The organism is Dyella sp. NPDC103356, from assembly GCF_055584465.1.
In genome coordinates this window covers 344,260-401,362 of sequence record NZ_JBVJLZ010000003.1, presented here as the reverse complement: position 1 = coordinate 401,362, position 57,103 = coordinate 344,260, and the positions used below count along the sequence as shown (strand labels likewise).

Here is a 57,103-nt window from a genome sequence, read left to right as displayed (position 1 = left end):
GCGATGTCCACACCTGCCCTGAAGTGACCGATGACACGCCCAGCGATGTCGGCAGGATGCCTTCGATCGCCCAGGGTTGCCGGCCGTACTCGGCGACGATCCAGCCCAGCTCCGCGGCGACCCATGGCAACGGCAGGCTGCACAGCGCCAGCTTCAGATACCAGCGTTTGCTATCGAGCTTGCGCTTGGTCGACAGCCAGAACGAATAGCCGAACAGCAGGATGAAATAGACGCCGCAGGCCACCATGATCCGGAACGACCAGAACAGCACCGGTACGTTCGGAATCGTGCTGTTGGCCGCTTGCTGGATCTGATCGGGCGTCGCCTTGCGTGGGTCGTCGATAAAGCGCTTCAGCAGCAAGGCGTAGCCAAGGTCCTTATCGTGCGCAGCCAGAATAGCCTTGGCCTGGGCATTGTTCTTGTCTTCGCGCAGCACCAGCATGGCGTCATAGGCCAGGATGCCGTTGTCGATCTTGCCCTTGGTCTCGTCGACCAGCTGAGCAATGCCGGGAATCTGCTTGTCCAGCGAGCGCGTGCCGATCAAGCCCATCACCCACGGCACGTGCAGGGCGAAATGCGTGGTGCGCTGTTCGACATCCGGGATGCCGAATACGGTGAAAGAGGCCGGTGCCGGTTCGGTTTCCCACATGGCCTCGATCGCGGCCATCTTCATCTTCTGGTTCTCCGACACGGCATAGCCGGATTCGTCGCCCAGCACCACCACGCTCAAGGCCGCGGCTAGGCCGAAGCTCGCCGCCACCGTCATCGAGCGCTTGGCGAAATCCACATTGCGCCCGCGCAGCAGGTACCAGGCGCTGATCGACAGCACGAACATCGCACCGAGTACGTAGCCTGCACTGACCGTGTGCACGAACTTGGCCTGTGCGACAGGGTTGAAGAACACCTCGGAGAACGAGGTGGTTTCCATGCGCATGGTCTGGGCATTGAATGCCGAACCAACCGGGTTCTGCATCCAGCCGTTGGCGATCAGGATCCACAGGGCGGACAGGCTGGTGGCCAGCGCAAGGAACCAGGTCACCAGCAGGTGCTTGACCCGCGTGAGCTTGTCCCAGCCAAGGAAGAACAAGCCGACCAGCGTGCCTTCCAGGAAGAACGCCATCAGGCCTTCGATCGCCAGCGGTGTGCCGAACACGTCGCCGACATAGTGTGCGTAATACGCCCAGTTCATGCCGAACTGGAACTCCATGGTGATGCCAGTGGCCACGCCCATGGCGAAGTTGATGCCGAACAGCACCCCCCAGAACTGCACCATGCGCTTCCAGACTTCGCGCCCCGTCATCACATAGACGGCCTCCATGATGGCGAGAATCCACACCAGTCCGAGCGTGAGGGGAACAAACAGGAAGTGATACAGCGCCGTCAGGGCAAATTGCAGCCGTGACAGGGTGACCACATCGGCTTCGATCATCATGGATGGCCTCCGTGCGAAGAAGATGAAGTTGCGGGAGCGAGCAGATGCTCGATGGCTTGGGGGCTGGCGTCGGGGCGCGGATGCGGCGCGATGGCGACCCACCAGATCAAGGTGAGCACGGCGATCTTGACGATCACCAGCAAGATCAATTCGAGCGCGAGACGGCGCAACGGTCGGCGCCGGGCAGGAGCGGTTTGTGTTACGGCGACTGACGCGGTCATGCAGCGGTTCCCGGGGCTTTGCCAAAAAAGCATACGTCCGAACGAGAGAAGCTGTCGCTGTGGAGCAATGTCGCAGGCGATCGATTGCCCTGGGCGAGAATAATCCCAGGATGCCTCGGGTTTCTAGCTTTTATTGCGCGTTCGGACACGGTGCCGAACAAAAAAGACGGCCATATGGCCGTCTTTTCCAGTTGAAATACGCAAAGCCCTTCAGAGCTTGGCGAAGGCGTCCCGGGTCAGGTTTTCCGGCGCACCGCGCGTGCAGACCACATCGTCTTCGATGCGGATGCCGCCGAATGGGCGGAATGCATCGACCTTCGTCCAGTCGATCTGATTTGCTTCCGGTCGTTGGCGCAGTTCATCCAGCAACATGTCGATGAAGTACAGGCCCGGCTCGATCGTGACCACCATGCCCGCTTCCAGCAGACGTGTCATGCGCAGATAAGGATGTCCCTCGGGGCGGGCGATGCTGCCGCCGTGTTCGTCCCGCTGGAAGCCTGCGACATCGTGTACCTGCAGGCCGATCGGGTGGCCCAGGCCGTGCGGAAAGAATACCGAGCTTACGCCGCTGGCGACCGCGCTTTCCGCGCTCATGCGGATGATGCCGTGCTCGCGCAACACGTCGGCAAGTACGTGGTGCGCGTGGATATGCAGCTCCGGATAACTCTGGCCTGCACGTACCTTGTCGGCAAAACCCTGCTGCGCCTTGTCGACGCTGTCGATCAACGCCTGAAACTCGCCGGCACCCGCCGCAGCATAGGTACGCGTAATGTCACTGGCGTAGCCGGCAGCGCTGGCGCCGGCATCGATCAGGAACGAGCGGTTTTGTGCCGGCGGTTTGCGATCGAAATGGATGTAATGCAGGACGGCGCCATGCTCGTTGAGCCCGACGATGCTCGCATACGGCAACTCGGCGTCGATAGCGCCTGCTGCTTTCAGGTAAGCCTGGTGAATATCGAGTTCGCTGCCACCGGCGCGGAACGCCTGTTCGGCGGCGCGATGGGCGCGCGTGCCGATGCGATTGGCTTCGCGCATCAGCTCCAGTTCGTACGGCGTCTTGTACGAGCGGTGCCAATGCAGGTAATCGAGCACGTCCTGCGGATTGTTGGCTTCGACCTCACGAAGCGTCGGTACGGGCGCGATAATCGCGCTGCGCGACACCGGCAGATGCGGGACCGCCTCGCTCGCTTCGCGCACGGTGACGATCTCGAAATGCTCGACCCAGTAACCGGCCGGTGCAGCCGGCACGACATGCCAGTAGTCGCGCGGCTGCAGGAAGATCAGCTTGGGCTTGGCGCCCGGCGTGTACACCACCCAACTGCCCGGTGCGTCGGTCAAGGGCAGCCAGTGGCGAAAATGCGGGCTGGCGATGAAAGGGTAGTCCTGGTCGTCGAGAAACTTGCGCAGCGGCAAGCCCGCGGCAATCACCAGATGATCGTAGCCGCCCAGCGCAAGCGCCTTGTCCGCGCGCTCGCGCAACGTGGCCAGGTGTTGAGGATAGAGCGCGGCGAGATCGGTCATGGCGGTTCCTGGCGTGACAGCGGGGACGGGCTGCACATGATCGCGCGAGGGGGCGGGAATCGCCAGTTTTGAGCCCTGATGCCCGAGAAACCTTACCTACTCGTCATTCCGGCGCAGGCCGGAACCCAGTGGCGTTACGGGCGGTCTTCGCGTAGTGCCGAAGCTTTTTTGTGTGGTGTTCCAGTGATAACCGGGCACTGAGCCCACTGGGTTCCGGCCTGCGCCGGAATGACGAGTTAGGGGATTGAGGCAGGCGGGTGCGCTACAACGCCCCGGAACTCTCAATCCAGGCGCCAAGCCGCGCGGCATCCTGCTCACCGATAGCCACGATACGAAACCCCGCCCACACCTGCCCGGCACGCGGCGTCTGCTCGTGCCACTGTTCCTGGATCCCCAGCTCGATCGGCTCCAGGCGCCCCGGACCAGGCAGGGGCAGGCTCACCTGATAGACGGCATCGCTGCGCGGCCGCTGGGTGGCGATCAACAACATGCCGGTGATCGACAAATTGCCGAGCTGACCGATCGGCTGGCCGGTAATGACATCGGTGACGATGGTGGTGAAGTCGACAGCGCGCCGCCGTGCGCGCCGCTGTTCGATCGAGGAGACGTTATGACTCATGCGTGCGTCCCCCGCCGGTCCATTGACGCAGGTTGCCGGTGAGCGCCTGCCAGGCGCGATCGAGCAGGCCCTCGCGCGCCGCTGCCAGTTCGCGTACGTGACCGCGTGCAAGCGCATGCGCCAGCGACTGCAAAGTCATGTCATCGCCGCGCTGGCCGCGCCGGGTGATAAACAGGCAATGCCCCGATACCGGCGAGAACCACGCCAGTTTGCGCTGGCTGACCTGACCGGTCCGGCGATCGACAAATTCGAACCAGCTGCCGAACGGCAGTTGGCGTAGACGCTCATAGATGCGCTGTTCGCGCGGATCGACAGGTGCGATCACGGCTGCAGCTTTCGACGCTTCGGGTACTGCGGCAACGGGTGCAGCCGGAGGCGTCGTCGGTGCGGCGGTTGTCTGTTCGCCCAGACGCTGGTGCTGTTTAAGCTTCAATGCCAGGCTGGTCGCGCTAAGTGCTTCGTCGCCCTGATCGTTCGTCGCCGCCGTGCCAAGCAGACGTTGCGCGACCTGCTCGGCTTCGTCGGCATGCATGCCGATCTGCTGCAGCCCGGTTTCGACGTCGTATTGCAGCTTGGCGCGGTCATAGGTCGGCGCGCGGCCGAGCAATTGATCGGTGATGTGCAGGCGTTCGGCAAACGCTTCGCTGTCTTCGCCGTGGCGCAGCAGCGTCAATGCCAGCACGTCGGACCAGGCGCGTTCGAGCAGAGTGCGCAGCAGGCCGCGCGGCTGCGTTTGGCGGAAACGCTCGGCCATCAGCTGCGCCGCCTGGCGGCGTGCCTGTTCCAGTCGCTCGCGGCCCTGCATGGCTTCCACGTGCCGGCGCTCGGCGATCTGCGCCTTGCGCGCCAGCAGCGCGAGGTGGTGTTCGATATCCGCCAGCAGGCTGGTGTAGAGGCCGGTACTTGGCGGTTCGAGACGGGTGCGTGCAACTAGTTGCTCGAGCTTGGTGGCCAGTGCGCGGTCGGCCTCGCTGTCGCCGGTATCGAGCCACTCGGTGGCCGCTTCGGCAACGGCTCCCAGCAGCTTGCGGGCAGGGTGCTCCTGCTGGTCGAAGAAGTTCCGGTCCGCCACGGCCATACGCAGCATCGGCACCTGCAGGTCGCTCAGCACGCCCTGCGCGCTGGAGCCCTGACGCATCTGCCGATGCAGTTGCTCGAACAGCATGGCCATCAGTTCGACCGTGTCGCCTTGCTCGGGCGAGAGCTGGGTCAGCGGTGTGCCGACGGGCTTGCCGGCGTTGAGCTGGATCAGCAATTCCTCGCGCAGACGCTGCGCGCTGCGCAACTCGCGGCTGGCGTTGTCGGAGATCGCACTCACATGTTGCTGCACGGCACTCAATGCCAGCTGCAATTCATCCGCGCTGGCGGCGCGATGATGGGTGCCTGGCATATCGCTTGTGCTGCCCGCGCGACGTTGTGCGAGCAGTTCGCGCAAGTTTTCCAGTACCGCGATATGGTCGCTGTGTGCCGTCGGCGGCGCGGCCGATGCCGGGGTGGCAGATGCTGCCTGAGCCCCCGTTTCGATCGGCGTTGCATTCGACGTGTTGCGCGGCGTCTGGCGTGGCAGCGGAAAGGCGCGTAGCTGTTGCAGGATACCGGCGCCGCGCAGCAAGTCGTTGGCTGCTTCGTAAAGCGTGTTCAAACCCTGGATGACGGTTTGATCGAAGCTTTGCAGCATCAGCAGGCGATGTTCGATCGGCAGGTCGTCGATGATCGCGGTCGCATCGTGAAAGGCATGCGTCAGTGCGTGCGGCCCCAGTGGCAACGCTTCGCCCTCCAGGGGCGGTGCGGCGACCAGCACGGCGAGTCGATACCCCAGCTCGAACAGCACGGGGCCGTTGCGCGCTTCGCCGCGTGCGATCAACTTGCCGAGCGCGGCGTTTTGTTCGTGTTCGTTGCGATCGAGCAAAGACAGGGGTTGCAGGCCGGCCGATGGCGTTGCATCGCTATCGCCGTCGCCTTCACCCAGGTGGCGAAAACCATTGCCGATCAGGGTCAGAAAACGTTTCTGCAGCCGTGCACGGTCTTGCTGGACGCGCAATCGGCTTTCGAAAAACAATTGCTGGTCGAGATGGTTGCGTGCGCGATCGGCATGCGCATAGAGCTGTTGTTCCAGCTCGTTGAGGCATTGGCGTAAAGCCTGGTCCAGGTGCTGCAGGCTGAGCGCATGAACCTCGCCGATCAGACGACGCGCACGCGCCGGCCACCGGCCATTTTCCAGGCTCGCACTACGTTCCTGCGCAAACGGTTCTGCCCGCTCGTGCGGCTCGACATCCATGATCCCATCCTGTTCCCCCAGGGTGAGCCCAGTCTATGCCGGTCGGGGCCGTGCCGCCATCGGCCTTTCGATGGGCCGGCTACCGTCGGAAAGGTCAGGCCAGGAAGCTGGCGATGACATCGTTGAGGAAGCGCTGGCCCAGGGCAGTGGTCTGGAGCCGGTCGGTACGGTCTTCCAGCCAGCCCTTTGCCTGGGCCTGGGCAAGCGCGGGCGCGATCGACGAGACGGGCAGGCCGGTGCGTTCGGCAAAGTCGCCGGCCGGTACGCCGTCGATCAGGCGCAAGGCATTGAGCATGTATTCAAAGGGCAGTTCGTCGGCGGCCACCACCGAGTCGCCGCCGATCCGCGCCGCACCGCCGGAGGCGTCCAGGTAGGCGCGGGGCAGGCGGGTTTTCCAGCGGCGACGGACGCTGCCATCCTCGCTGGCGCTGATTTTGCCGTGGGCGCCGGCGCCGATGCCCAGGTAGTCGCCGAAGCGCCAATAGTTGAGATTGTGCTCGCAGCGCTTATCCCGTTGGGCATAGGCGGATATCTCGTACTGCCCATAACCGGCGGCGGCCAGGTGTGCCTCGCAGGCTTCCTGCATGGCCCAGGCGTGATCGTCGTCGGGCAGTGGCGGCGGGTTGGCGGCAAAGGCGGTATTGGGTTCGAGCGTGAGCTGGTAGTGCGATATATGGGTAGGTGCCAGCGCGATGGCTCGCTCGACATCGCTCAAGGCGCCGTCCAGCTGCTGTTCGGGCAGCGCATACATCAGATCGAGATTGATATTGCGATAGCCGGCATCCTGTGCCGACTTCACCGCCGCCTCGGCCTCGCCGGCCGAGTGAATGCGGCCCAGCCGCTTGAGCTTGGCGTCGTCGAAACTCTGGACGCCGAACGAGAGCCGATTGACCCCGGCGGCCAGATAGCCGTCGAAACGTCCGTGCTCGACCGTGCCCGGATTGGTCTCCAGGGTGATTTCCGCATCGCTCGCCATGAGGAGGCGCTGGCGAACGCCATCGAGCAGGCGCTCGATCAATTCGGGCGCGAACAGGCTGGGTGTGCCGCCGCCGAAAAAGACGCTGATGATCGAGCGACCCTGGATGGCTTCGCCGAAGTCGCGCAGGTCGGCGTCGAGATCGGCCAGCAGGTGGTCGATATAAGCCGCATAAGGTGGCGGTTCGCTGCGCAGGCCATGCGAATTGAAATCGCAGTATGGGCACTTTTTCACGCACCATGGCATGTGCACGTACAGCGACAGCGGCGGTGCGATCAGGCTCATGCGTGAAAAACGGGGGCAGTTGCTGAATTGAGGCGGCGAATCATCGGCCAGCCTGCAACTGCGCACGCAACAGCGCGAGCGCCTGTCCGCGATGGCTGAGCCTGTTCTTCAACGCATCGTCCATCTCGGCCACGCTTTGTTCATAGCCATCGGGCAGGAACACCGGGTTGTAGCCGAAGCCGCCGGTGCCGCGTGCCTCGGTGAGGATGCGGCCGTACCAGCGTCCTTCGGCGATCAGCGGGGCCGGATCTTCCGGGTGCCGCAACAGCACCAGCACGCCGATAAAGAACGCACCCCGCTGTTCCGTCGGCACGCCTTCCATCGCACGCAACAGCTTGGCGTTGCTGGCCGCGGCATCGCCATGCGTGCCGCTGTAGCGCGCCGAATAAAGCCCCGGCGCGCCATGCAGGTGATCCACGCACAGGCCCGAGTCGTCGGCCAGCGCGGGCAGGCCGCTGGCCTGCGCCGCGTGGCGAGCCTTGAGCAAGGCGTTCTCGACGAAGGTCAGCCCGGTTTCCTCGGCGTCCTCGATGCCCAGGCTGCCCTGGGTGACGATATCGAAGCCGCTGTCGGCGAGCAGGGCATTGAATTCCTTCAACTTGCCGGGGTTGCTGCTGGCCAGGACGATGCGTGACATGCGGGGTGACTCCTCAGGCGATGCCGAGCGCGGCGCGTTGTGCGGCGACCAGTTCGCCCACGCCCTTTTCGGCAAGACCCAATAGCTTGTCCATTTCGTCACGACGAAATGCGTGGCCTTCGGCCGTGCCCTGGACTTCGATAAAGCCGCCGCCGTCGTTCATCACGACGTTCATGTCGGTATCGCAGTTGGAGTCTTCGGCGTAGTCCAGGTCGAGCACGGGCATGCCCTTGTAGATGCCGACCGATACCGCGGCAACCGCGCCGAACACGGGGTTGCGACGCAGGTTCTCGCGCTTCATCAGCAGCTGCACGGCGTCGACCAGGGCGACATACGCGCCGGTGATGGCTGCGGTGCGCGTGCCGCCGTCGGCCTGGATGACGTCGCAATCGAGGGTGATCAGGCGTTCGCCCAGGGCCTGGCGATCCACGCAGGCGCGCAGGCTGCGGCCGATCAGGCGCTGGATTTCCATGGTGCGCCCGCCTTGGCCGCCACGGGCGGCCTCGCGCTGGGTGCGGCTGGAGGTGGCGCGCGGCAGCATGCCGTACTCGGCCGTGACCCAGCCTTCGCCCTTGCCGCGCAGCCACGGCGGTACGCGATCCTCGATGCTGGCGGTGCATAGCACCCGGGTGTCGCCAAAGCTCACCAGCACGGAACCTTCGGCGTGGCGGGTATAGTGGCGTTCGATCGTAACGGGGCGCAGCTGATCGCTGGCGCGGCCGCTGGGACGGCTGACGGCATTCATCGTAAAGGCGGCCTGAAGTGGGCAAATTGGGCAAGCTAGGCGCGAGAGTTTACCATTGCCGCCTTTACTCCACGCTCCACACAGGCTTTCCATGACCCGTAGCATGACCGCGTACGCCTCCGCCGAGACCGTCGGCCCCACCGGCACGCTGAGCTGCGAGCTGCGTACGGTCAACCATCGCTACCTGGAATTGAGCCCACGACTGCCCGACGACCTGCGCAATTTCGAGTCGGCCATGCGCGAACGCATCGCGGCCAAGCTGTCGCGCGGCAAGGTCGATCTGACCGTTCGTCTGCGTAGCGAGGCACGTGCCGAGTCGCTCAAGGTGGACGACGCCTTGCTGGGCAAGCTGGCGGAACTGGCGCGTTCGCTGGAAGGCCGCTTTCCGACCATGCAGGTGCAGTTGACCGAGTTACTGCGCTTCCCCGGCGTCATGCAGCAGGCCGATATCGATCCGGAAGCCGTACAGGCCGCCTTGTTCGAGGTGCTCGATCGCGCGCTCGACGCGCTGACCGCCACGCGCGAGCGCGAAGGCGCCAAGCTCGAAGAGCTGTTGCGCGAGCGGCTGGATCTTATCGAACGCATCGTGGCCGATGTGCGTACCTGGATGCCGCAGATTCGCGAAGGGCTGCGTACGCGCCTGGAAACGCGCCTGGCCGATCTCAAGCAACCGGTCGAACCGGGCCGGCTCGAGCAGGAACTCGTGCTACAGATCACCCGCGTCGACGTCGACGAGGAACTCGATCGTCTGGTGACGCATATCGCCGAAGCGCGCCGTGTGCTCGGTTTGAAAGAACCGGTCGGTCGCCGCCTCGACTTTCTGATGCAGGAATTCAATCGCGAAGCCAATACGCTCGGCTCCAAATCGATCGACTCGCGCAGCACCAACGCCGCGGTCGAGCTGAAGGTGCTGATCGAGCAGATGCGCGAACAAGTCCAGAACATCGAGTGATGGAAGGCGAGTGATGGAAGCCACCCTGTTCATCGTTGCGGCACCCTCGGGCGCGGGCAAGTCGACCCTGGTCAATGCCCTGCTCGAACGCGAGCCGGCCATTTCGCTATCGGTTTCGCATACCACGCGTCCGCCGCGCACGGGTGAGGAATACGGTCGTCACTACTATTTCGTCGAGCGCTCGGAGTTCGAACGTGAAATCGAGGAAGGAATCTTTCTCGAGCACGCCGAAGTGCACGGCAATCTTTACGGCACCTCGCGCAAGACCGTGTCCGGCCTGCTCGGCCAGGGCAAGGACGTGCTGCTGGAAATCGACTGGCAGGGTGCGCAGCAGGTACGCAAGACCAAGGCCGATTGCGTCAGCATATTCATCCTGCCGCCGTCGCGGCACGAACTGGAGCGTCGTCTGCGCGGGCGTGGCTCGGACAGCGCCGAGGTGATCGAACGCCGTCTGCATAATTCGCGCGAAGAGATCGCGCATGCGCACGAGTTCGACTACATCATCGTCAACGATCGTTTCGAGGACGCCCTGGGCGACTTGCAGGCCATCGTTCGCGCGGTACGCCTGCGCTCGGAGCTGCAATGGCGGCGCCACGAGAACCTGATTGCCGAGCTGTTGGCCACCGGGAACTGAAGGCGCCAAGGCCGGTCCGATAGCCTTCGCCGCCGTCTTCGGCTACTTTGCCTCGTCCCATTCGATAGTGCCTCCATGACTGATTCCATTAGTACCCGGCCCGAAAGCGACACCCTGGTGCGCGTTCGCGGCCTGACCACGGTGCTCAATGGCAAGACCATTTTCGACGCGCTGGATCTGGATATCCCGCGCGGCAAGGTCACCGCCATCATGGGCCCCAGCGGCACCGGCAAGACGACGCTGCTCAAGCACATCACCGGGCAGATGCGCGGCGATGCCGGTGAAGTCGTGGTCGACGGCAACAATGTGCCGGCGCTGTCGCGCGACAAGCTGTTCGAACTGCGCGAGCGCATTGGTTATCTGTTTCAGAATTCGGCGTTGCTGACCGACTTCGACGTGTTCGAGAACGTGGCTTTTCCGCTGCGCCAGCATACCCGTCTGCCGGAAGAGTTGATCCGCAATATCGTCCTGACCAAGTTGCAGGCGGTCGGCCTGCGCGGTGCGGCCGGTCTGATGCCGACGGAGCTGTCCGGCGGCATGGCGCGGCGCGTGGCGCTGGCACGGGCGATCGTGTTTGATCCGATGCTGATTCTCTATGACGAGCCGTTCGTCGGCCTCGACCCGATCGCGCTGAACCAGGTGTTGATATTGATCCGCACGCTCAATGAAACGCTGGGCATCACCAGCGTGCTGGTCGCGCACGAGCTCGAAGCGATCAAGCAGGTGGCCGACCATATTTACCTGATCGCCAACGGCAAGGTGGTGGCGCAGGGCGACCCGAAAACGATCGCCAACGACGGCTCGCCATGGACGCGGCAGTTCTTCGGTGGAGACGCGGACGGCCCGGTGCCGTTTCAATATCCAGCCGGCGATTACGCCGCATCGCTGGGCTTTACCGGAGGCAAGGCATGAGCGCGCAACCGATGCGCAACAATCTCGTCTTGCGCTCGCTGGCGCAGATCGGCGCGTGCGCGCTGTTCGGGCTGCAGGTGCTGGCGGCGATTCCGCGCAGCATGAAACATGGCCGCGAGACGGTGCGCCAGCTGTGGTTCGTCGGCGCGATGAGCCTGACCATCATCATGGTCTGCGGCCTGTTCGTGGGCATGGTGTTGGCGCTGCAGCTTTATTACGTACTGTCGATCTTCGGCGGTACGGCTGCCAGCGGCACGGTGGTGGCGCTGGCGATCTATCGCGAACTCGGTCCGGTCGTCACGGCATTGCTGTTTGCCGGTCGCGCAGGCACCTCGGTCACCGCCGAAATTGGTCTGATGCGCGCGACCGATCAGATCGCCGCGATGGAAATGATGGCGGTCGATCCGATCGCCTATGTCGCCGCGCCGCGTTTCCTCGCCGGACTGATTGCGATGCCGCTGCTGTGCTGCGTGTTCTGCGCGCTGGGCATTTTCGGCGGTCACCTGGTCGGCGTGACCTGGCTGGGCATCGACAACGGCACCTTCTGGTCCAACATGACCTCGACCGTCGAGCTGGGCAAGGACGTGATCAATGGTGTGCTGTGGAAGAGCGTGGTGTTCGGCGCCGTCGTGTCGCTGATCGCGGTCTTTCAGGGCTATACCACCCCACCGACCAGCGAAGGCGTGGCCTATGCCACGACACGCACGGTGGTGGCCTCATCGATCGCCATCCTGGCGCTCGATTTCGTGCTGACAGCATTTCTGATGTGAGCACCGCCATGAATCTCTTCGTTTTGCTTTTCAACCTTTCTGCTTCGAGGACCGCGCCGTGAGCCAGAGACCTTCGTTCGCCATCGGCACCGGCTTGTTTATCGTGCTCGGCTTTGCCGCGCTGGCGTATCTCGCCACGCAGACCACCTCGGTGGCCAACAGCCACCAGGGCAGCAGCTACACCATCGATGCCCGTTTCGCTAACGTCGGCCAGCTCAAGGAGCGGGCACCGGTGAAGATCGCCGGCGTGCGCGTGGGTCAGGTGCAGTCGATCACGCTCGATCCGGCCAAGGAAGAAGCTGACGTGAAGCTGTCGATCGACAAGCGTTTCGACAAGATTCCGGACGACTCGGTCGCCACGATCTTCACCAGCGGCCTGCTCGGCGACCAGTACGTCGGTATCCAGTACGGTGCGTCCAAGAAAACCGTCGCCGAGGGCGGCACGCTGGCGTTGACCAAGCCGGCGCAGCAGCTTGAGGAAATGCTTGGCAAGTTCTTTGGCGCGGGTGGAGTAGCCGATAAGCTCGGTGGCACCTACTTGGTGAAGGCGCGCTTCACCAACGTCGGTTCGCTCTCGGTAGGGGCGCCGGTGAAGATGGCGGGTGTGGCGATCGGTAGCGTGCAGTCTGTGCAGGCCGATCCGATCAAGCTGGATGCCTATGTCACCCTGGCTATCGACAACCAGTACAACCAGATCCCGGACGACTCGGCTGGCGCGGTATTCACAAGCGGTTTGATCGGCACCCAGTACGTTGCGATCCAGCCCGGCGGCTCGCCGGACATGCTCAAGAACGGCGATTCGCTGATCCTGACGCAGTCCGCGATGCAGTTGGAGGACCTGATCGGCAAGTTCCTGGTGAACGGTTCGCCCAGCGACAAGAAGGACGGCAACAGCCAGCCGGCTGGTTCTTCCTCATCGGGTAAACATTGAGCCAGGGCGCGGTCGCCTCCATGTCGACCATTCCGAGTCACTTTTTCCAGGAGTTTTCCATGTTGCGCAGATTGGCCCTCGCTACCGCGATCGCGTTCGCCGGCGTCACTGCCGCCCCGGTTTTTGCCCAGAATGCCCCGGCGGAAGCCTCGGCTCAGCAGACCCCTGTGCAGATCGTGCAAAGCATTACCGACCAGTTGGGCAGTGCCATCGACGGTCATCAGAAGGAATTGTCCCAGGACAAGGAAAAGCTGATCGCCGTCATCGATGACGTGTTCCTGCCGCACTTCGATGTGGACTATGCCGCCATCCTGGTCCTGGGTTCGCACGCGCGTGAAGCTTCACCGGAGCAGCGCAGCCGCTTTGCCAAGGCGTTCTACGAGTCCATCACGCATCGCTATGCCGAAGGCCTGCTGAACTACACCCGCGGTCGCATCAAGGTGCTGCCGTTTGCGGGCGACCTCGATCCCAAGCGCACCCTGGTGCGTACGCAGGTGCTGCTGGACGACGGCAAGACCGTCTCGGTCGACTACGCCTTTCGCAAAACCAGCGATGGCGCCTGGAAAGCCTATGACGTGGTGATCGAAGGCATTTCCTACATCACTAACTACCGCAACCAGGTGGATGCCGAGATCAAGAAGACCAGCCTGGACCAGTTGATCAAGACGCTGGAGTCGCAGGGCGCCAACGCGCTCAAGACGCTCGAGCAGGACAGCAAGCCGTCGAAATGACAAGCGGCCAGAGCTTCCAGGTCGTACAGAACGCCGCGGATACGGTCAGCGTATCCGGGGCGTTGACCTTTGCCACCGCCGCTGCCGCGCTGGAGGCGATTCGCGCTGCGTTGCCGGGGCGCCAGGTGCTCGACCTGGCGGGCGTCGACCACAGCGACAGTGCCGGTCTGGCCTGCGTGCTGGCGGTGCTGGCCCCGAATGGCGGCAAGGTGCGGGTGCGGCATGTCCCGCAGGGTATGCAGCAGCTTGCCAAGGTATGCGAAGTAGACGGTTTGCTCGGCTGAGGGTTTCCCCAAGGCGTAAAAAAAGGGGCCTTGCGGCCCCTTTTTCTTGTCCAAGCGTCATCAGGAAATCCCTAGAACCTCCTATCCGTCATCCCGGCGAACGCCGGGATCCAGCGCCTTGCACCTCAAAGTGCGAAAGACGCTGGGCCCCGGCGTTCGCCGGGGCGACGATGAAAACTGAGGTTGTTCGAAGCTTCCGTCAGTTATTGCTGGGTTTGTTACTCGTGTCGTTCTTGCGTTCCCACTCATGCTGTTCCTTCAGCAGTTCGTCGGGATCGAAGTTCTTGTCGTTGCTGCCCTGCATCTGCTCGATCACGTCGTTCGGCGGGTTGCCGTCGTAGATGTCATAGAGGCGCTGCTGGCGGTAGGCGTCACGCAGGAACACGTAGGGATCGTAAGCCGAGGCCAGAAAGCTCTCCGCATCGATAGCGCGGGCGCGCAGGCTGACGAGGTAAATCACCTGCGGCACGTAGTACTGGCCGGCCTTGAAGCTATGGTTGCGCGAGAAGTAGCTCAGCGGATCGAAGAAATAGCTGTCGACCGGCAAACGCCAGACATCGCGCACCGTGGTGGGGCCGACGAGCGGCAGCACCAGGTAATCGCCTTCCGGAACGCCCCAACGGGCCAGGGTGATGCCGAAATCGGTCTGATTAAGCGGGATACCCAGCTGGCTGGCCGGATCGAAGAAGCCGCCCACGCCTAGCGTCAGGTTGACCAGGAAACGCCCGGTGCCCTGGACCGCATGCACCGGCCGCGCCTGCAACAGGTCGTTGGCGATGGTGATCGGCATGCGGATATTGGTGAAGAAATCACTGACCGAGCGGCGCACCGGCGGATTGGTGATGCTGCGGTAACCCACCGCCACCGGTCGAATCACCGCCTGATCGAGCTGATCGTTGAAGTGATAGGCCTTGCGGTTGAATTTTTCCATCGGGTCATCGGTGCGCGGCTTGGCGATGGCGCAGCCAGCCAGCAACACGATGGCAGCCAGGACGGCCCCGCGTTTGAGCACATTGAAATAGGTTTGTAAGGGCATCGGAGTCGGGGTCCGCAGCGATCGGGGGAGCTGCATAAGTGTACTGTTTAGTTTTTTATTATACATGGGCCTTCGATTTCCTTTCGCCCCGGGCGGACCGTCCTGGCGCGACCCCTTCAGAACCGGGCATCATACGAGGTTAGCGCATTGCCAGCCAAGCGGCGGATCGCTACACTGGACCTCGACTTAAGTAGCTTTTTTCTCTCAGGATTTCTTATGGCCCGCATTACCGTGGAAGACTGCCTAGAGGTGGTCGACAACCGATTTGAGCTGGTGCTCATGGCGACCAAGCGCGCCCGCCAGCTCGCCAAGGGTGCCGAGCCGGCGGTCAACCCCGACCATGACAAGCCGACCGTGCTGGCGCTGCGCGAGATCGCCGACCGCCGCATCGACCAGGCCACCATCGACGAAATCGATCGTGCCGAGCGCGAGCGCGCCGAGCGCGAGGCCCTGGAATGGGCTGCCGCCGAGGTCGATGACGATCTCTCCAAGGGCGGAGACGACTGATGGATGGCGGCGTCTGTAGTCAGCGTTCATGGCGCGCCGGCACTGCCGGTGCGATGTGGCGCTGGACACAGCACGCCAACCGTTCGTCCAAACGCATGGAGGCGGCTGCCTGAGTGGGCGCCGACCAACCCTCATGACGGCGGCCACGTCCGATACGGAATCGTCGACGCTGCCGCCCTACGTGCTTGCGCTGAAAGAACGTGTTGCCTACCTGCCCGAAGCGCAGGTGGAGCGGGTGCTGCGTGCCTATGAAGTCGGTGCGCAGGCGCACGAGGGCCAGACCCGCAAGAGCGGCGAGCCCTATATCACCCATCCCATCGCGGTGGCTGGCATCCTGGCCGAGCTTGGCCTGGACGCCGAAACGATCATCGCCGCGATCCTGCACGACACCCTCGAAGACACCCAGCTCAGCCGTGCCGAACTGACCGGCGAATTCGGCGAAACCGTGGCCGAGCTGGTCGACGGCGTCACCAAGTTGGACAAGATGAGCTTTTCCAGCCGCCAGGAAGCGGACGCGGAAAGCTTCCGCAAGATGCTGCTGGCGATGGCGCGCGATATCCGCGTGATCCTGATCAAGCTCTCCGATCGCCTGCACAACATGCGCACGCTGGGCGCGAAAGATGCCGTCTCAAGCCGGCGTATCGCGCGCGAGACGCTGGAAATCTACGCGCCTATTGCGCAGCGTCTGGGCATGAACAAGTTCAAGGCGGAGCTGCAGGACCTGGGCTTCCGCGCACTGCATCCGGATCGTTACCGCGTCATCAGCGAGCGCATTCGCGCGGCGCTGGGCAATCGTCGCGAAGCGATGGGCAAGATCGAAACCGCGCTTTCCACGCGACTGGCGGCCGACCAGCTGTCCGCGCGGGTGGTGGGCCGGATCAAGTCGCCGTGGAGCATCTATTCGAAGATGCGCAACGAGCACAAGAGTTTTGCGCAGCTGATGGACGTCTACGGTTTTCGCGTGGTCGTCGATAGCGCGATGAGTTGCTATATGGCGCTCGGCGCCGTGCATTCGTTGTACAAGCCGGTCGATCGCCGCTTCAAGGATTTCATCGCGATCCCCAAGGCCAACGGTTACCAGTCGCTGCATACCGTGCTGCTCGGGCCGTTCGGTGCGCCGATCGAAGTGCAGATTCGCACGGCCGAGATGGACTCGGTCGCCGAGCGCGGCGTGGCCGCGCATTGGGCCTACAAGACCGACTCGGCGCCGGCCAACAGCGCGCAGGCGCGTGCCCGCGAATGGCTTTCCTCGCTGGCCGACAGCCAGGCGAACACCGCCTCCTCGGCGGAGTTCATCGAGAACGTCAAGATCGACCTGTTTCCGGACGAGGTCTACCTGTTCACGCCGCGTGGCGACATTCTGTCGTTGCCGCGCAACGCGACGGCGCTCGATTTCGCCTACGCGGTGCACACCGACGTTGGCGACCACGCCGTGGCGGCGCGCGTCGACAAGAAGCTGCTGCCATTGCGTACGCGACTGGAATCAGGGCAACTGGTCGAAATCATTACCGCGCCGTCCGCCGTGCCGAACCCGGCGTGGCTGGAATCGGTGGTCACCGGCAAGGCGCGCACGGCGATTCGCCAGTACCTGAAACACCTGCAGCACGAGGATGCGGTCGACTTCGGCCATCGCATGCTCGATCGCGCGCTGGATGCGCTGGGCAGCAGCCTGGATGCGATTCCGCCCAAGGTGCTCGATCGTTTCCTAGAGGCGTCGAAGTTCAAGCGCCTGGAAGAGTTGTTGTCCGATATCGCGCTGGGCAACCGCATGCCGCATATCGTCGCCAACCAGTTGATGGAGGCGCGCGGGCGGCAGAAGGATGGCGGTGCGCCGCAGCAGCCGCATGTTATGGAGAAGATCCGCATCACCGGTGCCGAGCGCGGCGTGCTCAGCTTCGGCAATTGCTGTCACCCGTTGCCCGGCGACGAGATCATCGGCTATCTGTCTTCGGGCAAGGGCATCGTCGTGCATCGCGTCGAATGTCCGAATGTCGTCGAGTTGCGCAAATCGCCCGAACGCTGCGTGGCCATCGAATGGGACCGCGACGTACAGGGCGACTATCGCGCCGAGCTGCGCATCGAAGTCATCAATCGCCCTGGTGTTCTCGCGACGGTTGCGGCGGCTATCGCGGCTGCCGATTCGAATATCGAAAACGTCGAATATGTCGAGCGCGATGCGGCGGCGGCCACGTTGCTGTTCACCATCGAGGTGAAGAACCGCAAGCATCTGGCGGATGTGATTCGTCGCGTTCGGCGGACGGGTGTGGTGAGTGGGGCGTATCGGTATCCTCTTTAGCTGAGAGTGAGTCCGGCCGCTGCGCGGCCTGTGAATGGTCAACGGTAAACGGGGAAAGCGTGCACACTCCGGCCTTTGCTCTTTCCATTTACCATTTACTATTTACAGCTCGCCCAGCGAGCGACTCCATGAGGTCCCCATGTCCCGCAGCATCATCTCTACCGACAAAGCCCCCGCCGCCATCGGCCCGTATTCGCAAGCCGTCCAGGCTGGAAACACCGTGTATTTCTCCGGTCAGATCCCGCTCGATCCGGCGACGGGCAATCTGATCGACGGCGATATCGCCGCGCAGACGCGTCGCGTCTTCGACAATCTCACGGCCGTGGCCGAGGCTGCCGGTGGTTCATTGGCCAAGATCGTGCGCGTCGGCATCTATGTCACCGACCTGGCGAATTTCGCCACCGTCAACCAGGTGATGGCCGAGTACTTCCAGGCGCCGTTTCCGGCGCGCTCCACCATCGAGGTCTCGGGCCTGCCCAAGGCCGCGCAGGTGGAAGTCGATGCGGTGATGGTGCTCGATTAAGCGCACGCCGACACCAAGGATGATGCGTTCCGGGTTACGCCATCGTGGCGGGCTCGGTTAGGCTCTTCGTCATGCCCGCTCGCGCCGTCACCCCCGATCCTGTTGCCGATCCCGGTGCCGCACCGGTGTCGACGCTGCCCGGCGTCGGGCCGGCGCTTGCGCAGACCTTGGCGAAGCTCGGTCTGGAACGCGTGCAGGACCTGTGGTTTCACCTGCCTTTGCGCTACGAGGATCGTACGCGCGTTACGTCCATCGGCGATTTGCGTCCGGGCGATCGGGCGCAAGTGTCCGGCATCATCGAGTCGGTCGAGCACAGCTACCGCGGTCGCGTGCAGCTGAAGGTGGCCATTCGCGATGCGTCCGATACGCTGCTGGTGCTGCGCTTCTTTCATTTTCATCGTGCCCAGGTCGAGCAACTCAAGCGCGGTTCGCGTCTGCTTTGCTATGGCGAAGCACGCTGGGTGGCCAACAGCCTGGAGATGGTGCATCCGCAATATCAGCGCATCGAGGTGGAAGCCGCGCCGGCGCTCGAAGATCGGCTCAGTCCGATCTATCCGACGACCGAGGGCTTGGGGCCGAAACGTCTGGCCGGAGTGATCGAAAAATCGCTCGCCGTATTGCCTCAGGATGACCAGCTTGAGCTGATACCCGCCGAGCTGCGCGCGAAGTACGGACTCGGCTCATTGCGCGATGCCCTGATGTTTGTGCATCGTCCGCCGCCCGACGCGGTGGTTGCCGATCTGATTGGGGGGCGCCATCCCTCGCAGCAGCGTCTGGCCTTCGAAGAGCTGTTGACCCAACACCTGAGCTTGAAGCGCATGCGTGCTGCCGTGCGCAGTCGCCGTTCTCCGGTGCTCGCGGCGCGTGGCGACCTGCACAAGCAATTGCTGAAGACCTTGCCGTTCAAGTTGACCGGAGCGCAGGCGCGCGTGGAGGCCGAAGTGGCGGCGGACCTGGCCAAGCCCAAGCCGATGCTGCGGCTGGTGCAGGGCGACGTCGGCTCCGGCAAGACCGTGGTGGCCGCACTCGCGGCATTGGCCGCCGTGCAGGCCGGTTATCAGGTGGCATTGATGGCGCCGACGGAACTGCTTGCCGAACAGCATCTTCGCCTGTTTCGTTTATGGCTGGAGCCGCTGGGCGTCGCGGTCGAATGGCTGGCTGGCAAAGTGCAGGGCACGGCGCGCAAGAAAGCCTTGCAGCGCGTGGCCGAAGGCGCGGCCATTGTGATCGGCACACATGCCCTGATGCAGGAGGGCGTGGCGTTCGCGCGCCTGGGTCTGGTCATCGTCGACGAGCAGCATCGCTTTGGCGTGCATCAGCGTTTGGCCCTGCGCGACAAGGGGCTGGAGGGCGATCAGGTGCCGCATCAGCTGGTGCTGACGGCCACTCCGATTCCGCGCACGCTGGCGATGAGCGCCTATGCCGATCTCGATGTGTCGTCGATCGACGAATTGCCGCCGGGCCGCACGCCGGTGCAGACGATTGCCATTTCCAATGCGCGCCGCTACGACGTGATCGAGCGCATCCATGCTGCCTGTGGCGAAGGCCGGCAGGTGTATTGGGTATGCACGCTGATCGAGGAATCCGAGCAATTGCGTGCGCAGGCCGCTGAAGTGGCTCACGCCGAACTCTCCGCGGCGTTGGAAGGCTTCAAGGTCGGCATCATCCATGGGCGCATGAAGCCCAAGGAAAAGCAGGCCGTCATGGATGCGTTCAAGGCCGGCGAGCTTGCCGTGCTGGTGGCGACCACCGTGATCGAAGTCGGCGTCGACGTGCCCAATGCCAGCCTGATGGTGATCGAGAACAGCGAGCGCCTGGGACTGGCACAGCTGCACCAGCTGCGTGGTCGCGTCGGCCGAGGCGCGATCGCCTCCAACTGTGTGCTGCTGTATCAACCGCCGCTGGGGCAGCTCGCCAGGGAGCGCTTGCAGGTCATGCGCGATACCAACGATGGATTTCGCATTGCCGAAAAAGATTTGGAACTGCGTGGCCCCGGTGAAGTGCTCGGTACGCGCCAGACCGGCCAGCTCAGTTTCCGTATTGCCGACCTTGCTCGCGACGGCCATCTATTGCCGGCGGTGCAAGCGATTGGCGAGCGCTTGTTGAAGGAGCATCCGCAGCAGGCGGAGCGGCTGATCGAGCGCTGGGTGGGCGGCGCGGCGCGGTATGCGCATGCGTAGATATCCTTGACGCTAGTCCCTATCGCAGGGGTGGCCCCAGGCATCTCGAAAACCTTTCTATTCGTCATCCCGGCGCAGGCCGGGACCCAGTGGCTTCGGCTCTCGGTTTTCGCGATCACTGGGCATCTGACGCGATAACCCGCCGATGACGCCACTGGGTTCCGGCCTGCGCCGGAATGACGATCATGGTGAAGCTCTTCGAGGCTTCCTTGGCTTGGCGGCTTTGCCAGCGGTGTCGCTCGCTCCGTTTACTGTTTACCATTTATGGCTCAAAGAAGAGCGACCTGACGAGCTACCCATGTCCCAGCCCCAACTCCTGATCGACACCGACCCTGGCGTAGACGACGCCCTGGCCATCCTGATGGCGCACGCGCATGCCGAAGTGCTCGGTCTGAGCGTGGCGGCAGGCAATGTCGGTCTGGGTCACACGGTGCGCAACGCGCGCACGCTGGTCGATCTGGTAGCGGGCACTTTTCCGGTATTTGCCGGCTGTCCGGCGCCACTGGTGCGCATGCCTGAAGAAGACGCCGCCTTCGTGCATGGCCAGGACGGCTTCGGCGACGTGGGTTTTGGCGAGCCCAAGGCCCAGGCATCGGATGAGGTTGCCGCCCTGGCGCTGATTCGCCTGACCCGTGAGCATCCCGATCTGACCCTGATCGCCCTGGCGCCGTTGACCAATCTGGCACTGGCCGTGCGCATCGATCCGACGCTGCCGCAGCGCGTAAAGCGCCTGGTGATCATGGGTGGCGCAGTGACCGGCCATGGCAACACCAACATCGTGCCGGCCGAGTTCAACGTTGGCTTCGATCCGGAAGCGGCTCACGTGGTGTTCGAGGCTTTTCCGTTTTTCGAGCTGGTCGACTGGGAGGCTACGCTGCGCCACGCTTTTGACGAAGCCGAATTCGATGGCTGGCTGGCCAAGGGTGACAAGCGCGCCCAGTTCTTCGGCCAGGTGTTCGGTACGGCGCGCTTGTTCAACAGTAAAAAAGAGCGCCGGGGCATCATCGCTGCCGATGCGCTGGCGATGGCCGTGGCGATCGACCCGAGCATCGTGACCCGGGCCGAAGACCGCCATGTCGCGGTCGAGCTGGACGGCCGCCTCACCCGCGGGGCGACGGTGGTCGACTGGTCGCACCGCCTGGGCAAGGCAGCCAACGCCAGGATCGTGCTGGAGATAGACCAGGCGCGGTTTGCGGCCATGGTACGGCGGGCCCTGGGGGCGGAAGGCTGAGGCAGGGCAGGTCAACTTGCGCCCAAAGCCTCCGCTCGATATACTGCCGCTCTTTTCACCCACCGCTTTTGCAGAGTTCTAGCCATGAAGCCCGATATCCATCCAACTTACCGGCAGGTGGTGTTCCAGGATCTGTCGTCCGAATTCGCGTTCCTGACGCGCTCGACGATCGCCTCCAAGGAAACCGTCAAGTGGGAAGACGGTAACGAGTACCCGCTGATCAAGGTGGATATCTCCAGCCATTCCCATCCTTTCTACACCGGCAAGCAGAAGACGCTTGACGTGGGCGGCCGCGTCGACAAGTTCCGTCGTCGTTACGCAGGTAGCGCGAAGTAAGCATGCCGGCTGGTCGCCCCCGGGCGGCTTGACCTGAAATGTCGACGCGGGGCGAGCCATGGCTCGCCCCGCGTTTTTTTGCGTCTGCCTGCCGAACCATCCGCTATCGAATGTTGTTTGCTGTGGTGCGATAATAGGAAAGTTGTATCGCCGCTTTCCCCATGCAGCGATACGCCTAACCCCGCCAACGGAAGCCCCCGCGGCCGCTGGCGACGACATTCGTGTAAGGAGGTTTTCGTGTCCGATCCTAAAATCGTCAAGCTGGTGGATGAGTCCAATCAGCGCAGCAGCGAACTACCCTTGCTGAGCGGCACGCTCGGTCCGGCGTGCATCGACATCGGCACGCTGTACAAGGACACGGGCCACTTTACCTACGACCCGGGCTACGGCAGCACCGCCAGCACCAAGAGCGCGATCACCTATATCGACGGCGACGAGGGCGTGCTGCTCTATCGCGGTTACCCGATCGAGCAGTTGGCCGAGAAGTCGAACTTCCTCGAAGTGGCCTACCTGCTGCTCAACGGCGAACTGCCGAACAAGACGGACTTCGGCAACTTCGAAAACGACATCACGCATCACACGATGATGCACGAGTCGCTGAAGGACTTCTTCAAGGGCTTTCATCACGACGCCCACCCGATGGCCATGCTGGCCGCTTCGGTCGCTTCGCTGTCGGCGTTCTACCACGACGATCTCAACGTCGACGATCCGGCCGACCGCAAGCTGGCCGCCGTGCGTCTGATAGCCAAGATGCCGACGATCGCCGCGGCCTGCTACCGCTATTCGATCGGCTGGCCGATGCGCTATCCGCGCAACAACCTCGAGTACGTCGACCGCTTCCTGCACATGATGTTCGAAGTGCCGAGCGAGCCGCTGGCGATGAGCCCGGTGGCTGCCAAGGCGCTGGACCTGCTGTTCATCCTGCATGCCGACCACGAGCAGAACGCGTCGACCTCGACCGTGCGCCTGGTCGGCTCGACCGGTGCCAACCCGTACGCCTCGATCGCTGCCGGCATCACGGCGCTGTGGGGCCCGGCACACGGCGGCGCCAACGAAGCCGTGCTCAAGATGCTCGAAGAGATCGGTACGGCCGACAAGGTCGAGACCGCCGTCAAGCGCGCGAAGGACAAGAACGACAACTTCCGCCTGATGGGCTTCGGTCACCGCGTCTACAAGAACTTCGATCCGCGCGCGAAGATCATCCGCGAGATGTGCCACAAGGTACTGGCGGAGCTGGGCGTCAACGATCCGCTGCTCGATGTGGCCATGAAGCTCGAAGAGGCGGCGCTGAAGGACGATTACTTCGTCGAGCGCAAGCTGTACCCGAACGTCGACTTCTACTCGGGCATCATCTACAAGGCGCTGGGCATCCCGACCGAGATGTTCACCGTGATGTTTGCCATCGCGCGTACCGCCGGCTGGATCGCGCATTGGATCGAACAGCACGAAACGCCCGGTTCGCGTATCGGTCGTCCGCGCCAGATCTATACGGGTGCCGACGTGCGGAACTATGTGGCTTCGGATAAGCGCTGAGGTTTTGGCGTGATGTAAAAAAGCCCCGGTTTTGCCGGGGCTTTTTTTATTGGACGAGGACGGTCTTGCCTAACGCAATGCCGCCGCCAATTTCCTCTCGAACGCATCCTCGTCATTGTCCGCTTCGGCCAGCAACTCTTCGGCCATCGCCAATGACGCACGCCGCATCGGTTTCTCGTCGACACGGTCCAGGGGTGCCTGCCGCAATGCATCGCGCGGCAGTACGGTCAGGTCGAACGGCAGGCTGTCGGCGGCAAACAGCAGCACCGGGTATTCGACCTGTTCGTCGCGGGTGACACGCAGGCGCCGTGTCTGTACGTCGACCGGAACGCCGCGTTCCTGCAGAAACAACGTGACCGCTTCGGGTGTGTCGCTGAACACATGCAGGCAGACCGCCGAATAAGCATCGGCCGTGCCTTCCAGTACCGCGCCGACCAGCCGTGGTTCGAAATCGGCCAGAAAGCGCATCGCTTCGACGGCCGCTTCGCGGCGTTCGCGTAAGAGTTGGGGTTGGCTGTCGCCGTGGAAAATGCGTTGGTGCTCGCGCAGGGCGTCTTCGATTTCGTTGTTGCGCGGCAGGGCTTGGGCGTCGTGTACGCCGAGTCGTTCGGCGGCCTTGAGCTTGGCATGATGAAAGTCGCGGATCCCGTGTTCGCTCATCAGGCGAGCCGCTTCCTGGGCTACGCGCAGACGGTTGCGTTGTACACGGTCCTGGGCATGGATGCGATGATGTTCGCCTCGCGCCATGTCTTTCCCTCCTCAGTCAGGTTGCATGGGGGGAGCGGCCATTCGATGCGATGGCCTTAAGGCCTTGGATGCCAAGGTTGCCTGCCTTCGCAGGGCAGGCAACTTCGGGTCCGTACCTTTTGAGCGTCAGAAAATGTCGTACGCGTGTTGCTGGTCCGGATCCTCCTTCTGTTGCTGGGCCTGCTGGCGCAGGCGGTCTACATCTTCCACCTTGAACATTTCAGGCATGCTGTTGGGGTCGCCTGGGTCCGAAGGCAAGCCGCTGGAGCGGTTGATCTGTACCGTACTGATGCCGGGCGGCATCGGCAAGGTGGTCGAGGGCTGGTCCTTCAGGGCGGCGCCCATGTAGTCGATCCAGATCGGTAATGCGGCCTTGGCGCCGAATTCTCCGCGGCCCAGCGACGAGAAGTCGTCAAAACCGACCCATACCGTCGTGACGAGATCGCCATTGAAGCCGGCGAACCACGCGTCGCGATGGTCGTTGGTCGAGCCGGTCTTGCCGGCCAGGTCGTCACGGCCCAGGACCTTCACCGCAGCGCCCGTGCCTCGAATCACCACGTCCTTCATCAGCGAGGTGATCAGGTAGTCGTTGCGGACATCGATCACTTCCGGGGCCAGCACGGGCGGCTTGTTGCCTTCGTGCGCATCGGCCGGCAGCACCACACCGGTGCTGGCCGAGGCGCTCGGGGTCTCGCTGCTGGAGGCGCTGGCGACGGTCGCGCCATTGGTGGCGGGCGTATCGGGCGGCGGCGGGCCGATCGGGCGGGTGTCCAGCAGGCGTTCCTGGCAGGTGCGGCAGGCGCGCGCCGGGTTGGCCAGATAGACCGCCTTGCCGTCGCGATCGTCGATCTCGCTGATGAAGTACGGCGTGATCAGATAGCCGCCGTTGGCGAAGACGCTATAGCCGCGGGCCATGCTCATCGGCGAGACGGAGGCCGTGCCCAGCGCCATCGAGAGATTGGCGGGCAGTGCATCCAGCGCAAAGCCGAAGCGGGTGACGTAGTCGCGCGCGTAGCGCACGCCGATGGCATCGAGCAGGCGCACCGATACCAGGTTCTTCGATTTGACCAAGGCTTCGCGCAGACGGATCGGACCGTCGAACTTGTCGTCATCGTTGGACGGGGTCCAGACGCCGCCGGGTCGCGAGGGGTCCGGCAGGGAGATCGGCGCGTCGTTGACGATCGATGCCGGGTTGAAGCCGCGTTCGAAGGCCGCCGAATAGATGTACGGCTTGAAGCTGGAGCCTGGCTGGCGTGCCGCCATCACCGCGCGATTGAACTTGCTGCGCAGGAAGTTGAAGCCGCCGACAATCGCCTGGACGGCGCCATCTTCGGGATTGACCGAGGCCAGCGCGGCCTGGGCCTTGGGGATCTGAGTGAGCTGCCACTCGCCCTTGTCGTTGCGCGACAGGCGCACGATGTCGCCCCGCTTCAATACCTCGGCAACGTCCTTGGGGGCGGCGCCAACACGACTATCGCTGATGTAGGGGCGCGCCCAGCGGACCGCGTCCATGCCCAGCTTCACCGGCTCGCGCGTGCCCAGATAAACAGAGGCTTCATTGGCCGAAACGTCGGTGACGATGCCCGGCTGCATGCCGGAAATATCGGTATAGCTCGACAGCACGCGGTCGTAGTCGTCATGCGAGGCATCGGGGGCGAGCTCCTGATGGCCCTCGGGGCCGCGCCAGCCATGGCGCTGGTCGTAGACGACCAGGCCGGCGCGTACCGCGTTGACGGCCTGTTGCTGGCGTGAGCTGACCACCGTGGTCTTGACCACATAACCCTCGGTCAGCGCGTCGTTGCCCAGGCGTTCGATGGCCTGCAGGCGCACCATCTCGGCCAGGTAGGGGGCGTCGACCTCGATCGGTTGCTCGTGCGGGAAGGCGTCGTTGGGCTCGGCGACGGCCTGATCGTGCTCCGCCTTGGTGATGTAGTGGTTTTCCAGCATCTGGCCCAGCACCCAGTTGCGGCGGCCCAGGCCGCGCTTGGGGCTATTGATCGGGTTGACCACCGAGGGCAGCTGGAAGGTCGAGGCGATCATGGCGCACTGGGCGATGGTCAGCTGGTCGAGCGACTTGCCATAGTAATAAGCCGCGGCAGCCGCCACGCCGTAGGAGCGGTGGCCCAGGAACATCTTGTTGAGATAGAGCTCCAGGATCTGGTCCTTGGTCAGCTCGTTCTCCATGCGCAAAGCGATGAAAATCTCGGTCAGCTTGCGCGAATAGAGCTTTTCCGGGCTCAGGAAGAAGTTGCGCGCCACCTGCTGGGTGATGGTCGAGCCGCCGGGGCCTTTGTCGCCGCCGGACGTGACCACATGCCAGCCGGCACGGGCGATACCGTGCCAGTCGACGCCCGGATGCTTATAGAACTCGGCGTCCTCGGCCGCCAGGACGGCATGCTTGAGCCGGTCCGGCACGTTGGCGATGGCCACCGGGATACGCCGGGTTTCGCCAAAAGTCGCAATCAGCTTGCCATCCGCGGTCAGTACCTTGAGCGGCACCTGCATGTGGTAGTCCTTGAGGACGGCCACGGAGGGGAGGCGGGGGGCGATCAGCCAGTAAGCCACGCCGACTGCGGCTACGGCCAGCAGTAATCCGGTGAAAGCCAGGATCAATGCCCAGCGCAGCAATCGCTTAATTATTCGCATGGTGTGGAGTTTGCGAGACCTGAGTCAAAACACGACAGAGTATAGATGTTGCAGTATTCGCACCATGAGCAGCGGCCCACAGAGCAAAAAACGAGCCATCGGTTAACTTCGCTCAAGTGTGGATGGCGTCACGCCATAGAGTCGAGAAAGTTGCCGTAGGCCGTTGCCATTACGTTAATTTTTGGATTTAATGCAAGAGCGTACCCGCCACACAAGACGGGGCGTTCAGGGGCAAGGGGGAAAATCGTGGGGCTCTTTACACCCAAGAAGCCGCCGCTTATTGGCGTCGACATCAGTTCGACCGCCGTTAAGCTGCTGCAGCTAAGTCAGGCCGGTAACCGCTATCGCGTGGAACATTACGCGGTCGAGCCGTTGCCCCCCAATGCCGTGGTCGAAAAGAACATCGTCGAGGTCGAGGCGGTGGGCGAAGCGATCCGCCGCGCGCTGGCGCGTTCCGGCTCCAAGCTCAAGCACGCTTCGGCGGCAGTCGCGGGGTCGGCGGTCATCACCCGCATCATCCCGATGTCGAGCGAGTTGAGCGACGACGATCTGGAAGGCCAGATCCAGGTCGAGGCCAACCAGTACATCCCGTATCCGATCGACGAAGTCAGCCTCGATTTCGAGGTGCTCGGCCCGGTACGTGACAACCCCGAAATGAATAACGTGCTGCTGGCCGCCTCGCGTACCGAGAACGTCGACATGCGCGTGGCCGCGCTGGATCTGGGCGGCCTGGCCGCCAAGGTGATCGACGTCGAAGCCTTCGCAATGGAAAACGCCTTCGCCATGCTGGCCGACCAGCTCAATGTCGGTCGCGACGCGCTGGTCGCCGTGGTCGATATCGGCGCCACCATGACCACGCTGTCGGTGCTGCGCAATCAGCGCACCATCTATTCGCGCGAACAGGTCTTCGGTGGCAAGCAGCTGACCGATGAAATCATGCGCCGCTACGGTCTTTCCTATGAGGAGGCCGGTCGCGCCAAGCGCAAGGGCGGCCTGCCCGACTCGTACGAGAGCGAGGCGCTGGAGCCGTTCAAGGAGTCGCTGATTCAGCAGATCAGCCGTCTGCTGCAGTTCTTCTTTGCCGGCAGCGAGTACAGCAAGGTCGATCAGGTCGTGCTGGCCGGCGGCTGTGCTTCGATCGACGGCTTAGGTCCCATGCTCGAAGATCAACTGGGCGTGTCGTGCATCGTCGCCAATCCGCTTGCGCGCATGTCGCTGTCGCCGCGCGTGCAGGCGCAGTCGCTGGCGCAGGATGCTCCGGCCCTGATGATCGCCGTCGGTCTCGCGTTGAGGAGCTTTGACTGATGGCACATATCAACCTCCTTCCGTGGCGCATCGAGCGCCGCAAGCAGCGAGAGCGCGAGTTCTTCATGCAGCTCGGCGCGGCGTTCGTCATCGCGTTGCTGTGCGTTGGCGTCTGGGCGACGGTGATGAACATGCGCATCGACAACCAGACCGCTCGCAATACGTATCTTCAGGGCGAGATCAAGCAGCTCGATGAGCGCATCGCCAAGATCAAGGATCTGGAAAAGGTTCGCGAGCGCCTGCTGGCACGCAAACAGATCATCGAACAGCTTCAGGCCAACCGTTCGCAGATGGTGCATCTGTTCGACGAGCTGGTGAAGACCATTCCGGCCAGTGCGCGCCTGGGTGGCCTCAAGCAGAGCGGCGATTCGATGACGCTCGAAGGCGTCGCCCAGTCCAATGCGAGCGTCGCCGAATACATGCGCAATATCGAGTCGTCGCCGTGGATGGGACACGCCGATCTGCGCAAGACCGAAAACACCCACGGCGATTCGCGCATGCCGTACACCTTCGGCCTGGACGTGGCCTTGAGCCGCCCCAAGTCGGATGACCAGGATCCGGACAAGACCCCGATCATGCCCGCTGCAGCCAGTACCTCGGCCGCGCCGGCCGCCAAGCCACCGGTTCCCGCCGCTGCGATGGCGCCGGCAGCCGCACCTGCGGCGGCACCCGCCAAACCCGCGACCGCTGCCAAACCGGCTGCCGCCCAACCTGCGGGAGGCAAGGCATGAAGTTCATCGATGACCTGCGCAGCCTTGACCGCAACAACATTGGCGGTTGGCCGCAATCGATCAAGATTTTCTTCACCGTGCTGGTTTTTGCGGTGATCGTCCTGCTCGGCTGGTATCTGTTCATCAGCGACCAGCAGGACCAGATGACCCAGCTGACCGGCAAGGAACAGCAGCTGCGCCAGGAGTTCTCGCAGAAGCAGGCCAAGGCGGTCAATCTCGAAGCGCTGCAACAGCAGCTCGACGAGATGCAGGACATGCTGCGCCAGTTGCTGCGCCAGCTACCCAGCAAGACCGAGATGCCGGAACTGCTGATCGATATTTCGCAAACGGCCCTGTCGGCGGGCCTGGAAACCGAGTTGTTCCAGCCCGGTGCCGAGACGCCGAAGGACTTCTACGCAGAAAAGCCGATCACGTTGCGCATGGTGGGTACCTACCACCAGTTCGGCACCTTCATCAGCGGCGTGGCATCGCTGCCGCGCGTGGTGATCTTGACCTTGCACGATGTGTCCTTGACGCCCAAGGGGGCCGCCAGCGGCAGCAAGCCCAGCGCGACGGCCGTATCGAGCAACGGTCAGCTGGTGCTGCAAGGCACGGTCAAGACATACCGTTATCTTGAAGACGACGAAACCGCAGACGCCAAGGCAAAGAACGCGCTGGCCAATGGCAAGGCGCCGACCAAGGCCGCCGGGGGGCAGAAATGATGATCTTCTCTGCCATCAAGCGGGTGCCGGTCATGCGCATGAGTTTGCTGCTGGGTGTGGCTTTGACCTTGAGCGCCTGCAGTAGCGATTCGGATCTGCGTGAATGGGTTGCCCAGGAAAAGGCCAAGAAAGGTGCGCCGATTCCGCCGCTGCCGGTCATCAAGACCTTCGAAACGTTCACCTATAGCGACCAGAGCAATCGCGATCCCTTCAGCCCGAGTGCGGCCGAACTGCAGCCCGCCAACAGCGGTCCGCGTCCGGATGAAAACCGCGCCAAGGAACCGTTGGAAATGTTCGCGCTCGACAGTTTGAAGATGGTTGGCACGGTGGGGGGCGGCGCTTCGATGGAAGTGCTGGTGAAAGATCCCACCGGCGTGATCCATCGCGTACACCGCAACGAACACATGGGCCAGAGCTACGGTCGGGTCACCGCAATCAGCGAGGACCACATCGATCTGGTGGAACTGGTCTCCAACGGAAATGGTGGCTGGATGGAACGTCCGGCCAGCATCGCGCTTGGCGAGAAATAAGAGATACAGGGGCTGATCCAATGACTTATCACATCAAACCTGTGCGGAATCGTGTCATGCGCCAAGCGAGCCGTTGCCTGAGTGTTGGTCTGCTGATTCTCGGTGCCGCCTGGGCGAGCACCGCGGCCGCAGCGAGCACCACGCTCAAAGACATCAGCTACGACACCTTGCCTGGCGGGCGTGTCGAGCTGCACCTGAACTTCTCGCAGGGGCCGGTGCCCGAGCCGAAGATCTTCACGACCGGCAACCCGCCGCGTATCGCGATCGATTTTGCCGATACCGACAATGCCGCGCCGCGACATCTCGATATCGGCAAGGGCACGACCAACGGTGTGTCGGCGATCGCTGCCGGTGGCCGCACGCGCGTCATCATCGAGCTGCAGCGCGAGTCTTCCTATCGCACGCACGTCGACGGCAACAGCCTGTCGCTGGTCATCAGCAACGGTACCGATTCGCAGACGACCACCACGGCGGCCACCATCGACCCATCCAAGGCCCTGCCGTCCGCATCGGCGGGCGCGGCGGTCTCCAATATCGATTTCCGTCGCGGACCGAACGGCGAAGGCCGTGTGCTGATCAACTTCAACGGCAATGGCGCGAACGCGGACATGAAGAAGGAAGGCGACAAGGTCGTCGTCAACCTGAGCCATGTGAATCTGCCCTCGAACCTGGCGCAGCGCCTGGACGTGCTCGATTTCGCCACTCCGGTGCAGTCGATCACCAGCAAGGGCGGCACCGCTGGCGGCGCACGACTGGAAATCGCGGTAAAGGGCGATATCGATACGTCGGCCTATCAGACCGCCGACCAGTATGTGGTCGAGATCGCGCCGAAGAAGAAAGATCCCAAGGCCGAGGCCAAGCTGGCGCGTGGCCAGGAGCCGGCCTACAACGGCAGCCGCGTGACCTTCAACTTCCAGGACATCCCGACCCGTTCGGTACTGCAGCTGCTGGCTGATATTTCGCAGCTGAACCTGGTCGCTTCCGATACGGTTGGCGGCAGCGTCACGCTGCGTCTGGTCAACGTGCCGTGGGACCAGGCACTGGACGTCGTGTTGCGTGCCAAGGGCCTGGACAAGCGCCGCAACGGCAACGTCATCTGGATCGCGCCGCAGGCCGAGCTTGCCAAGTACGAGCAGGATGTCGCCGACGCCCGCCTGAAGGCGGAAGACAATGCCGAGCTGGTCACCGACTACGTGCCGATCAGCTATGGCAAGGCAAAGGACATCGCCAAGCTGCTGACCCAGAACAGCCTGCAGGGGCAGGGTGGCGCCGGTGCCGGTGGTGGCTCGAGCAACAGCAGTCGCGGCTTCCTTTCCTCGCGCGGCAGCGTGTCGTTCGACGAGCGTACGAACACGCTGCTGATCAACGACACGCCGCAGAAGATCCGTGAGCTGCGTGATGTTATCGCCGTGCTGGACAAGCCGGTGCAGCAGGTGCTGATCGAATCGCGCATCGTGGTGGCGACCGACAACTTCACCCGCGAGCTGGGTGCGAAGTTCGGTGCCTCGGCGATCCGCACGAATCCCAGCGGCCAGCAGATCGGTGTGGGCGGCACGCTGACCCCGCCGACGACCAGCGGTGGTCAGACGACGCTGAGTCCGCTCAACGTCAACCTGCCCTCGAGCACCCAGGGCGGCACGTTCGGTTTCGCTCTGCTCGGCAAGAATTACGCGCTGGATCTGGAGCTCTCGGCCGCACAGCTCGAAGGCCGGGGCGAGGTGGTTTCCAGCCCGCGTGTGATTACCGCCAACCAGCAGGAAGCGGTCATCCGCCAGGGTACGGAAATCGGTTACGTCACCTATCAGAACAGCTCGTCCGGTGCTGCCGGCAGCGGTACGGCAACGGTGCAGTTCAAGGACGCCGTGCTGGAGCTGAAGGTCACGCCGACCATCACCGCCGACAACCGCGTCTACCTCACGATCAATGTGAAGAAGGACGCGCTGAACCAGTTCATCACCGTGCCCGGCAGTGGTCAGGTGCCGCAGATCGATACGCGCGAAATCAACACCTCGGTGCTGGTCGACAACGGTCAGACGGTCGTGCTCGGCGGTATCTATGAAATCACCAAACAGAACACCGTCACCAAGGTGCCTGGACTGGGCGATATCCCGGGGCTTGGCGTGCTGTTCCGCAATACCAAGCGCGAGAACGACAAGGCTGAGCTGCTGATCTTCGTGACGCCGCGTATCCTGAGCGATAGCCTGCAATAACGCGTTAACTACGCTAGTAAGTCAGAAAAGGCGGCCACGGGCCGCCTTTTTTGTTATCACCGAGGCGTTTAGCCATGACCTACGGCATACAGCGCTAAACTTCCTAAATGTGATGTGGTCTTAAGGGTGTGCTGAACAAGTCTACGCAGGCGTCATGATGCCCAGAAGGTCCCCAGCTTGTGCTGCACGGCGCGGGGAAGACTGGCCGTCTTGCCAAGCCGTGCGGCGCAAGCTGGGGACCTTCTGGACATCACCCCATCACCTTTATTCAATACGTTGGGGCCGGTACTGTCTGTCCGCAGGCCTTCGGCCCGTCGCCTCGACAGACGGCGAGTCTGCCTTCGCCGACGTGCCTGCGCCCTGCGAACAGACAGTGCCGGTGACGCCTGCGTAGACTTGTTCAGCACACCCTTAACCGCACAAAACGTATCGGAAAACGCTGATGGATATGCCGCAAGTTCGCCCTGTTTCCCAGTTGCAACAAGCGTTTGCCCAGCTTCGCGACGAGTTGCAGCAAAGCATCATCGGGCAGCCGCATCTGATCGAATGCCTGCTGGTGGCTCTGTTGGCGGATGGGCATTTGCTGGTCGAGGGGGCGCCCGGGCTGGCAAAAACCACGGCGGTGAAGGCGCTGGCCGGCTTTATCGATGCGGATTTTCACCGCGTGCAGTTCACGCCGGATCTGTTGCCGGCCGATCTCACCGGTACGGACATTTTTCGCCCGCAGGCGGGCAGCTTCGAGTTCGAGCGGGGCCCGCTCTTTCACAACATCGTGCTGGCCGACGAAATCAATCGTGCGCCGGCCAAGGTGCAGTCCGCCTTGCTGGAGGCGATGGCCGAGCGGCAGATCACGGTCGGCCGCAGCACTTGGCGCCTGCCCGAATTGTTCATGGTCATGGCGACCCAGAATCCGATCGAGCAAGAGGGCACGTTCGCCTTGCCCGAAGCACAGCTCGATCGCTTCGTCATGCACGTGACGATCGGCTACCCCGACGCCGCAGCGGAACTTGCCATCCTTCGGCTTGCGCGTGAACAGGCTCAGCGCAGCCTGCATCCGCAGTCCGCGCGCGTGGCTACGCTCAGCCAGTCGGACGTCTTTGCCGCACGCGATGCCGTATTGGCCGTGCACATGGCGCCGGCACTCGAGGAATACATCACGCAGCTGGTGCTGGCGTCGCGCGATGCGGGCCGCTATGGCCCCGAACTGAAGCGATGGATCGCGTGGGGCGGCAGCCCGCGCGCCACCATTGCGCTGGACCGGTGCGCCCGTGCCCGTGCCTGGCTGGCCGGGCGCGACTATGTGCTGCCCGAAGACGTGCATGCGATCGCGCACGAAGTACTGCGACATCGCATCTTGCTGAGCTACGAGGCCGAAGCCGAAGGTATACGCAGCGATCGGGTGATCGCGCGCCTCCTGGATCTCGTGCCGCTACCGTGAGTGCCGTGGTGTCGCAACGCATCGATGGCGACGGACGCGTCAGCGTGTCGCTGGCCGAATTGATCGCGATGCGCGCGCGCGTCGCCAAACTCGCCGTGCCGAGGCAGGAAACGCGCACGTCGCGATCGGGTCAGCAATCGAGCCGTCTGCACGGACGCGGCATGGACTACGCCGAGTCGCGTATCTATCAGCCCGGCGATGATGTACGCCGGCTCGACTGGCGGCTGACCGCCCGCAGCGGCAAGCTGCATACCAAGCTTTTTCAGGAAGAGCGCGAGGGGCGGTTGTTGATCCTGATCGACAACAATGCCTGCATGCATTTCGGCACGCGTGTGCGCTTTAAGTCGGTACAGGCGGCGCGCGCCGCAGCCTTGGCCGCGTGGTATGCGATACGCGGTGGCGACCGCGTGGGGGCGATAAGCTTCGGACAAGGCGAACAGATGTTGAGGCCGCAGGGCGGTCCGCGTGGCGCTTTGGCGGTCTGCGGTGCCTTGGCCGAGTGGGATCGGCGTGGCGCCGAAGGGACAGGCGAAGAATCGTTGACGGATGCGTTGGTGCGCGCGCGTCGATTGAGTCATGGCGCAAGCCGCGTGTTGATTATCAGCGACGGCTGGCACGGTGATGTCGAGTTACGAGGACGCCTGCTCGACCTGGCTCGCTACGCCGAAGTCGGCATGCTGGTCGTTGCCGATCCGCTCGAGTCGACGCTGGCGCCCACGGGGCGCTATCCGCTGGAGTACGACGGCAAGCGCATCGAAGTGGTGCTCGAAGCCGAGCGGCAACAACGCGAATTTCAGAACAAACTTGGCCTGGGTCAGGCACGCCTGAGCCAACTGGCTCGTACGCTCGGTCTGCGTTGTCGCACGGTGGATACGACGGCCGACCCCTTCGATGCTGTCGTTGCCATGCTGGGCCCGGGCAAGAGGGCCGCATGATGACGTTGCAGCAGGCGCCGGAAGGTCCGCAGCTTCGCGATATCCATCTGCCGCCATCGCCGTCGTGGTGGCCGCTTGCGCCTGGCTGGTGGGGGCTGGCTGTGCTGGTCCTGCTGGTCCTTTTGCTAGGCGTCTGGTGGTGGCGCCAAAGTAGCCGTCGACGCAAGAGCCACCGGCAGATACTGGCCCAGATCGACGACGTTGCGGCCCGCCATGCTGGTGACGCGGCAGCCTTTGCCGCCGGCATGCATCGCCTGTTGCGCCAGACCGTGCGCCTGTACGACGCTCATAGCGTGCATGCACGCGGTGCAGCCTGGCGCGCCGCATTGGCGCAGGTAGCGGTCGACGACACGACGCTGGATCGGCTGATGAGCCTGGATGCGGCGATGTATCGCCCCGGCGCGGCACTGGACGAGACTGCCGTCACCGCCGCCATGCATCGATGGCTGGCGCGCGCGTTGCGCAAGCGCGGTGTCGAGCACGCGCGAAGGGAGCCACGGCATGTCTGAGTTCGCCTGGCCATGGGTTGCGCTGGTGCTGCCGTTGCCGTGGCTGTTGCGGCTTGCCCTGCGTGCGGCCGGCATTGGTCAGGCGATGCGCCTGCCTTATCCCGGGCTTCAGCTCGCCAGCACATCAATGCAATTGCCGCAACGTGGCCGGATGGTGTTGTTTGCGCTGGCCTGGATCTGCCTGGTGGTTGCCGCGATGCGACCGCAGTGGATCGGGCCGCCGCAAGCGCAGCAACACAGCGGGCGCGCCATGATGCTGGCTGTGGATCTTTCCGGCAGCATGCGCACCGATGACATGAGGCTCGCGGGCCATTCGGTCAGTCGTTTCGGCGCGGTCGAGGCGATCGCCGGCGATTTCATTTCTCGTCGCAGCGGTGATGAACTGGGCCTGGTGCTGTTCGGTAGCAACGCATTCCTGGTGACACCTCTGACCTACGATCTCGGTGCCGTGCGCGCACAACTCGAAGGCGCGCGTGTCGGTCTTGCCGGTACCGAAACGGCCATCGGCGATGCCATCGCCGTCGCGACAAAACGTCTCGCGGCGTTACCGGAGCAGGCTCGCGTCCTGGTTCTGTTGACCGATGGCGTAAACAACGCCGGCAGCATCGCGCCGGTCGAAGCCGCGCGCGCGGCCAAGGCGGTCGGTGTCCGTGTCTACACCATCGGCATCGGTGCGACGCAGATGAGCGTGCCGGATTTCTTCGGATCGCGCGTGATCAATCCATCGGCCGATCTGGACGAGGACATGTTGCGCTCTATTGCCGATGGAACCGGGGGGCGCTACTTCCGTGCGACCGACACGCGCGCACTGACCGATGCCTATCGCGCGATCGATGCGTTGGAACCCATGCCCCAGCAGGGGCCGAGTCTGCGACCGCGCCACGAGCGGTTTCGCTGGCCATTGCTTGCCGCACTACTGCTGGGCATCCTCGCCGTGCTGCCTCGGCTGTTGTCGCCACCGAGGGTGTCGGCATGATGGAAGCGTTGCGACAGTTTCATTTTCTACAGCCGCTGTGGCTGCTGGGCCTGCTGGCCTTGCCGTTGTTCGTGCCGTTTGCCCTGCGCGACCCGGCGCGGCAGGCACTCTCGCGACTGGCCGATCCCCAATTGCTGCCGCATCTCCTGAGTGGACAGGCAAGCCGGCGTACGCTGCCGATCGGCCTTGGTGCGGCCGCGTGGAGTCTATGCATGCTGGCCATGGCCGGGCCGACCTGGAACCGCATGGCCGAGCCCTTGTTTGCCAATCGTGCCGCACAGGTCGTGGCGATTTCCCTGTCGCAGCATATGCTGGTGCGCGACGTCACGCCGAGCCGGCTCGAACGCGCGCGTTACAAGGCGCAGGATTTGCTGAACGCAAACCGGCAGGGCCTGAACGGACTGGTCGCTTATGCCGGCGAAGCCTTCACCGTTGCGCCGCTGACTACCGATGAGCACAGCTTGACCGACCTGCTCGCCGCGCTGTCCCCCGACACGATGCCCGTCGACGGCAATAACGCCGCTCAGGCGATCGATCGAGCGGTAGAGATGATCCAGCGGGCGAAGGTCAGAGGCGGGTCGCTCGTGCTGATGACCGATCAGGCCGATGCATCGGCACTGGCTGCCGCCCGCCGTGCACACAATGCAGGCGTCGATGTATCGGTGCTGGGCTTCGGCACGCCGCAAGGCGGCCCCATGGAGCAGGCCGAGGGCGGCTTCGTGCGCGATGCCCAGGGCAATATGGATATGGCCAGGCGCGACGACGCACAGCTCGGCGCACTGGCCGCGGCCGGCGGTGGACGCTATGTCGTCATGAGCGACGGCGATGCGGATGTCCGCGCATTGAGCGGCGAGCTCAAGGTGGATCATGCGCCGATTCTTGCCGATGGTCTTTCTGGCGATACGTGGCAGGACCGGGGGCCGTGGCTGCTCTTGCTGCTACTGCCGATCGCCGCCTTGCTGTTCCGCCGGGGCTGGCTGATGGTGCTGCCTTTGCTCTGCGTGCCGCTGCTGCCGGGCAATGCACAGGCGCACGGCTGGGACGATCTCTGGCGTCGCCCGGATCAGCAGGCTGCGCAGGCCTTGCAGCAGGGCCAGGCGAAGCAGGCACGGCAGGTCGCAAAGGATCCTGCGTGGCGCGGTGCGGCCGCCTATCGGGATGGCGACTACGCTGCGGCGGCCGATGCCTGGAAAGACGCGTCCGGTGCCGATGGCCAGTACAACCTGGGCAATGCGCTTGCCCGCAACGGAAAATATCAGGACGCGATCGACGCTTATGATCGCGCCCTCAAGCTCGATGCCTCGCATGCGGACGCCAAAGCCAACCGTGATGCGGTCGAAGCATGGTTGCGCAAACAGCCACCGCAGAATCAGCAGCAACCGGACAAGGACAAGTCGAGCAAGCCTGCCGCAGGGGACAACAAGAACCAGGAACAGCCATCGTCATCGAAGGGCGACGACAAGTCTTCCGAGTCGAAGCAGAAACAGCAGCAGGGTGAATCGCAACAGGATCAGGGACAGGATGCCGAGCACGGCGGTACCTCGGGCAAGGACCAGCCCAAGGACAAGCCCGAGCAGAACGCTGCCGGCCAAGGCGAAACCAAGCCGGAGACGGCAAAGGAAAAGGCCGAACAGCAGGCACGCGAAGAACAGGCACGCCAGGCCTTGAAGCAGCAGATGGACAAAAGCCTGCAAGACAAGGGCGAGCGCAAGCCCGATGCACCGAAGAGCCACGATCTGGGTGCGGTTGCCGACGACGATCCGCAAGCGAAAATGCCCGCCGACCTGCGTCGCGCGATGCAACGCGTACCGGACGATCCCGGCGCGCTGCTGCGGCGCAAGTTCGAACTGGAATACCGGGAGCGCCACGGCGCCTCCACGGAGGATGAGCAACAGTGAAAAGGACGCTTCGCACGTGGCTCTGCGGCCTGTTCCTGCTGGCGCTTTCCTTGCCGACATGGGCCGCGTCCATACAGGCCACTCTGGACCACGATCGCGTACAGCTAGGTGAGATCGTTACGCTCAATATCCGCATCCCGGGCATCTCCGCCCCGCAGTCGGTCGATTTCGACCAGCTGGTGTCGGACTTCGATGTACTGAACTCGTCGACTCACGCCAGCTTGAGCCTTGTCAACGGCCATCCGGAAGCGGAATTGACGATCGGTCTGGTCTTGCGGCCGAAACATGCCGGCGATTTGACGATTCCGGCGCTGCGTGTCGGTAGCCAGTACACCTCGCCGATCCAGCTCGAGGTCGATGAGCCCGATCCGGTAGCGGCCCCCAGCAACCGTAAAAACGTCTATCTGGAAGCATCCGTCGAGCCGGCCAAAGGCTATGTCGGGCAGCAGTTGCAGTATGTGCTTCGCCTTTACTTTGCTACGAGCCTGAGTGCCGGTGCACTGGATGACCCGCAGGCCGATGGGGCGGGTTTTCAACGCCTGGGCAACGATCTCAATTACGAGGCCGACCAGGGCGGGCGGCACTATCACGTGATCGAGCGGCGCTATGCGCTGGTTCCGCAGCGTGCCGGCAAGTTGGTGATACCGCCCGTGCAGTTTCAGGGCGAGTCGGTCGATATGAACGACCCGGACACCTTCTTTCCCAACTCGCAGCCGGTCGCTGCATCGACACCGTCGGTGACGGTGAACGTATTGGGCGTTCCCGACAATGCCGACAAGCAGACCTGGCTTCCGGTGCGCGATCTCAAGCTCACTGCCGAAGGCCTTCCTGATGGCGGCGACATGCATGTCGGGCAGCCACTCAATCTGACCATGCTGCTGCAGGCGACGGGGGCCTCGTACGACTCGCTCCCCGCTCCGAGCCTGCCGCCGATCGATGGCGCCAACGTCTATCCGGACAAGCCGCTCAATGGCACCCGTTCCGATGGCACGTCGCTGGTCGGTCGTCGTCAGCAGAGCTTCGCGATTATCCCCAGTCGGCCCGGCACGCTGGTGATCCCGGAAATTACCGTTCATTGGTGGAATGTGCTTACCGGCCAGCCCGAAGTCGCGCGATTGCCGGAGCGGCGCTTTACGGTGTTGCCGGCGGTGGCACAGCCGGCCGCGGCGTCATCGGTGAGGTCGACTGCTCCAGTTGCGGCAGTCGTCGATAAAACGGCTTCTCCGACGACTGGCGTGCCTTGGCGTTGGATTGCGCTGGCGAGTCTCGCCTTGTGGCTGCTGAGCATGCTGATCTGGTGGTTGCGTCGTCGTGCTGTCGCTTCCGAGGCGAGCGCCCGGGCAAACAAGGCGCTTACCACGCCGCGTCAGCTTCGCGCGGCGTTTATCGCCACAGCCCAGGGCGGCGATGCCGCGAAACAGGCGCATGCCCTGATGGCCTGGGCCAAGGCCGAGCGTCCTGCGTTGCAGAACCTTGGCGACTTGGCTGACGAACTGGACTCGGCCGCACAGCGTGAAGCGATTGCCGCGCTGCAACGGCGTCGCTATGCAGCCCATGGAACGACGAATTCCGCCGCGGAATTGGCAACCTGTTTTAGTCGCGGTTTTGTCTGGAAAACGTTGGCGCCACAGTCATCCACGAATGGCTTGCCCTCGCTTTACCCATTCGACGTGCATGGCGATGACAAGCGCCCATCCCCTCAGGACTGAAGCGCGTCGGCCTGGACCGCGCGCCATACGGTTGCCATGCGTGCGTCGAAGCAACACAGGGTGACGCTGATCGGCGGTTCGTCGCTCAGGCCGTGTACGGCCGACAGCGCGACCCGTGCCGCCCGGTGGGGTGGGTAGCCGTAGACGCCACAACTGATCGCCGGGAAGGCGATCGAGGTAAGGCCGACTTCGCGCGCCAGTGCGATGCTCCGGCGATAACAGCTGGCCAGGGCATCCGCCTCGCCCTGGCCGCCGCCTTGCCAGATGGGGCCGACGGCATGAATGACATGGCGAGCCGGCAAGTTGAAGCCCGGCGTCATGCGCACCTCGCCGGTAGGGCACCGAATGCCGGGCGCCACTTCCGGGATACGACGACAGGCTTCGAGCAGTGCCGGGCCGGCGGCGCGATGAATGGCGCCATCCACACCGCCCCCGCCAAGCAGGCCCGGATTGGCGGCGTTGACGATGGCATCGACCTCCAGTTGAGTAATGTCGGCTATAACGATGTCCATAAACATGGATGTGCATCCTCCCGGCCACCAGCCTATGCTTGGGCTGTGGCCCATGAACTGACCTGAGATATCGATTGCATGGCGAAAACGGAAGATATTTCCTTCGGCTACCTGCTCAACGACGTGACCTTGCTATTTCGCAAGCACTTTGATCGTCGTGCCGTGAAATTCGGTCTGACCCGTGCGCAATGGCGGGCGACCAAGATGCTCTATCACCGTGAGGGTCTGCGTCAGACCGAGCTGGCCGAATATCTGGAAATGGAACCCATCGCCGTAGGGCGCGTCATCGATCGCCTGCAGACAGCCGGCTTCGTCGAGCGGCGTCCGGACCCGAAAGACCGGCGAGCGTGGCGTCTTTACCCCACCGAGCAGGCGCGTGCCGTGATTGCCGATATGGAAGACATCGCACGTGGCCTGCGCCGGGATGCCACGCAGGGCATCGCGTTGGAGGAAATGGAGCAATGCATGGCAGTGATCAACCGGATCAAGGAAAACCTGCAGGCGCTGGACCAGCCCGCTCCGGCTGACGATAACTAGATCGCTTCTGCAGACGATCGTAAGGAATTTGCGCCAGACTGACGCGGGGCTGACGGAAACGGGTGCCTCGAACCAGTGCCATTAGTCCCGGTCAATAGTCGCTTTTTTACCGGCATAGTCTGGTTTTTCCAGCACTTAGATGTGCACGAAAAGTGAATTGATGCGTTGTAATCAACTCATTGCATTCTTTCCGATTAACGGCCTTATCGGGCCTGCGAAGCCAAGTTCTCATGCCCTGGAAAAAATTTGCGTTGATCCTGGCGGTCGTGGCGGTTTGCGCGCTGGGTTTTCATTTCGTCCGCAGCGGTAAGGGGGCGGGAAAGAGCGATTCCCATGCCGGTGTCAAGGCCGCGCAGGCGGTGCCGGTCAAGGTCGCCCGTGCCGTCCAGGGCGATCTCGACCTGTCGATCAAGGTAGTGGGCCGGGTCGAGGCCTGGTCGACGGTGACCTTGCAGCCGCGCGTTTCCGGTCAGCTGCAGCAACTGGCCTTTGCGCCGGGCGCACATGTGCGTAAGGGCGACTTGCTGGTACAGATCGATCCCAGCCTGCTCAAGGCCCAGCTCGATCAGGCGCGCGGCATGGTGGCGCGCGATCAGGCCCAGTTGGTCAAGGCACAGGCGGACTTGAGCCGTTATACCGACCTGCTGGCCAAGAACTTCGTCTCGCGCTCCGATTTCGATACGTTCAAAGCCAACCTGGGGGTCGCCAAGGCCACCTTGCAGAGCGATCAGGCGGCGGCCGAGCTCGCTCAGACCCAGCTCGATTACACACGGATCGTCGCGCCATTCGATGCGGTGGCCGGTTCGCCGCTGGTATGGCCCGGCGCGCAGCTCTCCGCAAACAGCACGAATATCGTGGTGCTCAACCAGATCGAGCCGGTGCGCGTGGCCTTCAATATCCCCGAAGATGCGCTCGCCGCGGTGCGCGCGGGCATGTTGCGCGGGGACGTGCCGGTGCAGGCGCAGGTCCCGGGCGACAAGACGGTGCCCTTGCAAGGCAAGATGGATTTCGTCGACAACGCGGTCGATACGACCACCGGCACGATCGTGCTCAAGGGACGTTTCGAGAATCACGATCTGCAATTGACGCCGGGGCAGTTCGTCCAGGTGAACCTGCCGACGACGCATTTGAGCAATGTGGTCAGCGTGCCGGTGGAAGCGTTGCAAAGCTCCTCCAAGGGTAGCTTCGTTTTCATCGTCGGAGCCGATAACAAGGTACAGCAGCGCTATATCACCACCGGCACGATCAGCGGTCAGCATGCGGTGATCGACAAGGGCGTAAGCGCAGGCGAAACCGTGGTGATCGACGGTCAGATGCTGTTGGTGGATGGCGCCACGGTGCAGGTCGCCAAGGACAGCTGACGCGATGAATCTGCCCGAACTGTGCATCCGTCGACCGGTCATGACCACGCTGCTGATGGCGGCGCTGGTGGTGTTCGGTGTCGCGGCGTACCCGCGACTGCCGGTCAACGAATTACCCAACGTCGACTTTCCGACCATCAGTATTTCGGCCAGCCTGCCGGGTGCCGCGCCCGAGACCATGGCGTCGGCAGTCGCGACCCCGCTCGAAGCGCAGCTGTCGACGATCGCCGGCATCAGCTCGATGAATTCGACCAGTGCGCTCGGGACCACCTCGATCACGCTGACCTTCGAGCTGGATCGCAGCATCGATGGCGCCGCACAGGATGTGCAATCGGCGATCTCGGCAGCACAGCGCCAGCTGCCCACGGACATGCCCACGCCGCCCACCTTCCGCAAGGTGAACCCGGCTGATGCGCCCATCCTTTATCTGGCGATGACATCCGCGACCCTGCCGATGTCGCAGATCGACGAATACGCCGAAACGCAGCTGGCGCAGCGTCTGTCGATGGTCGATGGCGTGGCGCAGGTGAGCGTGTACGGCTCGCAGAAATATGCCGTGCGCATCGACGTCAATCCTGATCGCCTTGCTTCGGCGGGCATCGGTATCGATGAAGTACAGACGGCTATCGCCAACGCCAATACCAATCAGGCAACGGGCTCGCTTTACGGCAACCGCCAGCAGTTGCCGATCCGCAACGATGGCCAGCTGATGCGTGCGTTGCCGTATAACGACATCGTCGTCGCCTACCGCAACGGTGCGCCGGTGCGCCTGGGCGATGTCGGTCGCGCCTATGACAGCGTGCAGAGCGACCAGACCGCGAGCTGGTTCAATGGCGAGCGTGCCGTCACGCTGGCGATCCAGCGCCAGCCCGGCGCCAATACGGTCGAAACAGTCGACCGCATCAAGGAGCTGCTGCCCGGCTTTACCGCAGGCCTGCCACCCTCGGTCAAGCTGGCCACGCTGTACGATCGCTCCGATTCGATCCGCGCTTCGGTCGATGACGTGCAATTCACCCTGCTGTTGGCCGGCGTGCTGGTCGTGCTGGTGATCTATCTGTTCCTGGGCAATCTGTCGGCCACGCTCGTGCCGGCGCTGGCCCTGCCGATTTCGGTCGTCGGTACGTTTGGCATCATGTACGCCCTGGGTTACAGCCTCGACAATCTTTCGCTGCTGTCATTGACGCTTGCGGTCGGTTTCGTGGTCGACGACGCGATCGTGATGCTGGAAAACGTGATCCGCCATATGGAGGCGGGCGAGCAGCCTTACGAGGCTGCGGTGAAAGGCGCGACCGAAATCGGTTTCACCATTTTCTCGATGACCTTGTCGCTGGTGGCGGTGTTTATACCGGTGATGTTCATGGGCGGCATCATCGGTCGCCTGTTCCACGAGTTCGCCGTCACCATCAGCGTCGCCATCGGGCTGTCGGGTTTTATCGCGATCACCCTGACGCCGATGCTGTGCAGCCGTTTTATCAAGGCGCACGACCACACCAAGAAAAACTGGCTGATCGCCGGCTTCGACCGTGGCTTCAACGCCGTTACCAACGGTTATACGAGCTCGCTGCGCTGGTGCATGAATCGCCCGCGGATGGTGATGCTCGGTTTCGTGATAAGCCTGGGCGTGACCGGTTTGCTGTTCTATATCACGCCCAAGGACTTCATCCCGGCCGGCGACAGCGGGCAGTTGCGCATCAACACCGAAGGCCCGGAAGACGTCTCGTTCGACGAAATGGTCGCGCGCCAGCAGGTGCTTGCCGATATCGTCGGCAAGGATCCGAATATCGAGGCCTACATGTCCTCGGTGGGCGCGGGCGGCTCGCGGGCCACGATCAACAACGGCTCGATGCTGCTCAAGCTCAAGCCGGCCAGCGAGCGTGAGCTCGACCCCGACGGCATCATCCAGGAGCTGCGGCGCAAGTTCGCCAAGATCGTGGGCATTCGTGCTTACCTGCAGAATCCTCCGTCGATCCAGGTCGGTGGCCGCCAGTCCAAGGCGCAATATCAGTACACATTGCAATCGGGCGACCTGGACGAGCTTTATGGCTGGGCCGGCAAGGTCACCTCCGCATTCGCTGAATTACCGGGTTTCCAGGACGTCACCAACGACCTGGATCTCAACAGCCCGTCGATTTTCGTGAGCGTCAATCGCGATCGTCTTGCGCCGCTGGGCCTGACCATGGCGCAGGTGCAGCTCGCGCTGGGTACGGCGTTCGGCGAGAACCAGATTTCGACGATCTACGGCACGGCGACGCAGTACTGGGTGATTCTGCAGGTGGACCGCCCGATGCAGAACAATGCCGATGTGTTGGCCAAGCTCTATGTCACGTCCAACACCGGCAAGCTGATTCCGCTCAACACCGTCGCCAGCTTCCAGCGCAAACCGCAGGTGCTGACCGTCAACCATCAGGGCCAGCTACCGGCGGTGACGGTATCGTTCAATCTCGCGCCCGGCGTCAGCCTCAGCGAAGCGGTCGGCGAGATCGACGGCGCGATGGTCAAGATGGGGCTGCCAGCTACCATCACCGGCAGCGTGCAGGGCACCGCGCAGGCGTTCCAGGATTCGATGCAGGGCATGGGCCTGCTGCTTCTGCTGGCGGTGTTCGTGATCTATCTGGTGCTGGGTATTTTGTACGAAAGTTTTATCCACCCCTTGACGATTCTTTCGGGCTTGCCGGCCGCTGCCGTGGGTGCGCTGCTTACGTTGGTGATCTTTCACGCATCGCTCGACTTGTTCGCCTTCGTCGGCATCGTGATGCTGATCGGCATCGTGAAAAAGAACGCGATCATGATGATCGACTTTGCGCTGGAGCGTCAGTCGCATGGCGATATTTCACCGGCCGATGCGATCTTCGAAGCCTGCCGCGTGCGATTCCGCCCGATCATGATGACGACGATGGCGGCGTTTGCCGGTACGTTGCCGATCGCGATGGGCATCGGTGCGGGTGCGGAGACACGCCGACCGCTCGGTCTGGCGGTAGTGGGCGGCTTGTTGGTATCGCAGATCCTGACGCTGTACCTGACGCCGGTGATCTATCTGTATCTGGATCGGTTGCAGACGCGTTTGTCGAGGAAGAAGGGCGTGACGATCGGGGCCGCGCACTAGGTCGAAAGCATGCTTGCCGCTACCGAGGCAAGCATGCCTTAGTGGATCATCTCGCGCCTGCTGGCGCGCCAGCGCGTAGTTGGTCGATTGCCAGCGTGACCTGCGCAATGCCACTGGCCTGCGAGTGCGCCGCGTCGGCGATCTGCGCAACGCGCTGGTTCACCTCGGCCGCCGAAGCGACAATCGCATGCATGGCGTCTCCGGCCTGGCGAGCGCGTTGGCTGCCATCGGCCAGCGAATCGATCGCGTTCTGCACCAGATCGCGTATTTCCTTGGCCGACTGCGCGCTGCGTTGAGCCAGCGCGCGCACTTCCTGCGCGACCACGCCGAATCCCTTGCCTTGTTCGCCCGCATGCGCCGCTTCCACGGCAGCATTGATCGCCAGGATATTGGTCTGGAACGCGATGGAATCCATCACGCCGATGATCTCGGCCATGCTTTGTGCGCGCTGATTGATGTGGCTGATGGTATCGACCAACTGATCGACCATCGAGCCGCCGGTGCTGGCGCTGCTGCTGGCCTCGTGCGCCAGCCGGTTGGCGCTCTGGGCTTGCCCGGCGATGGCGGGAACCGTATCGGACAAGGAGCCCAGCGCGCTCTGCAAAGCTTGCACGGCACGCGTTTGCTCGGTGACGTCGGTGGCGTATTTCACCACCTTGAATGGCCGTCCATCCATGTCGAAGATCGGGTTGTAACTCGCCTGAATCCAGACGCTGCCTCCGCCGCGACGAACGCGCCGGAACAGTCCGGCGTTGTACTCACCTTGCCGCAAGCGTTGCCAGAACTGGCAATAGGCTTCGCTTTCGCGTTCGTCGGGGTCGACAAAAAGCCGGTGGTGTCGTCCGATGACGTCCTCACGCCGATAACCGAGCGCAGCGAGAAAATTATCGTTTGCATCGAGAATGATGCCGTCCAGATCGAAACTGATCACCGCCTGCGCCCGATCGATCGCCGCCAGGCGGCCTTCCATATCCGCGGCTTTCAGGCGTTCCTCAGTCACGTCGATCGCATGCTTGATGACTTTGGCGGGCCGGCCGAATGCATCGAAAATTGCGCTATAGCTGCCTTGGATCCACACCTCACGGCCGCCTTTGGCGACGCGTTTGTAGACGCCGCTTTGCGATTCGCCCGCGCCGAGTTTGCGCCAGAACGCCAGATACTCCTCGCTATCGCGCTGCGCAGATTCGACAAACATCCGGTGATGCTGGCCGATGATTTCATCGCGGGTGTAGCCGAGGGCGTCCAGGAAGTTGTCGTTCGCCGCGACGATCGTGCCGTCGAGCGTGAATTCGATGATCGCCTGCGCTTTATGTAATGCATCGATCTGGCTCTGCAACTGCGCGCGCGAATGACGATGCCGTGCGCGCGGATAAAACCTTGCCATGAGCTGTTTCATAACGGTCCCCGAAGTGGCAACAGATAGCGTGAGATTCTCTGTAACCCATCGGCCCCCTGTGGCCTCAGGTCGTACGGTTGGCAAAAAACCAACCGTTCGTTTCCTTGTATCGACCAGGGTTGTCACCCGCTTAAGTGCGCCCGGACGTTAATGAGGCGTACCGCACATTTTTTGTGCAGGCGCAAAAAAAAGGAGGCCAAAGGCCTCCTTTTGTATTCACTGCATACAGTGCTCAGTCTTCAGCGCCGTCCTTTGCGAATGCGCCGGGCGCGGAGCCGAAGTCACCTTCCGCCTGCGCAGCCATATATGAGAAGGCGGCATACACGGCGACGTTCTGCGCCAGCTCGCGCGGATCGATCTTGTCCAGCGTGTCGTTGGCGTTGTGGTGGTAGTCGAAGTAGTACGTGCCGTCCTGGGTCAGCGAGAGCGCGGCCATGCCCTTGCCGTGCATCTGCGACAGATCCGAGCCGCCGCCACCCGGGCGCTTGGTGTCATACGCTACGCCGATGGGTTGAAGCACCTTGGCGATCTGCTCGATCGCGCCGCGTGCTTCGGGCTTGACGCTCGCACTCATGCGCCACACCTTGCCCGAGCCGAAATCGGACTCGGTACCGAGCTGGTGCTTGCCCGCTTCGGCAGCATGCTTATCGGCATAGGCGCGACCGCCCCACAAGCCCATTTCCTCGTTGGCGAACGCAATCACGCGGATCGTGCGGTCGGGGCGCTGCGGCAGATCGTGAATCAGCTTGCCCGCCGCCATGGCAATGGCTACGCCCGCGCCGTCGTCGATCGCGCCGGTGCCCGGATCCCAGGAGTCCAGATGCCCGCCGATGGCGACAACCTGGTCGGGATACTTCTTGCCGGTGATCTCGCCGATCACGTTCGCGCCGGTGTAGCTGCCGTTGAAACCCACGTCGAGATCGAGTTTGACGCTCACCGGCTTGCCATAGCCAAGAATCCGCTCGAGCTGGTCGGCATCGGGGTTGGACAGTGCAGCGGCGGGAATCGCATCTTTCGGATCGGTAAATCCAGTGACGCCGGTGTGCGGCGTACGGCTATGCTCGTCGGTACCGGCCGAGCGCAACAGATAAGCTGCGGCGCCGAGCTTGGATGCGATCACCGGGCCCTGCGTACGCACGGCCGAGCCCATGCCGTAGTCGTGGCCATCCTTCTGGCGGTGCATGCGATAGCCGATATAGACAATCTTGCCCTTTACCGACGCAGGGTCGGCCTTCTTGAGTGCATCGAGGCTGTCGAACTTGACCACGTCGGCAGTCAGGCCGCCCTTGGGCGTACCGGCCGAGTAGCCGAGCGCGATCAGCGACAGCGGCTGAGGGAACGGCGCAACGATCGCGGCGTGCTCGCTGTGACGCTCCCATAGCGGGTAGGTGACCGTCTCGGTATAGACCTTGTCGAAACCCAGTTCCTTGAACTTGGCGATCGCCCATTCGCGGCCACGCTGATCGGCCGGGCTGCCGGCCAGGCGCGGACCGACTTCGGTGGTCAGGGATTCGACGATCTTGTAGCCGGTGTCATCGGCCATCGCCTTGTCGCGCAACTGGGTGACCGTCTGCACGGCGCTGGCGGGAATGACGGTATTCTTCGTGGCGGCACCGGCTACGCCGGTAGCCAGCAACAGGCTGGCGGTAAGCAAACTCAAACGAAGACTGCGCATTGGGGACCCCTCGGTGGAAACAGCGATTATCGCGCCGTGGGGTTTGGCCGCTTAGGCCGGAAGTCATGGATAGGGCGACAAACGAGTTGAAAGGAGTGAGAAAAGAGCAGGGCAGGCTCACTCTCTCTTCTCACTCCGGATCACTCACTACTAGCTCTTCTGCTTGAGCAAATCGCGAATCTCGGTCAACAGCACGACATCGGCAGCCGGCGGAGCAGCCACTTCTTCGCGGCGAGTGACGCGATTGATGAACTTGACCACGAGAAAGATCGCGAAGGCGATGATCACGAACTGGATCAACGTATTGATGAAGGCGCCGTACTGCACGGCGACCTCGGCGACCTTGTGTGCCGGATTGCTGGTGTCGGCCGGGCGGATGACCCACTTCAGGTCCGAGAAATCGATGCCTCCGGTGATCCAGCCGATCGGCGGCATGATGATCTGGTCGACAAGCGAGGTGACGATCTTGCCGAATGCGCCGCCGATCACGACACCGACCGCCAGGTCGATGACGTTTCCGCGCATGGCGAAAGTCTTGAACTCTTGCAGCATGCCCATGTGCTTTCCCTCGTTATTGGTCGGATAACGCGAACGACTTTAGCGCAGGGGTGGGCAGGTGGCGAGCAAGGAATGGTGAAGAACGATCGTGGCTACACCGGTCGGCTCGACACCGACCGGCAAGATCTTGCCGTGTCGCCTAGACAACCTTGCCGTCGAGCGTGGCAATGCCTTCCAGCTCGGCATGAAAGCTGTCACCACGCTGCAGCGCAGCGACGCCGGCAGGGGTGCCGGTGAAGATCAGATCGCCGGCTTTCAGTTCGAACAGCTTGGACAGCGCGGCGATGATCTCGCCCACGTTATGCACCATGTCACCGAGCGTTGCCTGCTGGCGCACGCTGCCATTGATGGTCAATCGCAGCACCGTGTCGGCGTCCAGTTTGGCCTGCGCGGCCGGTACCAGCGCCGAAACAGGGGCCGAATGGTCGAATCCCTTGGCCACGTCCCAAGGATGGCTCTTGGCCTTGGCCACCGCCTGCAGGTCGCGTCGGGTCAGGTCCAGGCCCACGCCATAGCCCCAGATCAGCGCCTGGGCCTGGTCGGCCGCTATGTCCTTGCCGCCACTACCCAGGGCAACCACCATTTCCACCTCGTGGTGCAGGTCGGAGGTGGCCTGCGGGTAGGGCACCGGGCCGCCATCGGTTACCACGGCGTCGGCGGGCTTGCAGAAGAACATTGGCGTTTCCTTGTCGATGGTCGCGCCCATCTCGCGGGCGTGATCGGCGTAATTACGGCCGATACAGAACACGCGACGGATCGGAAAACGCTGTTCGCTGCCATGGATGGGCAGGCTGACGGTCGGGCTGGGGGCGATGGCATAGTTCATGGCCGAAAGATTAGCAGTTCCGGACCGGTCGGGAGCCCTGATTACAAAGCAATCCAGCTATGAACGTGCTGACATCTAAGGTTGGCGCTTGCGAAAAACAATGTCGAAATCCGGCTGCCATGTCTTGCCGCCGTCCCGTGATTGGATGGCGGTTTCGCGTACGCCGTCACCGACTTCTTCCCAGCTCACGTGGTGCAGCGTTTCGCCCTTGTCGTCGATGGTGCTGCCGCTGAGCACGATCTGCTTTCCTTGCCGTGTGCCTTCGGCCACCAGCAACTCGCCTTCGTTGGAAACCCAGCTCTGGTGCCAGCGCTTGCGTGCACTGTCATAGATGGTGAAGCTTTCTCCGGTATAGCCGTCGGTGCGTGTATACACCTCATGCAACACGCAGCCACCGAGAATCGAGGTCACCTGGTTACGCGCGACCGACGCGGTGCTGGTTTTGCCGATGCGAAAGGTGTCCCAATCACCAAGCCAGAAGTCGAACTCATGGTGAGCTGCGTCTGTGCATGAACGAGAGGGCGTGGTGGCATGAATGTCGCCCGCATACCCCGAGCAGGCCACGAGGGCCATCAGCGTCACAGGCCATAGCGCACGCAACATCGGAGTTCTCCAGTGTGGGACGTCCGATCTTGGTCAGGCGCCGCGTGGCTTGCATAGGGCCACTTCGTTCGATTCCGGCTAGGCCAATCGACCAGGTCAGTCGCTTACGATGAGACAGTCAAGCTGGAAATTAGCTGTCATGTCTTTTGATACCTGACGTCGTAGCAGGTAAAACTTCGCAATTCCGCGGTCGTGGGAGCGGCCGGGCATAGCGAACGTGCGGGTCAAGGTGACAGCTGTCATTGGCGACGGCTGATGGGGAGCAATGGCTGCCTGTCAGGCGCTTCGTCATGCTGCATTCCATGGTCAAACCGGCCGATGAGCCGGCGGGGAAAAGCGTGAATCAAGCAGATTTACTAAAAGAACTGCGTATCGACCGCAGTCAGCGCGAGGAGCATCGTGCCGGCCCGCCACGTTGGCTGTGGCCACTGCTAGGGGCGTTGATCGTATTGCTGCTATTGGCAGTTGGCGCCTGGTATGTGCTCAACCAGAAAGCCATCACGGTGCAGACAGCCGTTGCGGTATCGCCATCGAGCAATCCCGGCGCCGGTGCGGTACTACAAGCGACGGGTTACGTCACCGCACGCCGGCAGGCGACAGTATCGGCGCAGATCACTGGCACTTTGACCGAGGTGCTGATCGAAGAGGGCGACCGTGTGCAGAAAGGCCAGGTGCTCGCTCGTCTGGACGACAGCGCCTACAAGGCCAGCTTGATGGCATCGCAGGCGCAGGCGGCTGCCGCCCATGCCCTGGTCAACCAGTTGCAGGCACAGGCGGCGCAGAACGAACGTGACGCCGTACGTCTGGAATCGCTGGTGGGTCGCGGCCTGGTCTCCAAGCAAGATGCCGAGCAGGCGCGGACCCAGGTCAACAGCATTCGTGCGCAGCTGATCTCGCAGCAGCGGCAGGCCAAGTCCGCCGACGCGCAGGTCACCGTCGCCGAAGTCAATTTCGACTACACCGTCGTGCGTGCCCCCTTCAGCGGCGTGATCACCACCAAGGATGCGCAGGTCGGCGAAATCATTTCGCCGCTCTCGGCCGGTGGCGGTTTCACCCGGACCGGCGTGGGCACCATCGTCGACATGGATTCGCTTGAAGTCGATGTCGACGTCAACGAGGCCTATATCGGCCGCGTCAAGGCGAACATGCCGGCCGAGGCCGTGCTCGACGCCTATCCGGACTGGAAAATACCCGCGCATGTCATCGCCATCGTGCCCGCGGCCGATCGCGGCAAGGCAACGGTGAAGGTGCGTGTGGCGCTGGAAAACAAGGACGGCCGTATCGTGCCGGACATGGGTGTACGCGTGTCGTTCCTGGAGCAGGCGGTCAATGCGCCGGCCGCTGTCGTACCCAAAGGCGTGCTGGTGCCGGCAACCGCCATCGCACAACGGGATGGGCACAGCGTGGTGTTCGTGCTGGCGGGTGAAAAGGCGCAGCAACGTACGGTCACGCCGGCTGCGCAGAACTATGGCGACATGCGTCTGCTGCCCGACCAGGTACAGGCAGGCGACACGGTAGTGATCTCGCCGCCTGACGATTTGAAAGACGGTATGCGCGCGGCAGTCGCCGCCAAGGCGCAGGACTGATTAACGACGCATCACTGGGAGCATTTGCATGACTACGTTGATCGAAATCCGCGACCTTTCCAAGGTCTACGAGCGCGGCAAACAGAAAGTCGAAGTACTGCACCACATCAATCTCGACATAGCTCAAGGCGACTTTCTCGCTCTGATGGGCCCCTCGGGTTCGGGCAAGACCACCTTGCTGAACCTGATCGGCGGTTTGGATAGCCCGACCGGCGGCCACATCAGTGTCGGCGGCGAAAGCATCGACAAGCTCGGTGCGGGCGCCCTGGCGCGTTGGCGTGCGGCGAACGTCGGCTTCGTCTTTCAGTTCTACAACCTGATGCCGATGTTGACCGCGCAGCGCAACGTGGAGTTGCCCTTGTTGCTGACCAAACTGTCCGCGGCGCAACGGCGCAAGAATGCCGAAATCGCCTTGCAGTTGGTGGGCTTGAGCGATCGCGGCTCGCATAAGCCGACCGAACTGTCAGGCGGTCAACAGCAACGTGTCGCGATCGCACGTGCGATCGTATCGGACCCCACCTTGCTGGTGTGCGACGAGCCCACCGGCGACTTGGATCGCCAGTCGGCCGAAGAAGTGCTGGGTCTGTTGCGTCAGCTCAATCGAGATCATGGCAAGACCATCGTGATGGTTACCCACGATCCCAAGGCCGCCGAATACGCCAATCACACCCTGCATCTGGACAAGGGCACGCTGGTCGAACAGGCCACGGCCTAAGGGGGCAGCATGAAATACCTCCATCTCATCTGGGCTGCCTTGTTTCGGCGCAAGACGCGCACGATTCTCACGCTGGTCTCGATCGTCGCCGCGTTTTTGCTGTTCGGTATGCTCGATGCCGTGCGCAGCGGATTCGATCAGGCCGGCAAAAGCGCCAACGGCGCGCAGCGCCTGCAGACCGGTTCGCGGCTATCGTTTATCCAGACGCTGCCGCAAGGCCTGGGCGCACAGATCGAACAAGTGCCGGGCGTGAAGTCGGTTGCCTATGCCAACTGGTTCGGTGGCGCTTATCAGGATCCGCATAATCAGATTTTCAGTTTCGCGGTGAGCGACAACTACATCGACCAGTATCCCGAGCTGGACGTGTCGCCAGACGCACGAAAAAACTACGAGGCTACGCGGACCGGCATTCTGATCGGCGAGCAGCTGGCGAAGAAGTACGGCTGGAAGGTCGGCGACAAGATACCCTTGCAATCGACCATCTTTCCCTTGCATGACGGCACCAAGAACTGGAGCTTCGACGTCGTCGGCATCATGCACGCGAAAGATAAGAGCGCCGGTTGGTACGACCAGATGATCCTGATGCACTGGAAGTACTTCGACGACAGCACGCCCTATAACCGCGGCACCGTGGGCTGGTATGTCAGTCGTGTCAACGACGTGAATCAGGCCGATCGGGTCGCCAAGGGCATCGACGCGCTTTCGGCCAATTCCGATCACGAGACACGCACGCAGACCGAGCAGGCCGCCAGCGCTGCGTGGATGAAGCAGCTGGCCGATATCGGGCTGATCGTCGGATCGATCATGGGTGCGGTGTTCTTCACGTTGCTGCTGCTGTCGGGCAACACCATGATGCAGGCGGTACGTGAGCGCACCAGCGAGCTGGCAGTGATGAAGACGATCGGCTTCTCCAGTCATTCGGTCATGGCCATGGTGCTCGCCGAGTCGGTGTTGCTGCTACTGCTGGGTGGCGTCATCGGCCTTGGTCTGGCGATGCTGGCCGTTGGCGGCATGCAGACGGCCATGGGCGGCGGCATCCCCATGTCCAGTATCGGTGCGGACATCTGGATTCGCGGTGTGGTGTTGATGATCGTCATCGGCTTGCTGGTCGGCGCCTTGCCGGGCTTGCGAGCGATGCGACTGAACATCGTCGATGCATTGGCCGGTCGCTAAGGAGCGCGCCATGAAATTTTTGCAGAATCTGGGTTTGTTGTTGCTGCTCGTGGTGGCGCTGGTGATCTGGGTGCTATTACCCTGGCCGGCCCTGGTAGCGTTGGCAGTCGTGTTTGCCTTGTGGATGGCTCTGACCCGGCGTGGCCGCCAGGCCGCTTCGGTCACCATGGTCGGCGTAAGCACGTTGCGTCAGCGTCTGGGCTCCTCGGCCGTGGTGGTCATCGGTATCGCCGGCGTGGTCGGCGTGCTGGTGGCCTTGCTGGCCATGGCCGAAGGCTACGCCGAGACGCTGGTGAAAACCGGCAGCAACGATACGGCCATCGTGATGAGAGGCGGTTCGGCCAGCGAAGTGATGTCAGTGCTCGAACGCGACAGCATCGTCGTCATTCCACAAGCGGCGGGCATCGCCAAGGATGCGCAAGGTCGCCCCATTGCCTCGCCGGAAATCGTCGTTGCCGCCAATCTTCCGCTAAAAGGCAGCACTGCTGACGACGAAGGCAGCGTGCAACTGCGCGGCATCGGCGAGCAGGGATGGGCGGTTCGGCCCAACTTGAAGATCATCGATGGGCGCAAGTTCAAGCCGGGCATGCGCGAGTTGATCGTGGGAAGTGGCGCGCAGCGCCAGTTCGCGGGGCTGACACCAGGCCATGAAATCAAACTGGGCAATCAAAGCTGGACGGTGGTCGGTGTCTTCGCTTCCGGCGATGCGCTCGACTCGGAAGTCTGGGGCGATGCCGATGTCGTGGCCGATACGTATCGGCGTGGCGGAAGCCGTGCTTCGATCACGGTAAAGCTGACCGATCCGAAGTCGTTCGACAGCTTCAAGTCGACACTCGCCGCCGATCCTCGCCTCAAAGTAGATACCACGACTACGTTGGAGTATTTCTCCAAGCAGTCGGAGGGGATGGCCAAGATACTGCGCATCATCGGCATCGTGGTGGGTTCGATCATGGCGATCGGTGCGATCTTTGGCGCGCTCAATACGATGTTTGCCGCGGTGGCGACGCGCGCCCGCGAAATCGCCACACTGCGGGCCATCGGGTTTCGCGGCTTGCCGGTCGTCGTTGCGATCATGCTTGAGACCATGTTGCTGGCCCTGATCGGAGGCTTGCTTGGCGGCCTGCTGGCATGGCTGATCTTCAACGGCTATACCGCTTCGACCTTGGCTGGCGGCTCCGTGGGACAGCTTACCTTCGCGTTCAAGGTCTCGCCGCAGTTGTTGTGGCAAGGTTTGAAGTGGGCCTTGGCGATCGGTTTTATCGGCGGCCTGTTCCCGGCCATGCGCGCCGCACGCCTGCCGGTAACGACGGCATTGCGCGAGCTGTGAGGCTCCAGGGAGCGCACGCTTGGGCGTGCGCTCCCTAGGCGCGGCAACTCCCAGCTTTATTTGCGCCTGGCGCCATGGCGCTTGCCTTCCTGCGGCCTGCCCGCCATAAAGTCATACGCCTACGCGTAGTTGGTCTTCATGGTGAATGTCCCTTTCCTTCTCATTTCTTAGCATGAAGCGGCAATGACAGTTTGTCATTGCTTTCAATCATCAAGGGAATGACATGAAGACATCTGCCTGCAAATGGTTTTGTGGAGCGTTGGTGCTCTCGCTGGCATGGAGCGCACAAGCGCATACGCCTGACAGCGAGGCTGAAAACGGACTGGTCAAAGTGGCCGACGTGGTCGATACCGATATCAGACTCGGCGATGGCGCAGTAAGAGGCCTGGTCGACCTGGACTACCCGAACGCGACTTTCCTGCGTATCCACATGGCGGCCGAAGGCTTGCCGATCGATGGAGAAATTGTACTGACGGATAGTCAGAACCAGGTGCAAACCATTCCTGCAAGCGATGTGATCAACGCTGGGGCGGGCGGGTATTACGCCATGTCCATGGACAGCGATCACGTGAACCTGCAGGTCGTCGACGCAGATGGCAACGTGCTGGAGCACGGTTACAGCTTGCGCGTGGACAAGGTCGACGTGGGTTTTGGCGAGATCGCTAAAAAGCGGGAACTTGAGACGCTAGCAGTTATTGGCGCCGACCAGCGCCAGCGTGCGGTGTGCTATCGAGAGAGTGCGCCAGCGGCTTATCGCAACGCACAGGCAGTAGGACGTGTCTATGGTCATGGCTATGTCGGCACCGCTTGGCGGGTAAGTTCCCAGAATCGCATGCTGACCAACCATCACGTCATTGGCAATGCACAGAACCCGGCGGATTTTGAGGTCTGGTTTGGCTACGAACACGTCAATTGCGGCAACGATGGCAAGGTGCAGCCTGGCGTCAAGGTGCGCGGCGGCCAGCGTCTGGTAGGCGACAGCGGGTTGGATTTCCAACTATTTACCCTTAACGAATCGCAATTCGGATCGGTGCGGCGATTTGGTTATCTGGGTCTTGATGTCGGCGCATTGACGCCGGGGCGGGTTATCTATATTCCCCAGCACGGTGGAGGGAGTCCTCGCCAACTGGCGCTATTCGTTGATGGTGGCGGTCGTTGTCGTATCGACGCGACCACCGGAACGGTGGCGCGATACTCATGCGACACCGTCGGTGGAAGTTCCGGTTCGCCAGTGATCGACTGGAACACCAACAAGGCGATTGCTCTGCACAATTCCACCATTGGAAGCGCCAACCAGGGAAATCGGATCAACCAGATCTGGCCGCGTATTCAGCCCTACTTCGCTAACGGTTCGGTTCCATAGATCGATCCGGCAGGCCGTTGTGTTGCATTCCGCCGTTCAAGGCATGACCGGCGGGATGTACTGTAAGGTTTCGCCCAATAACCAAAGCATGCCAAGCACCAGCGGCAAGTGCACGAGCAGCTGGATAAAGGTAAAGCCCACGACATCGCGGGCCTTGAGCCCGAGTACGCCGAGCAAAGGCAGCATCCAGAATGGATTGATCAGATTGGGCAACGCCTCGGCTGCGTTATAGACCTGCACCGCCCAGCCCAGATGTACATGCAAGTCGTTGGCCGCCTGCATGACGTAGGGTGCCTCCACCAACCATTTGCCACCACCGGATGGCACGAAGAAGCCGAGGATGGCCGAATACGCGCCCATCACCAGGGTGAAGGTATCGGTCGAAGCGACATGTACAAACAGATCCGACAGGCGATGTGCCAGCGTTTCGCCGCCGCTGCCGGGCGCATGCGTCAGCAACTGG

51 protein-coding genes (2 of these 51 running past the window's edge) are annotated in these 57,103 nt (G+C 62.8%); 33 read left to right on the top strand and 18 right to left on the bottom strand.

Going from position 1 to position 57,103, the window contains the following annotated elements:
• From ACZ6WW_RS08635 to rph, 8 genes are all read right to left on the bottom strand, one after another.
• A protein-coding gene (locus ACZ6WW_RS08635) for a cytochrome ubiquinol oxidase subunit I (protein ID WP_465274049.1) crosses the window boundary here: on the bottom strand, nt 1-1,429 show its 5' portion. Its footprint begins 137 nt before the window's first position; the window shows 1,429 of its 1,566 coding nt (coding positions 1-1,429); it begins with the start codon at nt 1,427-1,429; its stop codon lies off the left edge, out of view.
• Nucleotides 1,429-1,653 (bottom strand): cytochrome oxidase putative small subunit CydP, encoded by a 225-nt coding sequence (cydP, locus tag ACZ6WW_RS08630; RefSeq protein WP_281850508.1) that lies wholly within the window; start codon nt 1,651-1,653, stop codon nt 1,429-1,431. The genes ACZ6WW_RS08635 and cydP overlap by 1 nt, the downstream gene beginning before the upstream one ends.
• A 210-nt stretch (nt 1,654-1,863) precedes the next feature.
• Nucleotides 1,864-3,174, bottom strand: coding sequence for a Xaa-Pro dipeptidase (gene pepQ, locus ACZ6WW_RS08625; RefSeq protein WP_465273835.1), 1,311 nt, complete (start codon nt 3,172-3,174; stop codon nt 1,864-1,866).
• 262 nt (nt 3,175-3,436) lie between these two features.
• The gene (locus ACZ6WW_RS08620; protein WP_465273834.1) at nt 3,437-3,793 is read right to left on the bottom strand and encodes a PilZ domain-containing protein; all 357 of its coding nucleotides are present in this window, start codon (nt 3,791-3,793) and stop codon (nt 3,437-3,439) included.
• Nucleotides 3,783-6,071 carry a DUF1631 family protein gene (locus ACZ6WW_RS08615; protein WP_465273833.1) on the bottom strand — a complete coding sequence of 763 codons (2,289 nt, stop codon included), beginning with the start codon at nt 6,069-6,071 and terminating at the stop codon, nt 3,783-3,785. Before ACZ6WW_RS08615 ends, ACZ6WW_RS08620 begins: the two co-directional genes overlap by 11 nt.
• 94 nt (nt 6,072-6,165) lie before the next feature.
• Nucleotides 6,166-7,332 carry a radical SAM family heme chaperone HemW gene (hemW, locus tag ACZ6WW_RS08610; RefSeq protein WP_465273832.1) on the bottom strand — a complete coding sequence of 389 codons (1,167 nt, stop codon included), beginning with the start codon at nt 7,330-7,332 and terminating at the stop codon, nt 6,166-6,168.
• Between the two features lie 40 nt (nt 7,333-7,372).
• A complete protein-coding gene (gene rdgB / locus ACZ6WW_RS08605) occupies nt 7,373-7,969 on the bottom strand; it encodes an RdgB/HAM1 family non-canonical purine NTP pyrophosphatase (RefSeq protein WP_281850503.1) in 597 nt (198 codons plus the stop codon).
• A gap of 13 nt (nt 7,970-7,982) precedes the next feature.
• The gene (rph, locus tag ACZ6WW_RS08600; RefSeq protein WP_465273831.1) at nt 7,983-8,714 is read right to left on the bottom strand and encodes a ribonuclease PH; all 732 of its coding nucleotides are present in this window, start codon (nt 8,712-8,714) and stop codon (nt 7,983-7,985) included.
• Between the two features lie 91 nt (nt 8,715-8,805).
• On the opposite strand from rph, the gene ACZ6WW_RS08595 reads away from it, so the two are divergent.
• The 7 genes from ACZ6WW_RS08595 to ACZ6WW_RS08565 all read left to right on the top strand — a co-directional run bounded on the left by ACZ6WW_RS08595 (nt 8,806) and on the right by ACZ6WW_RS08565 (nt 13,928).
• A complete protein-coding gene (locus tag ACZ6WW_RS08595) occupies nt 8,806-9,666 on the top strand; it encodes a YicC/YloC family endoribonuclease (protein WP_281850501.1) in 861 nt (286 codons plus the stop codon).
• Nucleotides 9,667-9,679: 13 nt separating this feature from the next.
• Complete coding sequence (gene gmk, locus ACZ6WW_RS08590; RefSeq protein WP_465273830.1) at nt 9,680-10,300, top strand: guanylate kinase; 621 nt, start codon at nt 9,680-9,682, stop codon at nt 10,298-10,300.
• 75 nt (nt 10,301-10,375) lie between these two features.
• Complete coding sequence (locus ACZ6WW_RS08585) at nt 10,376-11,212, top strand: ABC transporter ATP-binding protein (RefSeq protein ID WP_465273829.1); 837 nt, start codon at nt 10,376-10,378, stop codon at nt 11,210-11,212.
• The gene (gene mlaE, locus ACZ6WW_RS08580) at nt 11,209-11,982 is read left to right on the top strand and encodes a lipid asymmetry maintenance ABC transporter permease subunit MlaE (protein WP_465273828.1); all 774 of its coding nucleotides are present in this window, start codon (nt 11,209-11,211) and stop codon (nt 11,980-11,982) included. Before ACZ6WW_RS08585 ends, mlaE begins: the two co-directional genes overlap by 4 nt.
• A 58-nt stretch (nt 11,983-12,040) precedes the next feature.
• Entirely contained in the window at nt 12,041-12,913 is an 873-nt protein-coding gene (gene mlaD, locus ACZ6WW_RS08575; RefSeq protein WP_465273827.1) for an outer membrane lipid asymmetry maintenance protein MlaD, read from the top strand.
• 59 nt (nt 12,914-12,972) lie between these two features.
• The gene (locus ACZ6WW_RS08570) at nt 12,973-13,644 is read left to right on the top strand and encodes an MlaC/ttg2D family ABC transporter substrate-binding protein (RefSeq protein ID WP_465273826.1); all 672 of its coding nucleotides are present in this window, start codon (nt 12,973-12,975) and stop codon (nt 13,642-13,644) included.
• On the top strand, nt 13,641-13,928 hold the full coding sequence (locus ACZ6WW_RS08565; RefSeq protein WP_465273825.1) for an STAS domain-containing protein: 288 nt from the start codon (nt 13,641-13,643) through the stop codon (nt 13,926-13,928). The genes ACZ6WW_RS08570 and ACZ6WW_RS08565 overlap by 4 nt, the downstream gene beginning before the upstream one ends.
• A gap of 199 nt (nt 13,929-14,127) precedes the next feature.
• Here the strand turns inward: ACZ6WW_RS08565 and ACZ6WW_RS08560 are convergent, their stop codons facing one another.
• The gene (locus ACZ6WW_RS08560; RefSeq protein WP_465273824.1) at nt 14,128-14,964 is read right to left on the bottom strand and encodes an MlaA family lipoprotein; all 837 of its coding nucleotides are present in this window, start codon (nt 14,962-14,964) and stop codon (nt 14,128-14,130) included.
• A gap of 216 nt (nt 14,965-15,180) precedes the next feature.
• Here ACZ6WW_RS08560 and rpoZ point away from each other — a divergent pair, with 216 nt between their 5' ends.
• From rpoZ to ACZ6WW_RS08525, 7 genes are all read left to right on the top strand, one after another.
• A complete protein-coding gene (rpoZ, locus tag ACZ6WW_RS08555) occupies nt 15,181-15,471 on the top strand; it encodes a DNA-directed RNA polymerase subunit omega (RefSeq protein WP_131152024.1) in 291 nt (96 codons plus the stop codon).
• Nucleotides 15,472-15,604: 133 nt separating this feature from the next.
• A complete protein-coding gene (locus ACZ6WW_RS08550; protein WP_281850492.1) occupies nt 15,605-17,767 on the top strand; it encodes a RelA/SpoT family protein in 2,163 nt (720 codons plus the stop codon).
• A 139-nt stretch (nt 17,768-17,906) separates the two neighbouring features.
• On the top strand, nt 17,907-18,290 hold the full coding sequence (locus ACZ6WW_RS08545) for a RidA family protein (RefSeq protein WP_465273823.1): 384 nt from the start codon (nt 17,907-17,909) through the stop codon (nt 18,288-18,290).
• A gap of 71 nt (nt 18,291-18,361) precedes the next feature.
• On the top strand, nt 18,362-20,470 hold the full coding sequence (gene recG / locus ACZ6WW_RS08540; protein ID WP_465273822.1) for an ATP-dependent DNA helicase RecG: 2,109 nt from the start codon (nt 18,362-18,364) through the stop codon (nt 20,468-20,470).
• A 298-nt stretch (nt 20,471-20,768) separates the two neighbouring features.
• Nucleotides 20,769-21,701 (top strand): nucleoside hydrolase, encoded by a 933-nt coding sequence (locus tag ACZ6WW_RS08535; RefSeq protein ID WP_465273821.1) that lies wholly within the window; start codon nt 20,769-20,771, stop codon nt 21,699-21,701.
• 84 nt (nt 21,702-21,785) lie between these two features.
• Nucleotides 21,786-22,037, top strand: a complete 252-nt coding sequence (locus tag ACZ6WW_RS08530; RefSeq protein WP_281850486.1) for a type B 50S ribosomal protein L31 — start codon at nt 21,786-21,788, stop codon at nt 22,035-22,037.
• Between the two features lie 237 nt (nt 22,038-22,274).
• Nucleotides 22,275-23,570, top strand: coding sequence for a citrate synthase (locus tag ACZ6WW_RS08525; protein WP_281850485.1), 1,296 nt, complete (start codon nt 22,275-22,277; stop codon nt 23,568-23,570).
• 69 nt (nt 23,571-23,639) lie between these two features.
• Here ACZ6WW_RS08525 and ACZ6WW_RS08520 read toward each other — a convergent pair whose 3' ends face one another.
• Together ACZ6WW_RS08520 and ACZ6WW_RS08515 are read right to left on the bottom strand one after the other, a co-directional pair.
• Entirely contained in the window at nt 23,640-24,317 is a 678-nt protein-coding gene (locus tag ACZ6WW_RS08520; protein WP_465273820.1) for a hypothetical protein, read from the bottom strand.
• Nucleotides 24,318-24,443: 126 nt separating this feature from the next.
• On the bottom strand, nt 24,444-26,963 hold the full coding sequence (locus tag ACZ6WW_RS08515) for a penicillin-binding protein 1A (RefSeq protein ID WP_465273819.1): 2,520 nt from the start codon (nt 26,961-26,963) through the stop codon (nt 24,444-24,446).
• A gap of 246 nt (nt 26,964-27,209) precedes the next feature.
• Between ACZ6WW_RS08515 and ACZ6WW_RS08510 the strand changes: the two genes are divergently transcribed.
• The 11 genes from ACZ6WW_RS08510 to ACZ6WW_RS08460 all read left to right on the top strand — a co-directional run bounded on the left by ACZ6WW_RS08510 (nt 27,210) and on the right by ACZ6WW_RS08460 (nt 39,905).
• On the top strand, nt 27,210-28,268 hold the full coding sequence (locus ACZ6WW_RS08510; RefSeq protein ID WP_465273818.1) for a pilus assembly protein PilM: 1,059 nt from the start codon (nt 27,210-27,212) through the stop codon (nt 28,266-28,268).
• On the top strand, nt 28,268-28,999 hold the full coding sequence (locus ACZ6WW_RS08505) for a PilN domain-containing protein (protein ID WP_465273817.1): 732 nt from the start codon (nt 28,268-28,270) through the stop codon (nt 28,997-28,999). The genes ACZ6WW_RS08510 and ACZ6WW_RS08505 overlap by 1 nt, the downstream gene beginning before the upstream one ends.
• Nucleotides 28,996-29,700, top strand: a complete 705-nt coding sequence (locus ACZ6WW_RS08500; RefSeq protein ID WP_465273816.1) for a type IV pilus inner membrane component PilO — start codon at nt 28,996-28,998, stop codon at nt 29,698-29,700. The genes ACZ6WW_RS08505 and ACZ6WW_RS08500 overlap by 4 nt, the downstream gene beginning before the upstream one ends.
• Nucleotides 29,697-30,230, top strand: a complete 534-nt coding sequence (locus ACZ6WW_RS08495) for a pilus assembly protein PilP (RefSeq protein WP_281850479.1) — start codon at nt 29,697-29,699, stop codon at nt 30,228-30,230. Before ACZ6WW_RS08500 ends, ACZ6WW_RS08495 begins: the two co-directional genes overlap by 4 nt.
• A 56-nt stretch (nt 30,231-30,286) precedes the next feature.
• A complete protein-coding gene (gene pilQ, locus ACZ6WW_RS08490; RefSeq protein ID WP_465273815.1) occupies nt 30,287-32,440 on the top strand; it encodes a type IV pilus secretin PilQ in 2,154 nt (717 codons plus the stop codon).
• Between the two features lie 442 nt (nt 32,441-32,882).
• Nucleotides 32,883-33,878, top strand: coding sequence for an AAA family ATPase (locus tag ACZ6WW_RS08485; RefSeq protein ID WP_281850477.1), 996 nt, complete (start codon nt 32,883-32,885; stop codon nt 33,876-33,878).
• Nucleotides 33,875-34,813, top strand: a complete 939-nt coding sequence (locus ACZ6WW_RS08480) for a DUF58 domain-containing protein (RefSeq protein WP_465273814.1) — start codon at nt 33,875-33,877, stop codon at nt 34,811-34,813. The genes ACZ6WW_RS08485 and ACZ6WW_RS08480 overlap by 4 nt, the downstream gene beginning before the upstream one ends.
• Nucleotides 34,810-35,322, top strand: coding sequence for a DUF4381 domain-containing protein (locus ACZ6WW_RS08475; RefSeq protein ID WP_465273813.1), 513 nt, complete (start codon nt 34,810-34,812; stop codon nt 35,320-35,322). The genes ACZ6WW_RS08480 and ACZ6WW_RS08475 overlap by 4 nt, the downstream gene beginning before the upstream one ends.
• Nucleotides 35,315-36,298, top strand: a complete 984-nt coding sequence (locus ACZ6WW_RS08470) for a VWA domain-containing protein (protein ID WP_465273812.1) — start codon at nt 35,315-35,317, stop codon at nt 36,296-36,298. The genes ACZ6WW_RS08475 and ACZ6WW_RS08470 overlap by 8 nt, the downstream gene beginning before the upstream one ends.
• Nucleotides 36,295-38,196, top strand: a complete 1,902-nt coding sequence (locus ACZ6WW_RS08465) for a VWA domain-containing protein (protein WP_465273811.1) — start codon at nt 36,295-36,297, stop codon at nt 38,194-38,196. Before ACZ6WW_RS08470 ends, ACZ6WW_RS08465 begins: the two co-directional genes overlap by 4 nt.
• The gene (locus tag ACZ6WW_RS08460; protein ID WP_465273810.1) at nt 38,193-39,905 is read left to right on the top strand and encodes a BatD family protein; all 1,713 of its coding nucleotides are present in this window, start codon (nt 38,193-38,195) and stop codon (nt 39,903-39,905) included. Before ACZ6WW_RS08465 ends, ACZ6WW_RS08460 begins: the two co-directional genes overlap by 4 nt.
• Here the strand turns inward: ACZ6WW_RS08460 and ACZ6WW_RS08455 are convergent.
• Complete coding sequence (locus ACZ6WW_RS08455) at nt 39,896-40,423, bottom strand: O-acetyl-ADP-ribose deacetylase (RefSeq protein ID WP_465273809.1); 528 nt, start codon at nt 40,421-40,423, stop codon at nt 39,896-39,898. The two genes, ACZ6WW_RS08460 and ACZ6WW_RS08455, sit on opposite strands and share 10 nt — an antisense overlap.
• Nucleotides 40,424-40,495: 72 nt before the next feature.
• Here ACZ6WW_RS08455 and ACZ6WW_RS08450 point away from each other — a divergent pair, with 72 nt between their 5' ends.
• The 3 genes from ACZ6WW_RS08450 (at nt 40,496) to ACZ6WW_RS08440 (ending at nt 45,418) form a co-directional block, all read left to right on the top strand.
• Entirely contained in the window at nt 40,496-40,954 is a 459-nt protein-coding gene (locus ACZ6WW_RS08450; protein WP_465273808.1) for a MarR family winged helix-turn-helix transcriptional regulator, read from the top strand.
• A 230-nt stretch (nt 40,955-41,184) separates the two neighbouring features.
• Nucleotides 41,185-42,315, top strand: a complete 1,131-nt coding sequence (locus ACZ6WW_RS08445; protein ID WP_465273807.1) for an efflux RND transporter periplasmic adaptor subunit — start codon at nt 41,185-41,187, stop codon at nt 42,313-42,315.
• Nucleotides 42,316-42,319: 4 nt separating this feature from the next.
• A complete protein-coding gene (locus ACZ6WW_RS08440) occupies nt 42,320-45,418 on the top strand; it encodes an efflux RND transporter permease subunit (RefSeq protein ID WP_465273806.1) in 3,099 nt (1,032 codons plus the stop codon).
• 46 nt (nt 45,419-45,464) lie between these two features.
• On the opposite strand, the gene ACZ6WW_RS08435 is transcribed toward ACZ6WW_RS08440, so the two are convergent.
• From ACZ6WW_RS08435 to ACZ6WW_RS08415, 5 genes are all read right to left on the bottom strand, one after another.
• Nucleotides 45,465-46,802, bottom strand: a complete 1,338-nt coding sequence (locus ACZ6WW_RS08435; protein ID WP_465273805.1) for a methyl-accepting chemotaxis protein — start codon at nt 46,800-46,802, stop codon at nt 45,465-45,467.
• A gap of 244 nt (nt 46,803-47,046) precedes the next feature.
• Nucleotides 47,047-48,489 carry a M20/M25/M40 family metallo-hydrolase gene (locus tag ACZ6WW_RS08430; RefSeq protein WP_465273804.1) on the bottom strand — a complete coding sequence of 481 codons (1,443 nt, stop codon included), beginning with the start codon at nt 48,487-48,489 and terminating at the stop codon, nt 47,047-47,049.
• A 150-nt stretch (nt 48,490-48,639) separates the two neighbouring features.
• On the bottom strand, nt 48,640-49,047 hold the full coding sequence (gene mscL, locus ACZ6WW_RS08425) for a large-conductance mechanosensitive channel protein MscL (RefSeq protein ID WP_281850465.1): 408 nt from the start codon (nt 49,045-49,047) through the stop codon (nt 48,640-48,642).
• Between the two features lie 139 nt (nt 49,048-49,186).
• Complete coding sequence (locus tag ACZ6WW_RS08420; RefSeq protein WP_465273803.1) at nt 49,187-49,873, bottom strand: fumarylacetoacetate hydrolase family protein; 687 nt, start codon at nt 49,871-49,873, stop codon at nt 49,187-49,189.
• 75 nt (nt 49,874-49,948) lie between these two features.
• Complete coding sequence (locus ACZ6WW_RS08415) at nt 49,949-50,476, bottom strand: hypothetical protein (protein ID WP_465273802.1); 528 nt, start codon at nt 50,474-50,476, stop codon at nt 49,949-49,951.
• Between the two features lie 338 nt (nt 50,477-50,814).
• On the opposite strand from ACZ6WW_RS08415, the gene ACZ6WW_RS08410 reads away from it, so the two are divergent.
• The 5 genes from ACZ6WW_RS08410 (at nt 50,815) to ACZ6WW_RS08390 (ending at nt 56,640) form a co-directional block, all read left to right on the top strand.
• Nucleotides 50,815-52,062, top strand: coding sequence for an efflux RND transporter periplasmic adaptor subunit (locus ACZ6WW_RS08410; protein ID WP_465273801.1), 1,248 nt, complete (start codon nt 50,815-50,817; stop codon nt 52,060-52,062).
• Nucleotides 52,063-52,090: 28 nt separating this feature from the next.
• The gene (locus ACZ6WW_RS08405) at nt 52,091-52,777 is read left to right on the top strand and encodes an ABC transporter ATP-binding protein (RefSeq protein WP_465273800.1); all 687 of its coding nucleotides are present in this window, start codon (nt 52,091-52,093) and stop codon (nt 52,775-52,777) included.
• 9 nt (nt 52,778-52,786) lie between these two features.
• Nucleotides 52,787-53,950: an ABC transporter permease gene (locus ACZ6WW_RS08400; protein WP_281850460.1), complete on the top strand. Its 1,164-nt coding sequence runs from the start codon at nt 52,787-52,789 to the stop codon at nt 53,948-53,950.
• Nucleotides 53,951-53,960: 10 nt separating this feature from the next.
• The gene (locus ACZ6WW_RS08395) at nt 53,961-55,277 is read left to right on the top strand and encodes an ABC transporter permease (RefSeq protein WP_465273799.1); all 1,317 of its coding nucleotides are present in this window, start codon (nt 53,961-53,963) and stop codon (nt 55,275-55,277) included.
• 223 nt (nt 55,278-55,500) lie between these two features.
• Nucleotides 55,501-56,640, top strand: coding sequence for a trypsin-like serine peptidase (locus ACZ6WW_RS08390; protein ID WP_465273798.1), 1,140 nt, complete (start codon nt 55,501-55,503; stop codon nt 56,638-56,640).
• Nucleotides 56,641-56,676: 36 nt separating this feature from the next.
• Here ACZ6WW_RS08390 and ACZ6WW_RS08385 read toward each other — a convergent pair whose 3' ends face one another.
• On the bottom strand, nt 56,677-57,103 hold the 3' portion of the coding sequence (locus tag ACZ6WW_RS08385; protein WP_465273797.1) for a short-chain fatty acid transporter. The gene runs 983 nt beyond the window's last position; the window shows 427 of its 1,410 coding nt (coding positions 984-1,410); its start codon lies beyond the right edge, outside the window — the gene reads right to left on this strand; it ends in the stop codon at nt 56,677-56,679.

Excerpts from the sequence above, each read along its gene's own strand:
- cydP (WP_281850508.1), bottom strand. The coding sequence starts at position 1,653 with ATGACCGCGTCAGTCGCCGTAACACAAACCGCTCCTGCCCGGCGCCGA.
- pepQ (WP_465273835.1), bottom strand. The coding sequence starts at position 3,174 with ATGACCGATCTCGCCGCGCTCTATCCTCAACACCTGGCCACGTTGCGC.
- ACZ6WW_RS08620 (WP_465273834.1), bottom strand. The coding sequence starts at position 3,793 with ATGAGTCATAACGTCTCCTCGATCGAACAGCGGCGCGCACGGCGGCGC.
- ACZ6WW_RS08615 (WP_465273833.1), bottom strand. The coding sequence starts at position 6,071 with ATGGATGTCGAGCCGCACGAGCGGGCAGAACCGTTTGCGCAGGAACGT.
- hemW (WP_465273832.1), bottom strand. The coding sequence starts at position 7,332 with ATGAGCCTGATCGCACCGCCGCTGTCGCTGTACGTGCACATGCCATGG.
- rdgB (WP_281850503.1), bottom strand. The coding sequence starts at position 7,969 with ATGTCACGCATCGTCCTGGCCAGCAGCAACCCCGGCAAGTTGAAGGAA.
- rph (WP_465273831.1), bottom strand. The coding sequence starts at position 8,714 with ATGAATGCCGTCAGCCGTCCCAGCGGCCGCGCCAGCGATCAGCTGCGC.
- ACZ6WW_RS08595 (WP_281850501.1), top strand. The coding sequence starts at position 8,806 with ATGACCCGTAGCATGACCGCGTACGCCTCCGCCGAGACCGTCGGCCCC.
- gmk (WP_465273830.1), top strand. The coding sequence starts at position 9,680 with ATGGAAGCCACCCTGTTCATCGTTGCGGCACCCTCGGGCGCGGGCAAG.
- ACZ6WW_RS08585 (WP_465273829.1), top strand. The coding sequence starts at position 10,376 with ATGACTGATTCCATTAGTACCCGGCCCGAAAGCGACACCCTGGTGCGC.
- mlaE (WP_465273828.1), top strand. The coding sequence starts at position 11,209 with ATGAGCGCGCAACCGATGCGCAACAATCTCGTCTTGCGCTCGCTGGCG.
- ACZ6WW_RS08570 (WP_465273826.1), top strand. The coding sequence starts at position 12,973 with ATGTTGCGCAGATTGGCCCTCGCTACCGCGATCGCGTTCGCCGGCGTC.
- ACZ6WW_RS08565 (WP_465273825.1), top strand. The coding sequence starts at position 13,641 with ATGACAAGCGGCCAGAGCTTCCAGGTCGTACAGAACGCCGCGGATACG.
- ACZ6WW_RS08560 (WP_465273824.1), bottom strand. The coding sequence starts at position 14,964 with ATGCCCTTACAAACCTATTTCAATGTGCTCAAACGCGGGGCCGTCCTG.
- rpoZ (WP_131152024.1), top strand. The coding sequence starts at position 15,181 with ATGGCCCGCATTACCGTGGAAGACTGCCTAGAGGTGGTCGACAACCGA.
- ACZ6WW_RS08550 (WP_281850492.1), top strand. The coding sequence starts at position 15,605 with ATGACGGCGGCCACGTCCGATACGGAATCGTCGACGCTGCCGCCCTAC.
- ACZ6WW_RS08545 (WP_465273823.1), top strand. The coding sequence starts at position 17,907 with ATGTCCCGCAGCATCATCTCTACCGACAAAGCCCCCGCCGCCATCGGC.
- recG (WP_465273822.1), top strand. The coding sequence starts at position 18,362 with ATGCCCGCTCGCGCCGTCACCCCCGATCCTGTTGCCGATCCCGGTGCC.
- ACZ6WW_RS08535 (WP_465273821.1), top strand. The coding sequence starts at position 20,769 with ATGTCCCAGCCCCAACTCCTGATCGACACCGACCCTGGCGTAGACGAC.
- ACZ6WW_RS08530 (WP_281850486.1), top strand. The coding sequence starts at position 21,786 with ATGAAGCCCGATATCCATCCAACTTACCGGCAGGTGGTGTTCCAGGAT.
- ACZ6WW_RS08520 (WP_465273820.1), bottom strand. The coding sequence starts at position 24,317 with ATGGCGCGAGGCGAACATCATCGCATCCATGCCCAGGACCGTGTACAA.
- ACZ6WW_RS08515 (WP_465273819.1), bottom strand. The coding sequence starts at position 26,963 with ATGCGAATAATTAAGCGATTGCTGCGCTGGGCATTGATCCTGGCTTTC.
- ACZ6WW_RS08505 (WP_465273817.1), top strand. The coding sequence starts at position 28,268 with ATGGCACATATCAACCTCCTTCCGTGGCGCATCGAGCGCCGCAAGCAG.
- ACZ6WW_RS08500 (WP_465273816.1), top strand. The coding sequence starts at position 28,996 with ATGAAGTTCATCGATGACCTGCGCAGCCTTGACCGCAACAACATTGGC.
- ACZ6WW_RS08495 (WP_281850479.1), top strand. The coding sequence starts at position 29,697 with ATGATGATCTTCTCTGCCATCAAGCGGGTGCCGGTCATGCGCATGAGT.
- pilQ (WP_465273815.1), top strand. The coding sequence starts at position 30,287 with ATGCGCCAAGCGAGCCGTTGCCTGAGTGTTGGTCTGCTGATTCTCGGT.
- ACZ6WW_RS08485 (WP_281850477.1), top strand. The coding sequence starts at position 32,883 with ATGGATATGCCGCAAGTTCGCCCTGTTTCCCAGTTGCAACAAGCGTTT.
- ACZ6WW_RS08475 (WP_465273813.1), top strand. The coding sequence starts at position 34,810 with ATGATGACGTTGCAGCAGGCGCCGGAAGGTCCGCAGCTTCGCGATATC.
- ACZ6WW_RS08470 (WP_465273812.1), top strand. The coding sequence starts at position 35,315 with ATGTCTGAGTTCGCCTGGCCATGGGTTGCGCTGGTGCTGCCGTTGCCG.
- ACZ6WW_RS08465 (WP_465273811.1), top strand. The coding sequence starts at position 36,295 with ATGATGGAAGCGTTGCGACAGTTTCATTTTCTACAGCCGCTGTGGCTG.
- ACZ6WW_RS08455 (WP_465273809.1), bottom strand. The coding sequence starts at position 40,423 with ATGTTTATGGACATCGTTATAGCCGACATTACTCAACTGGAGGTCGAT.
- ACZ6WW_RS08450 (WP_465273808.1), top strand. The coding sequence starts at position 40,496 with ATGGCGAAAACGGAAGATATTTCCTTCGGCTACCTGCTCAACGACGTG.
- ACZ6WW_RS08445 (WP_465273807.1), top strand. The coding sequence starts at position 41,185 with ATGCCCTGGAAAAAATTTGCGTTGATCCTGGCGGTCGTGGCGGTTTGC.
- ACZ6WW_RS08440 (WP_465273806.1), top strand. The coding sequence starts at position 42,320 with ATGAATCTGCCCGAACTGTGCATCCGTCGACCGGTCATGACCACGCTG.
- ACZ6WW_RS08435 (WP_465273805.1), bottom strand. The coding sequence starts at position 46,802 with ATGGCAAGGTTTTATCCGCGCGCACGGCATCGTCATTCGCGCGCGCAG.
- ACZ6WW_RS08430 (WP_465273804.1), bottom strand. The coding sequence starts at position 48,489 with ATGCGCAGTCTTCGTTTGAGTTTGCTTACCGCCAGCCTGTTGCTGGCT.
- mscL (WP_281850465.1), bottom strand. The coding sequence starts at position 49,047 with ATGGGCATGCTGCAAGAGTTCAAGACTTTCGCCATGCGCGGAAACGTC.
- ACZ6WW_RS08420 (WP_465273803.1), bottom strand. The coding sequence starts at position 49,873 with ATGAACTATGCCATCGCCCCCAGCCCGACCGTCAGCCTGCCCATCCAT.
- ACZ6WW_RS08415 (WP_465273802.1), bottom strand. The coding sequence starts at position 50,476 with ATGTTGCGTGCGCTATGGCCTGTGACGCTGATGGCCCTCGTGGCCTGC.
- ACZ6WW_RS08405 (WP_465273800.1), top strand. The coding sequence starts at position 52,091 with ATGACTACGTTGATCGAAATCCGCGACCTTTCCAAGGTCTACGAGCGC.
- ACZ6WW_RS08400 (WP_281850460.1), top strand. The coding sequence starts at position 52,787 with ATGAAATACCTCCATCTCATCTGGGCTGCCTTGTTTCGGCGCAAGACG.
- ACZ6WW_RS08395 (WP_465273799.1), top strand. The coding sequence starts at position 53,961 with ATGAAATTTTTGCAGAATCTGGGTTTGTTGTTGCTGCTCGTGGTGGCG.
- ACZ6WW_RS08390 (WP_465273798.1), top strand. The coding sequence starts at position 55,501 with ATGAAGACATCTGCCTGCAAATGGTTTTGTGGAGCGTTGGTGCTCTCG.